The 57,671-nt window shown below is 69.8% G+C and carries 31 protein-coding genes; 14 read left to right on the top strand and 17 right to left on the bottom strand.

Features of this window, described 5'->3' with window-relative positions:
* Window positions 1-147: 147 nt before the first annotated feature.
* From AC1HFW_RS07980 to gspG, 9 genes are all read right to left on the bottom strand, one after another.
* Window positions 148-12,354 (bottom strand): filamentous haemagglutinin family protein, encoded by a 12,207-nt coding sequence (locus tag AC1HFW_RS07980; protein ID WP_479282590.1) that lies wholly within the window; start codon window positions 12,352-12,354, stop codon window positions 148-150.
* A 286-nt stretch (window positions 12,355-12,640) separates the two neighbouring features.
* Complete coding sequence (locus tag AC1HFW_RS07975) at window positions 12,641-13,858, bottom strand: PstS family phosphate ABC transporter substrate-binding protein (protein ID WP_479282588.1); 1,218 nt, start codon at window positions 13,856-13,858, stop codon at window positions 12,641-12,643.
* Between the two features lie 130 nt (window positions 13,859-13,988).
* Window positions 13,989-15,224, bottom strand: coding sequence for a substrate-binding domain-containing protein (locus tag AC1HFW_RS07970; protein WP_238889775.1), 1,236 nt, complete (start codon window positions 15,222-15,224; stop codon window positions 13,989-13,991).
* A gap of 213 nt (window positions 15,225-15,437) precedes the next feature.
* On the bottom strand, window positions 15,438-16,646 hold the full coding sequence (gene gspF / locus AC1HFW_RS07965; protein ID WP_479282586.1) for a type II secretion system inner membrane protein GspF: 1,209 nt from the start codon (window positions 16,644-16,646) through the stop codon (window positions 15,438-15,440).
* Between the two features lie 8 nt (window positions 16,647-16,654).
* Window positions 16,655-18,103: a type II secretion system ATPase GspE gene (gene gspE, locus AC1HFW_RS07960; protein WP_006394928.1), complete on the bottom strand. Its 1,449-nt coding sequence runs from the start codon at window positions 18,101-18,103 to the stop codon at window positions 16,655-16,657.
* A gap of 75 nt (window positions 18,104-18,178) precedes the next feature.
* Complete coding sequence (gene gspM, locus AC1HFW_RS07955) at window positions 18,179-18,781, bottom strand: type II secretion system protein GspM (RefSeq protein ID WP_479282584.1); 603 nt, start codon at window positions 18,779-18,781, stop codon at window positions 18,179-18,181.
* A complete protein-coding gene (gene gspL / locus AC1HFW_RS07950; protein WP_479282583.1) occupies window positions 18,778-20,010 on the bottom strand; it encodes a type II secretion system protein GspL in 1,233 nt (410 codons plus the stop codon). The genes gspM and gspL overlap by 4 nt, the downstream gene beginning before the upstream one ends.
* On the bottom strand, window positions 20,010-20,963 hold the full coding sequence (gspK, locus tag AC1HFW_RS07945) for a type II secretion system minor pseudopilin GspK (protein ID WP_479282581.1): 954 nt from the start codon (window positions 20,961-20,963) through the stop codon (window positions 20,010-20,012). The genes gspL and gspK overlap by 1 nt, the downstream gene beginning before the upstream one ends.
* Window positions 20,935-21,396 carry a type II secretion system major pseudopilin GspG gene (gspG, locus tag AC1HFW_RS07940; protein ID WP_104021496.1) on the bottom strand — a complete coding sequence of 154 codons (462 nt, stop codon included), beginning with the start codon at window positions 21,394-21,396 and terminating at the stop codon, window positions 20,935-20,937. Before gspG ends, gspK begins: the two co-directional genes overlap by 29 nt.
* Before the next feature lie 371 nt (window positions 21,397-21,767).
* Here gspG and AC1HFW_RS07935 point away from each other — a divergent pair, with 371 nt between their 5' ends.
* Both AC1HFW_RS07935 and AC1HFW_RS07930 read left to right on the top strand, forming a co-directional pair.
* Entirely contained in the window at window positions 21,768-22,238 is a 471-nt protein-coding gene (locus AC1HFW_RS07935) for a tripartite tricarboxylate transporter TctB family protein (RefSeq protein ID WP_006394923.1), read from the top strand.
* A gap of 3 nt (window positions 22,239-22,241) precedes the next feature.
* Window positions 22,242-23,771 (top strand): tripartite tricarboxylate transporter permease, encoded by a 1,530-nt coding sequence (locus AC1HFW_RS07930; protein ID WP_006394922.1) that lies wholly within the window; start codon window positions 22,242-22,244, stop codon window positions 23,769-23,771.
* 90 nt (window positions 23,772-23,861) lie between these two features.
* Here AC1HFW_RS07930 and AC1HFW_RS07925 read toward each other — a convergent pair whose 3' ends face one another.
* Window positions 23,862-24,194, bottom strand: a complete 333-nt coding sequence (locus tag AC1HFW_RS07925) for an Rdx family protein (protein ID WP_479282578.1) — start codon at window positions 24,192-24,194, stop codon at window positions 23,862-23,864.
* A 101-nt stretch (window positions 24,195-24,295) separates the two neighbouring features.
* Between AC1HFW_RS07925 and AC1HFW_RS07920 the strand changes: the two genes are divergently transcribed.
* A complete protein-coding gene (locus AC1HFW_RS07920) occupies window positions 24,296-25,501 on the top strand; it encodes a multidrug effflux MFS transporter (RefSeq protein ID WP_061071288.1) in 1,206 nt (401 codons plus the stop codon).
* Between the two features lie 26 nt (window positions 25,502-25,527).
* Here the strand turns inward: AC1HFW_RS07920 and AC1HFW_RS07915 are convergent, their stop codons facing one another.
* The gene (locus AC1HFW_RS07915) at window positions 25,528-26,001 is read right to left on the bottom strand and encodes a DMT family transporter (protein ID WP_479282575.1); all 474 of its coding nucleotides are present in this window, start codon (window positions 25,999-26,001) and stop codon (window positions 25,528-25,530) included.
* 91 nt (window positions 26,002-26,092) lie between these two features.
* On the opposite strand from AC1HFW_RS07915, the gene AC1HFW_RS07910 reads away from it, so the two are divergent.
* Window positions 26,093-26,980 (top strand): LysR family transcriptional regulator, encoded by an 888-nt coding sequence (locus AC1HFW_RS07910; protein WP_006394918.1) that lies wholly within the window; start codon window positions 26,093-26,095, stop codon window positions 26,978-26,980.
* Window positions 26,981-27,053: 73 nt separating this feature from the next.
* Here the strand turns inward: AC1HFW_RS07910 and AC1HFW_RS07905 are convergent, their stop codons facing one another.
* On the bottom strand, window positions 27,054-28,040 hold the full coding sequence (locus AC1HFW_RS07905; protein ID WP_061071290.1) for an aldo/keto reductase: 987 nt from the start codon (window positions 28,038-28,040) through the stop codon (window positions 27,054-27,056).
* Between the two features lie 88 nt (window positions 28,041-28,128).
* Here AC1HFW_RS07905 and AC1HFW_RS07900 point away from each other — a divergent pair, with 88 nt between their 5' ends.
* Complete coding sequence (locus tag AC1HFW_RS07900) at window positions 28,129-29,052, top strand: LysR family transcriptional regulator (RefSeq protein ID WP_116522379.1); 924 nt, start codon at window positions 28,129-28,131, stop codon at window positions 29,050-29,052.
* Window positions 29,053-29,125: 73 nt separating this feature from the next.
* Window positions 29,126-29,920: an enoyl-CoA hydratase gene (locus tag AC1HFW_RS07895; RefSeq protein WP_479282573.1), complete on the top strand. Its 795-nt coding sequence runs from the start codon at window positions 29,126-29,128 to the stop codon at window positions 29,918-29,920.
* A gap of 9 nt (window positions 29,921-29,929) precedes the next feature.
* On the opposite strand, the gene chrA is transcribed toward AC1HFW_RS07895, so the two are convergent.
* A complete protein-coding gene (gene chrA / locus AC1HFW_RS07890) occupies window positions 29,930-31,189 on the bottom strand; it encodes a chromate efflux transporter (RefSeq protein WP_116522381.1) in 1,260 nt (419 codons plus the stop codon).
* 259 nt (window positions 31,190-31,448) lie between these two features.
* Between chrA and AC1HFW_RS07885 the strand changes: the two genes are divergently transcribed.
* Window positions 31,449-32,762 carry an ATP-binding protein gene (locus AC1HFW_RS07885; RefSeq protein ID WP_006394912.1) on the top strand — a complete coding sequence of 438 codons (1,314 nt, stop codon included), beginning with the start codon at window positions 31,449-31,451 and terminating at the stop codon, window positions 32,760-32,762.
* Between the two features lie 662 nt (window positions 32,763-33,424).
* A complete protein-coding gene (locus AC1HFW_RS07880; protein ID WP_479282570.1) occupies window positions 33,425-46,345 on the top strand; it encodes an autotransporter-associated beta strand repeat-containing protein in 12,921 nt (4,306 codons plus the stop codon).
* Between the two features lie 169 nt (window positions 46,346-46,514).
* Here AC1HFW_RS07880 and AC1HFW_RS07875 read toward each other — a convergent pair whose 3' ends face one another.
* The 4 genes from AC1HFW_RS07875 to AC1HFW_RS07860 form a co-directional block, all read right to left on the bottom strand.
* On the bottom strand, window positions 46,515-47,606 hold the full coding sequence (locus AC1HFW_RS07875) for a BamA/TamA family outer membrane protein (protein ID WP_061071293.1): 1,092 nt from the start codon (window positions 47,604-47,606) through the stop codon (window positions 46,515-46,517).
* Between the two features lie 86 nt (window positions 47,607-47,692).
* Window positions 47,693-48,667, bottom strand: coding sequence for a SphA family protein (locus tag AC1HFW_RS07870; RefSeq protein WP_241074172.1), 975 nt, complete (start codon window positions 48,665-48,667; stop codon window positions 47,693-47,695).
* Between the two features lie 48 nt (window positions 48,668-48,715).
* Entirely contained in the window at window positions 48,716-49,537 is an 822-nt protein-coding gene (locus AC1HFW_RS07865; protein WP_479282568.1) for a hypothetical protein, read from the bottom strand.
* Between the two features lie 273 nt (window positions 49,538-49,810).
* Window positions 49,811-51,376, bottom strand: a complete 1,566-nt coding sequence (locus AC1HFW_RS07860) for a TerC family protein (RefSeq protein WP_061071296.1) — start codon at window positions 51,374-51,376, stop codon at window positions 49,811-49,813.
* A gap of 585 nt (window positions 51,377-51,961) precedes the next feature.
* Here AC1HFW_RS07860 and AC1HFW_RS07855 point away from each other — a divergent pair.
* The 6 genes from AC1HFW_RS07855 (at window position 51,962) to AC1HFW_RS07830 (ending at window position 57,625) form a co-directional block, all read left to right on the top strand.
* Window positions 51,962-52,699 (top strand): gluconate 2-dehydrogenase subunit 3 family protein, encoded by a 738-nt coding sequence (locus AC1HFW_RS07855; protein ID WP_479282566.1) that lies wholly within the window; start codon window positions 51,962-51,964, stop codon window positions 52,697-52,699.
* Window positions 52,692-54,464 (top strand): GMC family oxidoreductase, encoded by a 1,773-nt coding sequence (locus tag AC1HFW_RS07850; RefSeq protein ID WP_061071297.1) that lies wholly within the window; start codon window positions 52,692-52,694, stop codon window positions 54,462-54,464. The genes AC1HFW_RS07855 and AC1HFW_RS07850 overlap by 8 nt, the downstream gene beginning before the upstream one ends.
* A complete protein-coding gene (locus AC1HFW_RS07845; RefSeq protein WP_479282564.1) occupies window positions 54,461-55,375 on the top strand; it encodes a c-type cytochrome in 915 nt (304 codons plus the stop codon). The genes AC1HFW_RS07850 and AC1HFW_RS07845 overlap by 4 nt, the downstream gene beginning before the upstream one ends.
* A gap of 456 nt (window positions 55,376-55,831) precedes the next feature.
* Complete coding sequence (locus tag AC1HFW_RS07840) at window positions 55,832-56,200, top strand: hypothetical protein (RefSeq protein WP_116522084.1); 369 nt, start codon at window positions 55,832-55,834, stop codon at window positions 56,198-56,200.
* Window positions 56,201-56,412: 212 nt separating this feature from the next.
* A complete protein-coding gene (locus AC1HFW_RS07835) occupies window positions 56,413-57,126 on the top strand; it encodes an MgtC/SapB family protein (protein WP_006394897.1) in 714 nt (237 codons plus the stop codon).
* A gap of 94 nt (window positions 57,127-57,220) precedes the next feature.
* Window positions 57,221-57,625: a DUF2946 family protein gene (locus AC1HFW_RS07830; RefSeq protein WP_479282563.1), complete on the top strand. Its 405-nt coding sequence runs from the start codon at window positions 57,221-57,223 to the stop codon at window positions 57,623-57,625.
* Window positions 57,626-57,671 lie beyond the last annotated feature (46 nt).

The raw sequence follows: 57,671 nt of genomic DNA, 5'->3' as shown, positions 1-57,671 counted from the left end.
GCATGACAGCCAATCGTCAGGTTTTGGGGCCATTGCAGGCCCGTTGCCACGAGGCCGCGCCAGGCGCGCGCGACCCGGCCCGCGGCGCCGTCCTTCGACGGGCCGCGGGCCGGGGAATGGGCGGCGGCATGGGCCTGCCGAAGGGCTCTAGCCGCCCGACAGGCCGCGCTGCTCCGGTTCGGTCAGGCGGGCCTTCTGGGTCGCGTCCAGCTCGCCATTGCCGAGCATCTGGAAAATGCTGCGCGGGTCGTAGCCCTGCGGCTGCGGCGCGCCGCCCGGGCGCGGATTGCCGCCGGCCGGCGTGACGCCGCCGGCCCCGGCGCCCGCCACCGGTTCGGTGCCGTAGCCCAGGATCTGCACGTTGATGATGGACGGCAGATTGCGGCGCGCGGCGTTCTGCTGCTGCCGCGTGGTGTCCTGCGCGCTCTGGGTCGCGCCGGCCGCGGCCGCGCTGGCGCTGGTCAGCGCCGCGACGTTCACCGCCGCCAGCACCGGCACCCCGGTGGCCTTGCCCTGCCCCACCACGTTGGCCGCGTTCACCACCTGCAGCGCCGCCAGGTTGACGTTGCCCGAGTAGCGGATGCCGGCCTCGCCCGCATCGATGGTGCCCAGCGGCGCCACCAGGTCGACATCGCCCGGCCGCACTTCCGGGATCGGGTCCAGGGTCGCGATGCCCGCGCCGGTGCTGGGCACGGTCGGCGACAGCGTCACGTTGCCGACATCGTCGTACAGGCGCCGCTGCGGCGTGTAAACCACCGTGCTCTTGGAGCCGCGACCGCTGTTGATGTCGCCCTCGGCCGACCAGCCCAGGATGTTGCCGCCGAAGGTGGTCATGACCCGGCTCTGGCCCAGCAGGATGCTGCCCTTGGCGTACATCTGGATGTCGCCGGCGCCCTGGGTGATGATGCCGGCCGTGGACGGCGGCGGCAGGCCCTCGACGCCGAAGACCATCTTGCCGCCCGGCGCCAGCAGGTGGATCGCGCCGCCGAACAGGGTCTGGATGCCCGACCCGCCGAACAGGGTGATGTCGCCCTGGTAGTGGATCGGCCGCCCCTGCGCATCGGTGGCCGGGTACAGCTCGGCGATGGCCTGGCGGCCACGCGCATAGCTGCCGGCGAGCGGACCGGCGGTGTCGTTGTACTCGCGCCCGCCCGCGGTCAGCTCGGCGTAGTAGACCTGGCGCAGGAACACGCGCTGCTGCTCGGCCGGCAGCGCGTCGAAGTAGGCGCGGGCCTGGTCCGCCGGCCCCGCGTAGCCATGTTGCTGGCGCAGCCAGTCGGCCAGCTCGCCTTCATAGGTCTTGACGGCCTTGCCGGGCTGGCTGGCCAGCGGCTGGCCCGCATCGGCGCGGTTGGCGGGGTCGAGATAGCGCCGGGCGAAGGCCGCGTAGTCGCCCTCGCCGCCGGCGCTGGCGACGATGCCCGCGCCGCCCCTGCCGGTGGCCTGCCTGCCGTCGAGCATGCCCAGGCTGGTCAGGCGGCCTTTGTCTTCCTGCGTGAGGTTGCGGCCCGCGCTGACCTCCAGCCAGCCGGGGCCGGCCACGTCGACGTTGGCGTAGAGGATGTCGCGGCCGGCGACGATGCGCGAGACATCGTTGGGCTGCTGGTTCAGGATCAGGGCCTTGAGGTTGACGATGTCGCCGCCGGCCTGGATGCTGACGGGACGGGCGGCGCGGTATTCGGTGCCCACGGTGGCGCTTTGCACGGCGCCGCTATACAAGCCGACGATATCGCCGCCCGCGTAGAACCGCGCGGTGCCCGCATTGACGACCGGCGGACGGCCCTCGGCCGAATCGACTCCAAAGGCGAACAGGCCGCCTTCCCGCCCGGTGGCGTTCGTGACGACGAGGGCCCCATTGTTCCAGGCCGTGATGTAGGCGGGCCGTTCCGGGGTCGGGATCCGGGCAGGATCCGCGCCCGACATGGTGGTGCGATAGCCTCCGCCGTACAGACCGCCGCCCGCCAGCATTTCCACGCTGCCCTGTGCTCCCGGCGCGAAAGTCCATTGCGTCGAGCCATTGGTGGCGTTGGCGTGATAGTAGATGGAGCCCGCCGGGGCCACGGCGCTGAATCGCGAAGGATAGGCGAAGGTGGCGGCGTAGGCGCTGGCGGTGTACTGGGTCATGCCCTTGATCGCTTCGTTGTCATTGTGCGTGGCGGAAATCGGCGTGATCGCACCGCCCGCCGCGAACAGATCCAGCGACGTCCGGTCGGTCCAGAGTGAGAACCAGCTGTTGGCGCCGCCTGGCTGGTCAACGCCCTCGTGGATGAACGGCGTGGCCGCGAACTGGTACATCCGGCCCGCGTCGCCTGTTCCGCCAAGCACCACGTCGCCCCGCGCGCCGATGCGCACGGTGGCATCGCCTGCGACGATCACCGGGCCGCCGGAAGCCGCCGCCAGTGTGGGGCGCAGCGGATCCAGCCCACGCGGGTCGGACCGGTCCGCGGACTCCGCCAAGGGGTCGATGCGGCCGATGCTGCGCGCTCCGACCGAAATGGCGCCGCGCAGGTTGGTCAATACCCCGTTCAGGTCGGAGTAGCTGCCGAGGATGTCGCCACTGCTGTTGCCTGACGTCGTCTTCAACGGATTCAGCGCGCCGCCGACATGCAGGTCCAGGTCGCCGCCGCCGGTGGCGACGCGGCGGCCGTCCGGCGTGATGCGTCCCGTGCTGCCGACCGCCAGTACCAGGCCCTCGATGGTGGGATAGTTGCCCTGCAGCAGGACAGGCTGCGTCAGGACGCCGGCATCGCCGCCCACATTCACGGACAGGTTGCCGCCGCCCATCGTGCCAAACCCCGTGAAGCCTTCCACCGAAATGCCGGTGACGCCCGCCAGGGCATAGAACGGGCCCGGCATGTAGGTGCCGAAATTGATCCACCAGGCCGTCTGCTGGCCAATGTCGGCGCCGCCCTGGCGCCACAGCCAGTACCCCGGATAGCTGCCCGGCGCGGCCGTCGCGCCGCGCGGGTCCTGCCCGTCGATCTTGGCCGCCATGCCTCGAGTAGCGCCGCGCATGTTGCCCTGCACGTTCACCAACAGGTTACCGCCATGCTCGGGGTACCAGGCGGCGTACTGCCCGCCCGTGACCAGCGGTTCATAGTTGGCGCCGCCGGAGCCCAGCACCGAACCGTAACCCTCGTTCGCCGTCGTCATGTCGTCGTAGCCGCGCGGCAGGTTGTAAGCCTCGCGGCCCAACGCATCGAGGACCGGGTTGCCCTGCGCGTCGCGCACGACATCGGATGGCGTTCCCGCCGTGTAGATGCCGTAATAGGATCCCTGCTGGAAATTGCCGCCAGCCAGGATATCCAGATCGCCGCGACCGGTGCGGATCACGCTGAAAATGGGTGACTCGCCGAGAAAACCAAAAGTGAGATCCTGTTGATAGTGGGGATCGGACAGCTTGACGTGGCCGCGGTCACCCAGTTGCGACGCTGGCAGCAAGGCGCGCGTGTCCGCCGAGTCCAGATCCGCGCCGCCGGCCAGCCGCAAGCTCCACGAAGAAGCGCCGGCCGGCAGCATCGGCGCGACCGCCCAGATACGGCCCTGCACGCCGTCGGCATTCAGGTCGCGCAGGTCGATGGTCGGGTTGCCGAAGCGAAGGTCGGTGCCACTGGGCAGGTAGGCGCCCGCGGCCAGCGGCAGGTCCCGCGCAAGCGCCAGGGGCGCGCCGAAAATCGATAGCGGCGTGCCTTTGGGAACGGTGAACGGCTGGACCGAGATGACCTGGTCCAGCGCCATGCCGGCGCCCAGCTTGGCGCCGGCGGTCAAGGCCAAGGCGCCCGGCAGCAGGCTGCCCTTGGCATACAAGGTGCCATCCGCCGCCCACACATCGGCCCCCAGCACAGTGCCGGCCGCCAGGGTCAGCGGCTGGGACAGTTCGACCTGCGCGGGCAGGCGGGAATGCGGCTGGATGGTATTGGCGCGAATCGGCAGATCGAAATTCAGCGATTCATTTTCGGTGATGGGGAACACCGTGCCGCCTGCCAGGGTCACCGCGCGCGGCAGGATCAGGCTCTGTCCGGCCAGGTCCACGCCGTTGGCATTGTCCATGCCATCACGGCCGATCAGGCGCCAGGCGCGCGTGTCGTCGTCGGTGGCCAGCGGCGGCGCGAAACCGTCGTTGATGCTGCCGTAGATGTTCAAGTCTCCCCTGGCCCGCACCAGCAGCACGCCCGCCTCGCCAAAGCCACGCCGGGCCGGGTCGCCGCGATCGGCGCCGGGACCATAGCGATAGTTGGACAGGTCCAGGTCTCCCTCGATCCTGAGGTCGCCGTCGGCGCCGCGGCTGACGATTTCCACCCCCGGGCGCAGGCGATAGCCTTGCAGCCGCGTCCGCAGCCCGGCATTGGCCAGCGCCGCGTTCATGTAGGCCACGCTGTCAGCGTCGATCCGGTCCAGATAGTCCTGCGTGATGACCTGCGGCGTGCGCCCCGTGATATCCGGCGCCGAGGCGGCGGGCGCATCGTCGTAGCGCCGGAAGGCGTTGACCGCGATCCGCTCGACGCCGACGACGCGCGGCGTCCCCAGGATGTCCAGCGCCACGTCATCGGCGCCAACGCGCGGCGCATTCAAGTCCAGCGTGCCGCGCGCCCGGCCGTCGTGCTGGCCCGCGCCGCTGCCAGCCGCCACGGCGGTACCGCTGCGCAAGTCGATCGCCGCATTGGCCCCCAGCACCAACCGGCCTTCGGTGGCGGTCAATTCGACCACCGCCCGGTTGGGGCTGTCGATGATGCCGCCCTGGCTATCGACCCGCAACAGCGTGCCATGCGCATCGAGCGTGCCATTGACGACCAGGTCGCGCATCGCCGACAGACGGATGCTGCCCACCTGCGCACCACTGGCATCGATCAGGCCATTGACCGTCAAGCTGCCGCCATCTACCGTGATGTTCACGCGCCGCGCCCTGACCTCGTCACCGATGACCAGATCGCCCCGCTTCAACTGGAATGCGCGCGCCCCCGTCACCCCGCCCTCATTGAGCCGCTGGTTCAACGCCACGAAGTCGGCCAGCGTCTGCGCGCGCAGCGCAATGCCGCCGGCCTCGAACGGCACAATGGTGCCGCCCGCGTCGTACTCGCCGCTTGCCTGGCCCTTGACGATGCCGCGCAAGTCGATCAGGCCCGCCCCGGCGTCAAGCGCGGTCGCCGTCAATCTGCCGGCGTGGTTGTAGCGGGCCGACAGGTCGATGACCGCGCCCGCCGCCATGTGGATATCGCCCTTGCGGCTTTCCAGTTCGACATCGCCGCCCCAGCCGTAGCGCGTCTGGTCCATCAGGCTGACGGCGCGTCCGGCCAGGTCCAGCCGCGCGCCATCCGCCAGCGTCAGCCCATGTTCCGCCTGCACCGTCAGCTTGCCGCTCGGCAGCACGATGGCGCCGCCCAGCTCGACGGTATTGCCCTGCAGGGTCAGCGACGCCCCCCAGGGCGCGGCCGTATCCGTGGGCGCGGCGCCGGTGCCTTCGAGGCGCAGCAACCCGCCCGCAGCCAGGCGGACGACCGATCCATTGCCGCCGGTCAGCATGGGCGTGCGCAACAGCAACGCGCCGCCCTGATACTGGAACTTGCCATCAACGAAGCCGCCGCGCGCCAGGTAGACATCGAGGCTGCCTTCGCCGCCGGCGAGGATCCGTTCGCTGGCATCCATCCGCACCGTCGAGAAACCCAGCGCCAGGCGCCGCATCTGCTGGTGGGGGACCTGCGGCGTGCCATTGGCCTCGCCCAGCACGATACGCCGCGCGCTCAGGTTGAGCTGGCCCGCCCCGGTCCCCGCGCCGCCGATCGCGACTTCGCCGGGCTCGGCGTTGGCGACGCCGTTCCACACCAGGGTATCCGTCGACAGGGTCGCGACATCGGTCGCCGAACCATGGCCATAGATGGCGGGCGTGTTCAGCACCAATTGGGCCAGGCTGGACTTGCCGGTGGCGACGTCCAGCGTGCTGAGGTTGACGCTGCCGAAGAAATTGATCGAATCCCGCAGTGAGAAAATCACGCGCTCCAGCGCCGGCGCGCCGGCGCTGGTATCGCCATCGAGCAGGCGTCGCAGCAAGTCTTGCGACAACCGCAGGCCGCCCGGCAGCACGCCGCGCGCCTGAGCGTCGGCCAGCGCGGCGTCGCTGCCGGCATTCAGGCCGCTCGCGGCGACCACCAGGTTGCGGGTGCCATAGCGCAGGCCTTCATGCAGCACCAGATTGTTGCTGCCGAAGACCACCGTGCCGTCCGAATAGAGTTGAGCCGAACGGTCGCAGGCGCTCGTCGGGCAGGCGCCCAGTTCGATCCTGCCGGATTGCCCGCCGATGCCGTTGGAGAAGTCCAGCCAGCCGTTGGACACCGCCAGCAGGCCGCCGCCGCCGAGACTGCCGTACAGATAGCCCTGACGGGAGTCGAACGGGGCGCTGCCCATGCCCAGCGTATTGATGATCGCACCCTGCTCCACCGAAACCGACCGCTGCGGCGAGGCGATCAGGAACACTTCCGGCGCGCGCAATTCGGCGCCGGAGCGCAGGGTGACGTCGCTGCCACCCGCGACGATCCCCAGGCGCCGGTCCGGCCCGGTCACCGGCTGCTGGACCCAGCCGCCCAGCGACAGGCGGTCCGCCTTCACCGCGTTCAGGTCCTGGTCCCGCAGGGAAATACCGGCGCCTCCCGTGGCGGGTACCGCATTGACGATCTCCAGGGGCGCGCCTTCCGTGCGGACCACCAATTGCCCGCCATAGCCTCCCTGCCCCCGGCCGAAGCGCGCCAGCCCTTCGAAACGCAGGGCTGGCGCTTCACCGGGCGCGGGTACGTCGCGGTAGTAGAGTTCCAGCGCGGCGGCGTCGGCGGGCAGCATGATGCGCGGCCGGCCGGTGCGAGCGGCCTCTGCCAGCACGAACGCCTGGTAATCCATTTCGTTGTACTGGGCATGGCGCCGCAGCACATCGCCGGGGGTGATCAAGGCCTGCTTCGGCATGGTATCGACGATGCCGGACAGGCCGCGGATGGCCGACACCGACCACGACCCTCCCCGCAGTTGGCCGGCGGCCCCGCCCAGCGCGCCCTGCCCCAACTCGACCCGGAACGCCCCCGGCAACAGCGCGTAATAGGACGGCAACAAGGTATAGGTGCCTGCCGGCAGGCCGGGAACGCCGGCACCGACGGTGATGGTCTCGCCGGTACGCGGACGCGATCCGCCGTATCCCGCCGTGTCGTCGCGCGGCGCCACCGGCGCATAGCGATCCGTCAATCCCGGCAGAATCGCGTAGACCGGCCGGTCGGCAAGCGACGGCAGATCGAACTTGCCGTTCGCGTCATCGAAACGCGGCAACGGGTGGAACAGCGGGTCGGTCGAACCGCCCCGGCCACTGATGAACTGCGCGCCCGCCAGCGTGCCGCCGCCGGACAGGTCGAGCACCGCGCCCGCCTCCACCGCGATCGAGCCGCCCAGCAGGGAGATGCCGCGCGCCAGCTTGAAGATATCCATGCCACCGACGCCCAGGGCTTGCACGGCGACGCCCTGGTAGAGATAGCTCAGGCCATCCACGGTGCCGCCATAGGGAACCGTGATGCCGGCCGCGCTCACGGAAGTCAGGCTTCCCGGCATGAGGCGTACCTGCCGGTTCACGCCATCGATGGCGATGCCCATGATGATGCGGCCCAGCGGAGCGTAGACGTTGCCGCCCTGCTCGACGTTGGGCGCGTTCAACGTCAGCGTGCCAAACACCGACATGGGCGCGACCGCCGACTGCGGCCCCGCCACCGCCTGCACGCGCAGGACCCGGCCGTCGTCATACGGCAGCCCCGCGCCGCGCCAGCCCGCGACCGCCAGGCCCTTGGCGCCGGTGGCGGGATAGACACGTTGCGCGGCCAGCAGCAGATCTCCCATCGTGAGCACGCCGCTGGTATCCGTCTGGCCGCTGATGGGCATGTCGACGGTGCCATTGGCCGCCAGGAACCGCAGATCGCCCTGACTGCGCAAGATCACGTTGTCGTAACCCCGGCGCTCGACCGCCAGTTGTTGGCCATTGCCCAGCCTGGCCACGCCGGACATGCCCGTGTTGACGCGATTGCGAATGTCGATATGGCCAGCCTCGATCTGCAGCAACGCGGCCGCCGCCAGGGTCGAGGGCTTCCAGGGGTTGAGGGTGGCGTCGACCTGCTGCGCGATGCCGGGCGAAAGATTGGTGCGCCCGCTGAGCAGTACATAGGGCGAGACGATGCGGACCGTGGCCCCCTCCCGCGTATTGCCCAGCGCGCCCTGGTACAGGCTGATCGATTGCCGCGCCTGCAGCGTCACGTCGCCATCGAATGTCAACAGATCGCGGGCGTAGAGCGACACGTCGCCGAAGCCCCCGGCGGCGATCTGATCCGCGCCGATGCGGCCCAGACCGTAGGTCAGCGCGGCCGTTGCCGGTGTCGCGTCCGCCGGCAGCAGGCTCGGGCCGGCCGACTGGGCGATGACCAGTTCACGCGGACGTATCATCTCGTCCGGCGTGCCGGTGGCATACAGCGGCGTCTCGAGCTTCAGCGACAAGGCGCCGCCGGCGGCGTCGGGCGTTCCGGCCGCGGCCCGCATCAGGCCATCCAGGTACAGCCCCGCCGTGGCCGCCAACGCGATCTCCCCGCCCTTGCCGCCGACGCGGCGCGGACCGCTGCCGGCGCCGTCGTCCAGCGGAATATCCACGGTCATCGCGGATCCGGAGGCCTCCAGCACCGCGCCCGGCCGGATCACCACGAATTCGCCGTCAATGGCGATGCGCCCGCCGTCCAGCTGCTTGCCGTAACGACGGCCACGCGCGTCCACGGCGGTCACGGCGACACCGGCCACGTCCAGCCGCGCGCCCGACTCGATCCAGACGGAATTGGGCAGCCCCCCCAATTGCGCGGTATTGCCACGGTCATCCGCGCCGCGCGCCACCACGATCTGCCCGCCGGGTGCGCGCAACGTACCCTGGATGCGCATCAACCCGCGCGATTGCAGCCGGATGGACTGTCCCGGGTCCACCTGCACCAGGGCGCCCTGGCCGATCTCCAACGTACCGGCCGGTGCGGGCGTGGCCGGGACAAATGACGACAGCGACAGGCTCGCGCCCAGGCGTTGGGCCATGCGGCCGCTCGCCGCATTTTCCTGGAACAGCGGCGGTGTCCAGAGCGTCAGCGCCTGGTCGAAGGTCTCCACCCGCGGATCCGGCACATCGTCACGCAGCCGATAGATCGGCATCGCAACATCCAGCACCATGCCGTCGGCCACCGTCAGGCCCTGGTCGCCATTGATGTCGTAGCGTGAGAAGCCGCGTTGGAAAACCTCACCGCGCAACAGCACGCCTCCCGGTCCGGCCTGCGCGCCGGCCGCGTCGCTGATGAGCACCCGGCTGCCGGAAATGCGCAGCGTGCCACCGCCGGTCACGCCATAGGCGCTCAAGGTGCCATCGAGGGTCACGCCCAACGGCCCGGGGCCCGGCGCGCTGCCGTTGACGCTGGCCATTTCCAGCGCCACGTCGCCGCCCTTGCCTCCCGTCAGCTTGCCCTTCACATCCAGCACCGCGCCCGAGCGGGCGTCCAGCTGGCTGCCCGCGGCCACCACCACCGCGCCCGTGCCGCGCAAGGCGATCTGGCCGCCGTTGCGCAGGGCCATGACGTCCGCGGCCTCTGGAGCGAGTCGCAGATTGGCCCACAATCCGCTGACATCGATCTTCGCGCCAGGCGTCACTTCGACCCGCGCCGAGCGGTTGGCGTCCGGCGCCAGCACGTTCTCGCGCTCGACGCCCTGCAGCACATTGCCCGCCGCCACGCGACCGCCCCGCGCGGTCAGGTCGCCCTGGATGCTGACATTCGGCGCATACAACTCGATCAGGCCGCCCGGCGCCACCGACAGGGCCTGCCTGACCGTGACATCGCCGGACGCCACAGCGGTGATCTGCCCCAGCGCCAATCCGCTCAGGGCCGCGGCATCCAGCCACACGGCGTCACGCCGGGCCGCCGGCAAAGCGTCATCCAGCCCGAGCGTGGCCGCCAGTGGCGGCACGCCACCGGCGAACAGGATCTGCCGGGTCGCGGCCGCCAGGTCATAGCCCCACGCGGCCCCATTGCCCCCCGGGTTGACCACATAACGGCCGATGAGCAACTGGCCGGCCTGCGCCCGCGCCAGCTGCGATTGTTGATACCCGGTCTGTTGGCGCAGTCCCGCTTCCACCGTCTGGCGCGCGCGGGTCTGGCGTTCGCCCTGGAAGGCCTCGCCGACAATGCTGCCTTCGACCACCGCGGCTCCGGTCCCGATGACCAGCCGGCCAGCATCGCGGCCCGCGGTGTAGCCGTCTTCGTAGCGTTCCCGCGGCGCCAGCAGCGCATTGTAGAAATAGCGCGTCGCGTTCTGCCCCCAACGCGCATGCGTATCCTCGAACCCGCGATACAGGCCCTTGTAGAGCAGGTCGCCCGGCGCCCGCGAGACCTCGTACAAGCGGCCGTCATCCCCACGCACCCAGCTTTGCTTGATATAGCCGGCGGCGACGTCGAGCGTGCCGCCCGAGATGTTGATGACGGAGCCCTGGCGGGCGACCAGCTCGCCGCCTTCCACCGTCACCGTGCCGCCAATGGCGGCCCATTCGCCGATGCCATGCCCGCTGGTTCCCAGGTAGCCTCCCACTTCCAGCAGGCCGCCGGCCGTGTACCAGCGTTCGCGCTCGTAGCCGTTGACGCCCTTGGCCACCTGCACCAGGGCGCGCCGGTCGACCCAGACATCGCCGTTGTTCAGCGTCTTGCCGTCCCGGTTGACGGGAGCGTCGCGCAGTTCGTTGCCCTGGATGTTGACCTTCAGGTTGTTGGACTCCATCGTCACTTTCACGCCGACGGCGCCGGCCACATCCAGCAAGGCGCCGTCGTTGAGCAGCGTGCGCCGGCTGGCTGCGATCGAGATCTGGCCGCCAGTGGCCAGGGCCAGCGCGCCGTCCTGCGCCTCGACGGTTCCACCGCTGGTCACCTCGATGCGCGACTGGTCGCGGCGGTCCGGCAAGGCGCTCAGGTGGTCGAAGGCCTGGCCGGCCGCGCGATGGTTGTCGGCCTCCGCGCCCGGCGGGCGCGCCAGGGCGTCGCGCTGCGTGTCCAGCGCAATGGCGCCGTCCTCCTGTACCAGGATCGCGGTGGTGGAGTCCTTGCCCAACATGACGCTGCCAGCCGTATCGCTGGCCGAATTGAGCAGATGTATCGTGCCGCGTGCCGTGACCGAGGTGGTCGCGACCGCCACGCCCTGTTGACGCACCTCGTGGCCGGTCAGGGTAATGTCGCCCAACGGCGACTGGATCAGGCCCGTGTTCGCCACCACGCCCGCCTGGCTGCCCGCATTGCGGCGCGCCGCCACCTCGTTGCCGCGCGTGGTGGACATGGTGTTGGCGTCCGACCCCAGGCCACGCCGGATGATGAAGGTGTCGCCGGCCGAGAGCACGGTCTGCCCCCCCGGGGTCATGATTTCGCCGGCATTGCGCACCTCGCGTCCCAGCAGCAGCACGTAGCCGCCGCCCTGCGTCACGCCAGCGGGCGCGCCGGTCTGGATGCGGGCGCCGGCCTCGACGCGCACATCGCCCGTGGCGTTGCTGGCGCGCGCGGCATCGCCCAACCCGGTCAGGTCATTGCCGAAGCTGGGGGTGTAGCGTTCGTTGACGCCGGAGCCGATCTTGTCGCTGTACAGGCCTTTCCGGAACTGATCGTCGCTCATGCCCACCGCCGCGGCCACGAGATTGCGCGTATTGACCTGGCTGCTGCCCGTGAAGACGACGCCATTGCGGTTGATCAGCATGACGGTGCCCGGCGCTTCGATGCGCCCCATGATCTGGCTGGGGCGGGCAAGCGGATCATTGACGCGGTTCAACACGGACCAGGCCGTGCCCTGCTGCTGGAAGGCCACCGTGGTGTTGCGGCCGACGTTGAAGGTCTCCCAGTTGAGAATGGCCTTGTCCGCCGTCTGCTCGATCGTGACCACCGCGCGGCCATCGCGTGAGGACTGCGAGTTCGCCGTCAATGGGCGTGCATTGTGCCAACCGGCGGTCAGGGGATTGGCATCGACCTTCAGGCCGCCCTCCGCCAGGCCGTCCGGCACCGACGCCCCCTGGGACATCGCCGCCTGACGGGCCGCGGCCTGCGCGGCCTGTTGCGCGGCGATGGCGGCGGCGCCCCGGTTCAGGTTGGCCAGCGAGCGCTGCAACTGCTGATTGGCGCGCTGCTGGTCGCGCAGCGTGGAGGGTATGCCCGCCAGCCCGCCACCGGGCAGGCGTCCGGTCGCCGCCGTCTGCGCCTGCGTGGCACGCTTGTCGGAAAACCAGCCCGGCCCGAACGCCGGACCGGCCGCCAGCGCGGGCGCGGCGGACAAGGCCAGCACCAGGGCGTGCATGGCTGGCGACAATCGGAATGTCGGGATGCTCCGCTGCCTGCCGTTGCCACCTCGGGATGCGCTGCCTGTCTGCTGGTTCATGCCTATCTCTGTTCCTGGATGTGCGCGCCGCCTGCAATGGGCGGCTGTCGATTTGGGGCCGGATCCGCGTGGCGCCTGCGCGAGAGGCCGGCGCGTACGCGATCGCGTGGCTTGTCACCACGGCATTCGGAATGATGTGTCCGGCAGATGACAGCCGAGGGAAAAAAGGTGTGGAGTGGCGTAACAACCGGCTGCCGCCGCTCCGTCAGCCGCGGCCCGCGAGGTCACCACACAGGGCCGGATTGCCGATATTCAGCTGCGCGCCGCCGCTGCCCAGCACGAATGTGGCCAGCAGCCGCGCGCGCGTGGGTGCCGGCAGCGGCACCAGTTGCCGGCTGGCTACGAGCGCGATGTCCTCATAGTGACGCTTGAGGAACAGCCGCATGGCGGCCGTGACCGCCGGATCGGTGTAGCACTGGCTCAGGACGAAATTGGTCGATCCGACGATCGGATAACCCTGTAACGGGTCCGAAGAAACGCGGACCCAGTTGGCCGGATTGGCCGGGTTGTCCGGGGCGGACCACCCGGCGCCCGCCGGACCGCGCGAAACCACGGGACCGGAGGGCAGCCCCTTGCCGCCTTGACTCTCCATGGCCGCGATGACATTGGCGGGCGTTGGCAGATAGGCCACGCCGTCATGCGCATTGACCAGCCAGGCCTGTTTCAGGCCGGTGGTGTACACGGGGTCCGGGCCGGTGTAGGTGATCGCCGATACGCTGGCGGCCATGGCCGAGGCAACGCCGCCATCTCCGTGCGCCGCCGCGAAATGCGATGGCAATCCACCAGGGGGAAAGGCGTCGGCGAACAGTGCCTGGCCGCGGAAAACCGGCGTCCCGCCGTTGCCGCAGACCGCGCCCAGATGGCGCGTCAGCAATTCGGTGGTGCCGCTGCCCTCCGCGCGGAACACCAGCCTGAAGGCGTCCAGCGACGGCGGCACCGCCACGCCCAGCTGGCTCCAGCGACTGATCGCGCCAGAGAACACCGCGCAAAGCTGCGTGGAATTCAAGGCGACGGGCTCGGCAGGCCCCTTGTAGGCAACGGTCACCGGCACATAGGCCGCCGGTATCTGGATCAGCGGACCATGGCTGGCGGGATCGCCGCCGCGCCCCAGGCCCTGCGCCAGGTAATCGTCGATCTGCGCCTGCGTCAACGGGGTTTCGCTGCCTACCCAATGCACCGCGCCGCTACGGTCCAGGGCGGCGGGCGTGTTGAGCAGGAAAGCCTGCAATCCGGTCGAACTGCCCGTGCCGGCATAGGGCAGGAACATGCCGCCAGGAAGCTTTCCAATCGCATCCTGGTACAGCGGCCATGGCAACGTCGCGCCACCCGACACCACATTCCGCGCCCAGGCCGCGTCGCCGCCGAAGGCCAGCGCGAACGCGGCGATGCCTGCCGCGACGATTCCGAAATAGCGTGCCCGCATGGCTGTCTCCCGGCTTCGGGCGCTCCCGCCGTGTCGCGCCGCGCCCGCTGCGAAAAAAGGGCGGAGCCCCGGTATCCGGATACTCCGCCCTGTCGTGCCGTACTGCTTGCTGAACAGCCCGGTCGTGTGATTAACCGCGGCCGGCGTAGCTACCGCAAACGGTGGCGTTGCCGATGTTCAGGTTGGCGGCGGTGCCGGTGACGAACGCGGCCAACACGCGGTTGCGGTTGATCGGGGTCAGCGGAACCAGCTTGTGCTGGTCGATCTTGCCGGGGTTGGTGCCACCGACCACCGAGTTGGCGGCCGAGTAGTGCGACGTCAGGAAGTTCTTGATCGCGGTGGCGACGGCGGGATCGGTGTAGCACTGGCTGATGACCAGGTTGGTATAGCCGACGATCGGGTAGCCCGAAGCCGGATCGACCGAAGAACGAACCCAGTTGAACGGGTTGGCCTGGTTGTTGGTGTTGAGCCAGTCCGTGCCGGACGGATTGCGTTCCACCGGACCGGCGGCGGTCGGCAGCGCGGCGGTGCTGCCCAGGGCGGTGCTGACGTTGGCCGAGCTCGGCGCGTAGGTCGTGCTGTTGTTCTTGTTGGTCAGCGAAGCCTGCTTGAGCGCGACCGTGAAGGCGGGATCCGGGCTCAGGTAGGTGATCGCCGAGGCTTCGGCGTTGATGGCCGTGGCCACGCCGGCGCTGCCCGTGGCGGCGACGAAGTGGGCCGGCGGCGTGTTGCCCGGGAATTCCTGGGCGAACGTGCTCTTGCCCTGGAACGCGACGTTCGAGTCGGCGCCGCAAACGGCTTGCAGGTGGCGGGTCAGCAGTTCGCTGGTGCCGCTGCTTTCCGAGCGGTAGATCACCTTGAAGGCGTCCGGGGCCGAACCCGACGACACGCCGACATCGCTCCACTTGGTGAACTTGCCCGACAGCACGCCGCACAGCTGCGCCTTGGACAGGGTGATGTCGGCCGTGGGGCCCTTGTACGAGATCGTGACCGGCGTGCCCACCGACGGGATCTGGATCACCGGACCGTGGCCGGTCGGCGTGCCCAGCTTGCCGAGGCCGGTCGTCAGGTAGTCGTTGATCTGCACTTGGGTCAGGATCGAATCGCTGCCGATCCAGTGGACCACGCCGGTGCTGTCGAAACCGACGGCGCTGTTGGTCAGGAACGCGGTCTTGCCCGCGCCGCTGCCCTTGCCGACGTAGGCCTTGAAGGTCGACGCCGGGAAGCTGTTGATTTCGTCCTGGTACAGCGGCTGGGGCAGCGTCGCGCCGCCGGACACCACGACCTGTTGCGCCAGGGCGGCGCCCGACAGGGACAGCATGCCGACCGCCGACAGCGCGGCGACCAGGGAATTGCGATTGAACATGTCTTGCTCCTTGCACTCGTTTAGGAGAGAACTGCTTGTGGAGAAAAGAACGGATGGACCCGAGAACGCATCCGGCGGCACTCTGCAAAGACCTGCCTGACGCGTTGAAGACATGTTGATCAAGCGAGGTGACAGCGACGGGAAAAAAGGTGTGGAGTGAGGTAAGAATGTGCGGAGATGTGCGGAGTTCTCGGCGTTATGCGCGCACCGCCCTCACCCCACCATCTGGTTGATTTCCATGATCGGCAGCATCACCGCCAGCACGATGGTCAGCACCACGCCGCCCATGATCAGGATCATCAATGGCTCCAGCATCGCGGTCATGGCCATGGCGCGCCGCTCGATGTCGGCCGACAGGGTCTGCGCGGCGCGGTCGAGCATGCGCGACAGCGTGCCGGTCTTCTCGCCGCTGGCCACCAGGTGGCACAGCAGCGGCGGAAAGACCTTCTGCTGGCGCAGCGCCGCGCCCAGCCCGGAGCCGCCCTCGATGCGCTCGGTGGCGTCCAGCACGGCGCGCCGCAGGCACTCGTTGGCCAGGGTCTGGCGCGCCGCCTCCAGCGCGCGCAGCAGCGGCACGCCGGCATCCGCCAGGATCGCCAGCGTGGCGGCGAAGCGCGCGGTGTTCACGCCCAGCGCGAAGCGGCCGATCATGGGCAGCCGCAGGATGCGCGCGTGCCAGGCCAGCCGCGCCGGCTCGGCGCGCTGCGTCAACCGCCACAGGCCGAACAGCAGCGCCGCCGCCAGTGCGTTCAGGCCGCCCCAGGTGCGCACGTAGTCGCTCGCGGCCAGCATGGCGCGGGTGATCCATGGCAGTTCCTGGCGCGCCTGCGAGAACGCGCTGACCACCTGCGGCACGACGTAGGCGAGCAGGAACACGACAATGCAGATCGACACCACGCCGACGATGGCGGGATAGATGAAGGCGGTCAGCACCTTCGAGCGCAAGGCGTTGCGTTCCTCGATGTAGTCGGCCAGCCGTTCCATGATGCGCGCCAGGTCGCCGGAGTCTTCGCCCGCCTTGATGAGCGCGCGGTAGATCGGGGGGAAGTCGCGCGGCCGCGCGTTCAGCGCGTCGGAAAAACGCTGGCCGCTTCGCACGTCGGCGCGCACGCCCGAGAAGGTGTCGGCGATGTGCTTCTTCTCGGCCTGTTCGACCGTGGCCGACAGCGCGCCTTCCAGGGGCAGGCCGGCGGCCAGCAGGCTGGCGAGCTGGCGCGTGGCCCAGGCCAGGTCACTGTCGGACAGCCTGGCGGCGAACAGCTCGATCGAGCCGGCGCCGCGGCTGGCCGTCAGGCGCAGCGCCAGGGCGGTCAGGCCCTGGGCCCGCAGTTGCGCGCGCGCGGCGCGGGCGGTGTCGGCGTTCAGCACGCCGCGCTGGATCTTGCCGTGCGCGTCGGCCGCCTCGAAACGAAAATCCGGCATGGTCCGCCCTACCCGTCCCGCGTGACGCGGATGATTTCCTCGCGCGAGGTCTGGCCGCCGAGCACCCAGCGCTCGCCGTCCTCGCGCATCAGTTTCATGCCGGCGCGCTGCGCGGCCACGCGCAGCTGCTGCTCGCCGGCGCCTTCGTGGATCAGGCCGCGCTGCGCGTCGTCGACGATGTACAGCTCGTGGATGCCGGTGCGGCCGCGGTAGCCGGTATGGTTGCAGGCCGGGCAGCCGACCGCCTCGAACAGGCCCGGCTCCTGCGGCGACGGCCGGCGGCAGTCCGGGCACAGGCGCCGCACCAGGCGTTGCGCCAGCACGCCCAGCAGCGACGAGGCGAGCAGGAAGCGTTCCACCCCCATGTCGGTGAGCCGCGTCAGCGCCGACACCGCGTCGTTGGTGTGCAGCGTGGCCAGCACCAGGTGGCCGGTCAGCGAGGCCTGCACCGCGATCTGCGCGGTCTCCAGGTCGCGGATCTCGCCGATCATGATGACGTCCGGGTCCTGCCGCAGGATGGCGCGCAGCGCCACCGCGAAGCTCATGTCGATCTTGGCGTTGACCTGGATCTGGCTGATGCCCGGCAGGTCGTATTCCACCGGGTCCTCGACCGTCAGCACGTTCGAGGTGGCGGCGTCGATCTGGCCGAGCGCCGCGTACAGCGTGGTGGTCTTGCCGCTGCCGGTGGGGCCGGTCACCAGCACGATGCCGTGCGGCTGGTGCACCAGCCGGTCCAGCTCGTGCAGCACGCCGGGCGCCATGCCCAGCTTCTCCAGCCGCAGGCGGCCGGCTTCCTTGTCCAGCAGGCGCAGCACGGCGCGTTCGCCATGACCGGTGGGAACCGTGGAAACGCGGATGTCGATCGGCCGGCCGCCGACCCGCAACGCGATGCGGCCATCCTGCGGCAGGCGCTTCTCGGCGATGTCCAGGTGCGCCATGATCTTGATGCGCGAGATCAGCGCGCCGTGCAGCGCCTTGCGCGGGCTGACCACGTCGCGCAGGCCGCCGTCGACGCGGTAGCGCACCACCGAATGGGTTTCGTAGGGCTCGATGTGGATGTCGCTGGCGCCGTCGCGCGCGGCCTGGGTGAAGAGCGCATTGATCATGCGGATCACCGGCGCGTCGTCCTGTGCGTCCAGCAGGTCTGTGACCTCGGGCATTTCGTGCAGCAGCCGGTCGAGGTCGACCTCGTTCTCGGCCGCGCCGACCACCGAGGCCGCGTCGCCGGCATCGGCGTAGGCCGCGGCCAGCAAGCCATCGAGCTCGGCGTCGGCGGCACGGCGCAGCGGCAGCGGGCCATAGCGGCGCCGTGCCTCGGTCACGGCCCAGGCCGGGGTCTGGTCGGTGATGACCAGTTCGCCCACGCCGCCGCCATGCCACTGCAGCAGCGCGCGGTGCTGGCGCGCCCAGGCATAGGGCAGCTTGTGCGGCGGGCGGCTGTCGTCGCGGGCGTTCATGGCGACAGCACCTGATCGACGCGGTGGGGGAGAATACGCTCGGGCGCGCGGAGCAAGCGGGAGGGCGTCACGGGATTACCTCTCGTTGCGGGAAATGGGGCTCAACAGCACGACGCCCGCCAGGCCTTCGCCCGGCGCCACCGCGGGGTCGCCGGCCTCGGCCTGGTCCTGGCGCTGCAAGTCGACACGCGTCAGTGCCAGCGGGAACGGCGCCGGCCCGGCCAGCAGCCACGCGGCCAGCGGCGCCGCCGGCGCCCGGTGGAACACGATGCGCCAGGCGCCGGCCGCGCTCTCGTCCGCGCCGAGTTCATAGCGGCCCGCCAGTCCGGCCGCGTCCAGCCAGCGGCCCAGCGCCTCGGCGGAAACCACGGCCTGGCGCGCCGCCGGCGCCGGCCCCGCCTGGCGCAAGATCGCCTCCAGGTCGCGCGCGCTCGCCTCCAGGCGCCGCAATTCCTCCGCGCCGCGATCCGCGCGCGCCAGGGACGGCTCGATCACCGCCAGCCAGCAGCCCGCCGCCGCGATCACCGCGGCGCACAGCGCCAGCAGCCGCCGTTCGTTAGGGGCCAACCCGGCCCAGGCGGCGCGGGCCCGCGCCTGCCAGGCCTGCTGGCGCGCGCGCCAGCGGCTACGCCAGAGCGCGGGCAGGCCGAGCGGCCGGGGCGGCGGCGCCAGCGTCATGAGCGCCCCGCCGGTTGGCCGCCAGCGGACGGCGGCGCGCGCCGCAGGCGCCAGCCGGCTTCGGTCGCCTGCACCTCGACGCCCGCTTGGCGCGCCGCCTGCACCCAGGCCGGCGCGGCTGCTGCCTTGGCGCCCTCGCCGGCCTCGGCCACGTTGGGCCGGGCGGTGGCCGGCATGTCCAGCTCCAGCGCGCCGCCCTCGTAGCGCCAGGCCTGCATCTCGCCCGCGGCAAACGCCATGTGTTCGCGCGCGGCGCGCAGCAGGAAGCCGAGTTCGGCCCAATCGTCACCCCCGCCGGCCTGGCTGGCGACGAGCAGCCGGCGCGCCTGCCCGACCGGATCGACCACCGCGCCGACCGCCGGAAAGGCCTCGCGCAGCCGCTGCGCCAACTGCTCGCGCGCCGCCTGCGCGGCATGCTCCAGCCGTCCGGCGTGCAGCGCCAGGCCCGCCATCCACACGGCCGCGGCGGCCGCGCCCAGCAAGGCCGCGCGGCGCCAGCCCGACGCGCCGGCCCGGCTGGCGGCGGCCGCGGCTGGAATCGACCAGGGGATCTCCGCCATCACGCCGCAGGCCGATTCGGGCAGCGCCACGTCCGCGGCCTCGCGCCGCCATCCGGCCGGCGCGGCGCCGATCCAGCGGCACGCCCCGGCCGCGCAGGCGGCGGCGTCCGGCCCCAAGGTCTGCGCGAGGCCGGCCGTTGCGCCGTCCGCCTGCGTATCGAGCGCGTACAGGCTGCCCTGCCCGCCCGGCTGGCGCGCCACCACATAGCCGTCCAGGACGCACAGCGTCCAGCCATCCACCGTCTCGGGCAGCCACAACGGCGTGGGCGCGAACCCCGCCGGCCGCAGGCCGCAGGCGGCGATCAGCGCCTGCAGGCGGTCGGCGGCCTCGGCGTCGAACCAGGCCACGCCCACGCGGCCATCGGCGCCACGCGCCCCGTGGCCGATGCGCAGCGTGTCCGGATCGCCCAGCGCCAGCGGTTCGATCGCGCCTTCCACCGCCACGCGCATGCGCGCGCGGGCCAGCGGCGGCAGCGGCACCGCCGTCAGCGTCAGGTCTTCGGGATGCGGAAACGCGGTGGCGCGGGCGCCCGGCCAGCGGCGTCCCAGTTCCGCCAGCCCCATCGGCGGCAGGCGACGCCAGGCGGCCTTCTCGGCCAGCGCCACGGGCAACGGCGTGTCGGCGGTCAGGGACCGCAGCGGCGGCAGCAGCACGCGGATCGCGGCCATTACGCGCCTTCCCGCGACCAGACGATCTGCGAAACGCCGTCGCCGCCGCGGGTCAGCAACGCTTTCAAGGGCAGGATCATGCCGCCCAGGCGCGCGGCGCCATCGAGCCGGAACCAGCCGCTGGCGACCGCCACGCGCGGCGCCTCGGCCCGCGGCGCGGTGGCGTTGTTGTTGCCATTGTCCGCGGCGGCACCCTCGGCCGTGCTCAGGCGGTTGGCGAAGTCGCCGTTGTTGACGAACCAGAGCCCGGCATCGCGCTGCGCCACCATGGCCTTGGCCTGGTCAAGCGACATGCCGGGCACGTGCGCGGCGATCACCTCGGCGCTGGCGGTGTTGACGTTGACCAGCGTCACGCGTGGCAGGACCGTCACGTGGCGCCGCAGGCGCGCCAGCACCGCGCCGTCCACCCCGGGCACGCCGGCCAGTTCCTCCAGGCTGCGCGGCAGCGGCGCCAGCCGGCCATGCGGATCGGCGCCCGGCTGCGCCGCCAGGATCCGCTCGGCGATCGCCTGGCCCACGTCCGGCGCCACGCCCACCAGCGCGCACAGGCGCAGCAGCTCGGCCACGCCGTCCTGGTACAGGCGACCCTCGAACACCAGGTTGCGCAGATTGAATTTGCCCTGCTCGTCCTCCAGCCTGCCGACGAAGGCGGCGTCGCGGCCGGGGCGCTGCAGGCGCGTATCGACGATGGGCGCGGCCCAGGCGCCGTCGGGGCGCGTGGTCGCCTGCCGCTGGCCGTCCTCGCGCAGCCGCTGGCGCGCCAGGCCCAGCCCGGCCTCGAGCAGGGCCTGGGCCTGGGCGCGGGTCTGGGCCGCCTGCACCGCGCGCAGGAACGTGTCCTGGCGCTGCAGCAGCGAGGCGACGATCATCGTCACCGCGGCCACCACCAGCAACGCGCTGATCACCGCCATGCCGCGCTGCCGTTCACAGCTGCCAGGAACCGATGTCGGCATTGCCCCCATCCCCATCCGGCTTGCCGTCCGCGCCCAGCGAGAACACGTCGATCTCGCCGCGCGTGCCCGGATTCAGGTACTGGTACGGGTGGCCCCAGGGGTCGTTCGGCAGGCGGTCCAGGTAGGCGCGCCAGGCGTTCGAGGCGCCCGGCCCCGAGGCCGGTCGCTCCACCAGGGCGCGCAGGCCCTGCTCGGTGCTGGGATAGCTGCCGGTGTCGAGCCGGTACAGCTTGAGCGCCTGCATCAGCGCGCTGATGTCCTGGCGCGCCGCCACGGCGCGGGCCTGGTCGGGCCGGTCCAGCAGCCGCGGCACGATCAACGCGGCCAGGATGCCCATGATCACGATCACCACCATGATCTCGATCAGCGTGAAGCCACGCTGCCGGCGCCCGGGCGGGTGCTGCCTATCCGTCGTTAACCGGCCTGCTTTCATCGCGCTTGGACTCCGAAGGCAATCACACAGGGAGCCGAAGACGACGATGCCGGCGGCAGAGCGCCGGCATCGCCTTTCGGGTCCGCACAGTGTGGCCAGCCCGGATTGCACGCATTTGACCCGTTGTGTGGAGCTTTGAAAGCCTCGCTGGCCGCGTTTGCGCCGCCGCGAAGTTGTTTGCAGTGTTAACAGCCCCTAGGGATTTCCCGTGTTTTTTCCAAGCGCTCCGCCTTGCGTGGAATTTTTTTCCATTTCATGAAAGGTATTCGGAAGTTTGAATTCTTAGACTCCCGCATTCATTGGAATGTCAGCTTTCGTTCAGACGAAAGTCAGGGCGATTGAAAGCCACAACAAAGGGAGGAATGAATCCAATGCAATCAAGACGCAGCGTCATCAAGCGCGAGGCGTGGGCCGCGGGCACGATGATCGTGCTCGGCCTGGGCGCCATCGCGCAGGCATCCACGTACACCCTGGGCAGCCTGGCCCGCATGGGCCCCGGCCTGTTTCCCGCCATTCTCGGCGTGCTGCTGGTCCTGCTGGGACTGATCATCGCGCGCATGGCCTACTCGCCCATGGTCACCGAAGAGGACGCCGAAGAGATTCCGCCGCCCGAGTGGCGCGGCTGGGGCTGCATCATCGGCGGCCTCATGACCTTCATCCTGCTGGGCAAGTACGGCGGCCTGGTGCCCGCCACCTTCGCGCTGGTCTTCATCTCGGCCATGGGCGACCGCCAGCACACGCCGCGCAGCGCCGCGCTGCTGGCCGTGGGCGTGACCATTCTCGGCGTGGCCGTTTTCTCGTGGGCGCTGCAATTGCAGTTTCCGCTGTTCCGCTGGGGCTGATAGATGGAAATCCTCAATAACCTGATGCACGGGTTCTCGGTCGCGTTCGCGCTCGACAACCTGCTGTGGGCCGTGTTCGGCGTATTCATGGGCAACCTGATCGGCGTGCTGCCGGGCATGGGCGTGCTGGCCGCCATCTCGATCCTGCTGCCGCTGACCTACACCATGACCCCGACCGCGGCGCTGGTGATGCTGTCCGGCATCTACTACGGCTCGCAATACGGCGGCGGCATCACCTCGATCATGCTGAACCTGCCGGGCACCGCCTCGCACGCGGTGGCCTGCCTGGACGGCAATCCGCTGGCGCGCAATGGCAAGGCCGGCTCGGCGCTGTTCATGCTGATGTTCTCGTCGTTCTGCGGCGCGTCCGTCGGCATCCTGGCGATGATCCTGTTCTCGCCGCTGCTGGTCGACGTGGCCTTCAAGTTCGGCCCGGCCGAATACTTCTCGATGATGATGCTGGGCCTGCTGGCCGGCGCCACGCTGGCCAAGGGCTCGGCGATCAAGGGCGTGGCGATGGTGGTGGTCGGCCTGCTGCTGGGCGTGATCGGCACCGACGTCAACACCGGCACCATGCGCTTTCACTTCGGCATCCTCGAGCTGAGCGACGGCCTGCAGATCGTGGCGCTGGCGATGGGCCTGTTCGGCGTGGCCGACTTCCTCAAGAACATCAACCAGATCGGCGGCGACACCAAGGTCACCAGCACCAAGGTCAGCATGAAGTCGATGCGGCCCGAGGCCGGCGACATCAAGCAGTCGCGCGGCGCCCTGGTGCGCGGCACCGCCATCGGCGCGGCCTTCGGCATCCTGCCGGGCACGGGTCCGACCATCGCCTCGTTCATCTCGTACGCGGTGGAAAAGAAAGTGGCGCGCGAACCGCGCCGCTTCGGCCGCGGCGCCATCGAGGGCATCGCCGGCCCCGAGGCCGCCACCAGCGCCTCGACCCAGACCAGCTTCATCCCCACCATGAGCCTGGGCATCCCGGGCGACCCGGTGATGGCGCTGATGCTGGGCGCGCTGATCATCCACGGCATCCAGCCCGGTCCGCAGATGATGGTCGAGCACGCCGACATGTTCTGGGGGCTGATCGCCAGCTTCTGGGTCGGCAACGTGCTGTTGTTGCTGCTGAACCTGCCGCTGATCGGCATGTGGGTGCGCCTGTTGACCGTGCCGTTCCGCTATCTGTTCCCGGCGGCGCTGTTCTTCGTCTGCGTCGGCGTCTACAGCACCAACAACAACCTGTTCGACGTGGGCATGGTGACGTTGTTCGGCGCCGCGGGCTACGCGCTGATCCGGTTGCGCTTCGAACCGGCGCCGCTGCTGCTGGGCTTCGTGCTCGGGCCGATGGTGGAAGAGAACTTCCGCCGCGCCCTGCTGCTGTCGCGCGGCGACCTGGCGATCTTCGTGACGCGTCCGATCAGCCTGGGCTTCGTGCTGGCGTGCGTGCTGCTGATCGCGCTGCTGCTGGTCTCGGCCGTGAGGCAGAAGCACAAGGCGCAGGCGGCCCTGGAGCAAGCCCGCACGGCGGCCTGACGGGCGTCGACGGTATGAAAAACAGCCGCCCCAGGGCGGCTGTTTTTCATGGATCGGCAGACCCGCCGGTCGCGGGCCGACAACGCGTCGCTAGGCCTCGGGCGGCGCGGCCGGCCCCACGACGTGGCCGTCGATATGGCCCAGCGGCCGGCCCGGATCGAGCCGGTCGCGCACCCGCTGCTTGAGCACCTTGGCTTCCGGAAAACCGCCGTCGCGCTTGCGGTCCCACACCAGCTCGCCGTCGTAGGTGATCTGGAAGATGCCCCCGGTGCCGGGCTGCAGTGCCACTTCGCCCAGGTCGGTGGAAAAGGTGGACAGCAGTTCCTGCGCCATCCAGCCGGCGCGCAGCAGCCATTGGCACTGCGAGCAGTAGAGGATGACGATGCGGGGACGATGGGCGGCGGGCTGGGCGGCGGTTTGCATGGCGCGGATCATTCTACGCCAGCCCGATGCGGGCGGCCCGGATCGCCAGTCGTGGATAATGTCGGGTTTTCCCGGGCGCGCGGTGCGCCCTGAGTCCGCCAATGAAGTCTGCATTACCCGCTCGAAGCCAACGCTGGCTGATCGGCCTCCTGATGGGCCTGGTCACGCTCACGCCGATGGGCATCGACATCTACCTGCCCTCCCTGCCCGCCATGGCCGTCGGCTTCGGCCAATCGATCAGCGCGCTGCAGGCCAGCATCACCCTCTTCATCTTCTCGGTCGGCGTCGGCCAGATCCTGATCGGCCCGCTGGCCGACCGCTATGGCCGCCGGCCGGTGGCGCTCGGCGGCGCGCTGGCTTACCTGCTGGGTTCGGCGCTGGGCGCGGCCGCGACCTCGCTGGAACTGTTCTACACCGCGCGCGTGATCCAGGGCCTGGGCGCCTGCTCGGCCTCGCTGGTGGCATTCGCGGCGGTGCGCGACCGCTTCAGCCCGGCGGTCGGGGCGCGCGTCTACAGCTATCTGAACGGCGCGTTGTGCACGGTGCCGGCGCTGGCGCCGATGCTGGGCGGCGCGCTGGCGGTGCATGCCGGCTGGCGCAGCACCTTCGTCTTCATGGTGCTGTTCGCCCTGGCGCTGGCGGCCTTGCTGGCGTGGCGTTTCGCCGAGACCCGCGAGGCGGCGCCGGCGCGCGGCACGCCCCTGTACAGCCTGCGCCGCTACGCGCCGATCGCCGCCAGCGGCCGGTTCCTGTATTTCGCCATCTTCGGCATGGCCGGCATGGCCATGATCCTGGTGTTCGTGTCGGCCGCGCCGGTGGTGCTGGTGCAGCAACTGGGCTATTCGGAGCTGGGGTTTTCCGCCTGGTTCGGCGGCAACGCCGCCATCAACATCGCGGCGTTCTTCCTGGCGCCGGTGTTCATCGCGCGCTTCGGCCGCTACGCCATGCTGCGGGTCGGCATGATGGCCCTGCTGCTGGCCGCGCTGATGCACCTGGCCGCCTGGCGCTGGGCGCCCGCGGCCGCGTGGATCTTCATGCTGCCGGTGGCGGTGCTGACGGTCGGTTTTTCGCTGGCGCTGGGCTCGGCGCTGAGCCTGGCGCTGGAGCCCTTCGCCGACCGCGCCGGCACCGCCGCCGCGGTCTACGGGCTGTTCCAGATGAGCGGCTCGGCCGTCATCGCCACCGCCCTGCTGGACCAGGGCGTGGCGCCGCAGGCCGCCATGGGCCTGATCGGCGTGGTGATCGTCGGGCCGTTGCTGTGCCTGTCGCGCGCCATGGCCCGGCGCGTCGCCGCGTCCTCGCGCTAGGCCCGGCCCGCGCCGCGTTGCGGGGCTCAGGCCGCCGCGCGCGGCGTGTTCGACAAGTGCATCAGCAGCGCGCCGCTGGCGATCAACGCCGCGCCCGCCAGGCGGCCGGGGTTGAGCGCGCTGCCCACGAACCCCACCAGCGCATAGCGATCCAGCAGCAGCGCCGCCAGCATCTGGCCGGCAATCACCGCCGCCAGGAAAGCGCCCGCGCCCAGGCGCGGCGCCAGGATCAGCGCCGCCGTGATGTAGAACACGCCGGCCAGGCCGCCGGTCCAGCCCCACCACGGCAACTGGCCGATCTCGGCGAAGCTCGGCGCCGGCACCCGCAGGAAAGCCATCACCGCCATGGCCGCGACGGCGCTGATCGCCAGCGAGGCCATGGTGGCCCACAGCGGGTGTCCCAGGTGGCGGCCCAGGGCGGCGTTGGCGCCGGCCTGGATCGGCACCAGCGCGCCCGCCAGCACGGCGGCGGGAATGGCATAGAAGGTCGTGTTGTTCAAGGCTTGCTCCGGTTCAAGAGGGATTGGCGTTATTCTCTTATTCGCCAAACAATGAATCCAATTCGATATTCATCTATTGAATATGCAGCCAGTGAATAATCTACGGGCCATCGACCTGAACCTGCTGGTGGTGCTGGACGCCTTGCTGCACGAGCGCAACCTGACCCGCGCGGCGGCGCGGCTGCCGATGAGCCAGCCCGCCATGAGCCACGCGCTGGCCCGCCTGCGGGCGCTGCTGGGCGACCCGCTGTTCCACCGCACCCGCGGCGGCCTGCGGCCCACGCCGCACGCCCTGGCGCTGGAAGCGCCGCTGCGCGATGTGCTGGCGCAAGTGCGGCGCCTGCTGGCCGGCGCGGTATTCGAGCCCGCGGCCAGCCGACGCGCATTCCGCCTGGCCATGTCCGACTATGGCGCGAGCGTGCTGCTGCCGCCGCTGATGCGGCGCCTGCGGCGCGACGCGCCCGGCATCGACCTGGAAATCAGCTATGCCAGCCGCAGCGGCATGATCGCGGGCGTGGCCGACGGCCAGCTGGACCTGGCGCTGGCCGTGTTCGGCGAGACCCCCGCCGAGATCCAGCGCGCGGTGCTGTTCGAGGAAAGCTTCGTCTGCGTCGCCGATGCCGCCGCTGGCCTGCCGTCGACCTTGGCGGACTACCTGGCGCGGCCGCACGTGCTGGTGGCCGCCAGCCAGGACCAGCGCGCGGCGGAAGTGGACGCGGCGCTCGCCCGCATCGGCCAGTCGCGCCGCGTGGCGCTGCGGCTGCCGCATTGGACGGCGGCGCCGGCCGTGCTGGCCGGCACCGACCTGGTGCTGACGGTGGCGCGGCGCGCGGTGGAGCCGGCGCCGGCCGGCCTGGCGGTGGGCCCGGCGCCGTTCGCGATCGCGCCGCTGGGGTTCGAGATGATCTGGCACCAGCGCGCCGACGCGGACGCCGGCCTGGGCTGGCTGCGCGCGCTGCTCGGCCAACTGGCGGGCTGAGGCGCGCCGATCGCGCCCTCCGAGGGCTTGGACTTCGGCGCCGCGGGTCGTCGCGCGGCGCCGGATGCGTCGCCTATTCCCGTGCGCGCGGCGCCATGAACTCGGGGCCGACCGGATCGAGGATGTTCTTTTGCAGCAGATCGTCGATGTCGGCCATGTCGGCATCGCTCAGGTGCCAGCCGCAGGCCTCGTCGACGCCGTCCAGCTGCTCCGGACGACGCGCGCCCCACAACGCGATGGTCGGGCCGCTGTCCAGCACCCAGCGGATGGCCAGGGCCAGCACCGGCTTGTCGTAGCGGATCCGCGCCATGGCCTCCAGTTCCTTGGTGGCGCGCACGTATTGGTCGAAACGCGGCCGGCGGAACTTCGGATCCGAGGCGCGCAGGTCGTCGGCGCCAAACGTGGTGTCCACCGTCATGCGCCCCGACAGCAGGCCGCGGCACAAGGCGCCGTAGGCCAGCACGGCCAGCCCATGCTCGCGGGCATATGGCAGCACGTCGTGCTCGATGGCGCGCTCGAACAGGTTGTAGGGCGGCTGCACCGACGCCAGCGGCAGCACGGCGCGGAACGCGTCCATCTGCTCGGGCGAATAATTGCTCACGCCCACCGCCAGGATCTTGCCTTCGCGCTGCAATGCTTCCAGGGTACGCGCGGTGTCCTCGATCGGCACCAGCGGATCGGGCCAATGGATCTGGTACAGGTCGATGCGGTCGGTGCGCAGGCGCCGCAGCGAATCCTCCACCTCGCGCCGCAGCCGCTGCGGGCTGGAATTGCGGCGCACGCCCTCGCCAGCCCATTCCAGGCCGCCCTTGGTGGCGATGACCGCCCGGTCGCGCATGCCCGCCAGGGCCTGCCCCACCATTTCCTCGGAATGGCCAAAGCCATACACCGGCGCGGTGTCGATCAGGTTGATGCCGCGCTCGACCGCGCCGCGCAGGGTGGCGATCGAGGCCGAATCATCGGCGCCGCCCCACATCCAACCGCCGATCGCCCACGTGCCCAGGCCGATTCTCGACACAGGCGTGGGGATACCTTCAATACGCATGGTCTCGACCAGCATGACTTCTCCTACACAAAAATTTTGATGAGTGTAGGTCAGGTATTATTGAATTGGATTCAACGATTTATTCATCTTTCCCCCGCTTTTCATGCCCTCCTACAGCCGCCACGACCTGGCCGATCTCAGCGCCTTCGCGGCCATCTGCCGGCGCGGCAGCTTCCGCCTGGCGGCCACCGAACTGGGCGTCTCGACCTCGGCCCTGAGCCACGCGCTGCGCAATCTGGAAGACCGCCTGGGCGTCAAGCTGCTCAACCGCACCACCCGCTCGGTCGCGCCGACCGAGGCCGGCAGCCGCCTGGCGGCGCAGCTGGACCAGAGCTTCGGCGAGATCGGCGAGGCTCTGTCGGAGCTGGGCCGCTACCGCAGCGGGCCGCTCGGCGGCCTGCGCATCAACGTGCCGCGCGACGCCTCGCGGCTGCTGCTCAGCCCGGTGCTGGCGCGCTATCTCGAAGACTGTCCCGGCGTGAAGATCGAGGTCGTGGTCGACAACAACATGGTCGACATCGTCAAAGCGGGCTTCGACGCCGGCATCCGCTTCGGCGACACCGTGCCGCAGGACATGGTCTGCACGCCGCTGACGCCGCCGCTGCGCTGGGTGGTGGTGGGCGCGCCCACCTATCTCGGCCGCCATGGCACGCCGAAGACGCCCGAGGATCTGCTGCGCCACGCCTGTATCCGGCTGCGGCTGGGCGACCAGACCCTGTACCGCTGGGAATTCGGACAGGCGCCGCGCGCGCAGGCCATCGACGTGCCCGGCGCGCTGATCGTCAATGAAACCGACATGGCATTGGACGCGGCGCTGGACGGCATCGGCCTGGCCTATTGCCTGGAGCGCTACGCCGAGCCGCACCTGCGCGCCGGGCGCCTGCGGCGCGTGCTGGACGAGTGGTCGCCGGCCGGCGCGCCTCTGGCCATGTACTACCCCAGCCGGCGGCAACTGGCGCCCGCGCTCAGCCGCCTGATCGAGGCGATCCGCGCCGCCAACGGGCTGCCCGGCGCGCTCGACGGCTAGATCGCGGCCGCCGAAGGACGCGATCGGGCGGCGGCCTGCTATCGTGGGGGCTCCCCCGCCTCCCGGAGATGTCATGCCCGCCGATGCCACGACCCAGGATCCGTTGCTGCTGCACACGATGCACGAAGGCATCGCCACGCTGCGGTTGAACCGGCCCGCGCAATTCAACGCCTTGTCCGAGGGCCTGCTGGACGCGCTGCGCGCGCGCATCGATGCGCTGGCGCGCGAACCCGGCCTGCGCTGCGTGATCCTGGAATCGTCCGGCCGCGCGTTCTGCGCCGGCCACGACCTGCGCGAAATGCGCAGCCAGCCCGCGTTCGATTACTACCTGGCGCTGTTCCGCAAGTGCGGCGGCGTGATGCAGGGCCTGCAGGCGCTGCCAGTGCCGGTCATCGCCAAGGTCCGCGGCGTGGCCACCGCGGCGGGTTGCCAACTGGTGGCGAGCTGCGACCTGGCCGTGGCCGCGGACAGCGCGCGCTTCGCCGTCTCGGGCATCAATGCCGGCCTGTTCTGCTCCACGCCGGCGGTGGCGTTGAGCCGCAACGTGTCGACCAAGCGCGCCTTCGAAATGCTGGTGACCGCGCGCTTCATCGATGCGGCGCAGGCGTGCGACTGGGGGCTGCTGAACGATGTCGCGCCGGAGACGGAGCTGGATGCGCGGGTACAGGCGCTGGCCGACGTGATCGTGTCCAAGAGCCCCACCGCGATCCGCTACGGCAAGCGCATGTTCTACGCGCAGCGCCAGATGGCGCAGGCCGAGGCCTACGAATACGCCGCCGAAGTCATGGCGCGCAACATGATGGAAGAGGACGCGGCCGAAGGCATCGACGCCTTCCTGCAAAAGCGCGCGCCGCGCTGGCGCGCGTGAACCGCGGCGCTACGCCAGCCAACCCAGCGCCCAGCCGCCCGCGGCGGCGGCCAGCACCACCCACAGCGGCGACCAGCGCGCATACACCAGCAGGCCGAACAAGCCCAGCGCCAGCGCGAAATCCGCCTTGGTGAGGATCGCGCTGGTCCAGACCGGGTCGTACAGCGCCGCCAGCAGGATGCCCACCACCGCCGCATTGACGCCCGCGACCATGTTGCGCACGCCGGGACGGCGCCGCAGGCTTTCCCAGAACGGCAAGGCCGCGGCCACCAGCAGCGCGCCGGGCAGGAACACGGCCACCAGCATGGCCAGGCCGCCGGCCCAGCCGGGCAACGGACCGGACGACGCCGCGCCCAGGAAAGCCGCAAACGTGAATAGCGGCCCCGGCAGCGCCTGCGCCACGCCATAGCCCGCCAGGAAATCCGCGTTGGACACCATGCCGCCGCCGACCGCGGCCGTCTCCAGCAACGGCAGCACCACGTGCCCGCCGCCGAACACCAGCGCGCCCGCGCGATAGAACCCGGCCAATTGCGTCGCCAGCGGCGCGCCCGACAGCGAGGCCCACAACGGCAACGCCGCCAGCAATAGCGCGAACAGCGCCAGGCACAGATAACCGGCGGTGCGCGACACGCTCTGCGACCGGTTGGCCAGCAGCGGCCGCGGCGGCACCTGCAGCAACGCGGCGCCGGCCACCGCGCCCAGCACGATGGCGCCGACCTGTCCCAGCGTGGTCGGCAGCGCCACCGTGATCAGCGCCGCGACGATGGCCAAGCCGGCACGCGGCGCGTCCGGACAGAGCGAGCGGCCCATGCCCCACACCGCCTGCGCGATCACCGCCACGGCCGCCACCTTCAGGCCGTGCACCAGCGGCAGGCTGGCCAGGCCGCCAAAACGCGCCAGCCCCAGGCCCAGCAGGATCATCACCAGCGCCGACGGCAGCGTGAACGCGAGCCAGGCCGCCAGCATGCCGGCCCACCCCGCCCGCTTCAGGCCCAATGCCATGCCGACCTGGCTGCTGGCGGGCCCTGGCAGGAACTGGCACAGTGCCACCAGATCGGAAAACGCATAATCGTCGAGCCAGCGGCGGCGGTCGACGAATTCCTCGCGGAAATAGGCCAGGTGCGCCACCGGACCGCCAAACGCGGTCAGGCCCAGCCGCAGGAAGGCCAGGAACACTTCCAGACAGGATCCGCGTCCCGCCGGCAAGGCCTCGCTGGCCACCGCTTTGCTGGCGACGCGTTCATCGTGGAAAGGAGGCTGCGGCGGCATTGGACTTGGCACTCTGAAACGGTTGGCGGCCGGCCAGTCGCGCGGCGCCGTGATTCAAGCTTATAGCCGGGCGGCGTGGCAGTTTCAATCATTCAGGCGGCCGGGCGTCACCAGATTACTGCATGACTATTCACAATTTCCATACAAAATCCGTTGGATGACCGGAACGCGGTTATGTATGATTCAGCGGCCCGCCGCGATGGCCGGACATCATCCAGGGCGGCAGATGTGCGGCTCTCGCGCCCACAGGAATACCAGCATGCTCAAATTCACGATCCGCATTTTCGTGGTCGCCGCCATTGCCTATATCGCCGCGTCGCAACTGGTGAACCGCAGCCTGGGTTATCTGCTCGACTCGATCAGCGCCGACCTGTCCTACCAGGCCGTGCGCGGCCAGATGTACGCACTGCATAAAGAGCTCGATCCGATCGAGCCCGAATCACGCGCCGCCTTCATCCGCGATTCCCTGCGTCCACACTATGGCCTGGAGTTGAAGTTGGTGACGCCGGAACGGATCGAGGCCACCGACCAGGAAAAGCAGGATCTGGCCACGCGCGGCTTCATCATGCGCGACGAATACAACACCTATCTCGCTCCCCTGCCCGGCGAACCGCGGCAATGGCTGGAGATGCGCCTGCCCGGCGAACCGACGCTGGAAAAGTGGGTCACGTGGGGCGCCTGGCTGGCGCTGAGCATGGTACTGGCCGCGGTGCTGCTGCTGTTGTGGGCGCTGCCGGTGTGGCGCGACCTCGATGCCTTGCGCAACGCCACGCTGCGCATGGGCCAGGGCGACCTGGGCGTGCGCGCGCGGCTGTCGCATTTCTCCGGCATCCGCCACGTCGGCGAGAGTTTCAACCAGATGGCCGAACGCATTTCGGCGCTGGTGGAAAACCAGCGCAGCCTGACGAACGCCGTCTCGCATGAATTGCGCACGCCGCTGGCGCGGTTGTCGTTCGAGGTCGACATGCTGGGCCAGGAAAAATTCCAGGCGCGGCGCGAGCAGATCCTGCACGACATGCGCACCGATATCCACGAGCTCGAAACCATGGTCGACGAACTGCTGGTGTACGCGCGGCTGGAGCGCCCCGCCGACGACGTCGTCAAGCAGGAAACCGTGGACGTGCGCGACTGGCTCGGCGAAGCGCTGGCGCAGGTGGCGCACCAGGCCGACGCGCGCGGCGTGCGTTGCCACGTGCGCGACGGCCTGCCCGCGCATGTGCAGCTGCATCCGCGCTACATGAGCCGCGCCCTGCTGAACCTGGTGCAGAACGCCGTGCGCTATGCCAGCGCGCGCATCGAGATCTCGCTGACCAGCTGCCCGGCGGGCGGCTACGAACTGATCGTCGACGACGACGGCCCCGGCGTCGCGCCCGCCGACCGCGAGCGCATTTTCGAACCCTTCATCCGGCTCGACGAAAGCCGCGACCGTGGCACCGGCGGCGCCGGCCTGGGCCTGGCCATCGTCAAGCGCGTGGCCGCCAGCCACAAGGGCACCATCGAGGTGCGCGAAAGCCCGCTGGGCGGCGCGCGCTTCATATTGCGATGGATGTCCACGCCCGTCGAGGCGGATTGATTCACGCGCCGCATGGCGCCATACCTGGATAGTATTCACGCCGCTGCGTATTACCGCCAGGCCGTTGCATCACGCAGCAATTGTTGCATCCAGCGCCCCTGAAAACTCACCGGTGTAATACCGGACAATTATTCGAAAACTTACGAGTTATTCGGGGTCACCATTTCGCAACACACGAAATCGGCCAGCAAAAATCATTCCCGTGCGTCAGCCGGGCCGATGAAAAACAAATCCCACAGAAAAAGGCATCACGCCGTTTTTGTTTAATTGCCGACTTTTAAAAGAATTAGACGCCACGAAGCCGTCTCTTTGAATAATTATTAGAATTTCAAAATATCCACTCAATCGATTTTATTGAGTCACTCTCACGCAATCTCGATTGTTTTCACCCAAATTATCAATTAGTAATTTTAGTATCTATTTGAAAGTATCAGCATGAGAGAATTCGTCTGAATTCTGAAAATAATAGTTACTATTCACGCAAGATTCTTAAAGATTATCTCGCCGGATTCCTTTCAAACTGACTCCAGGTTTAAAAGCGGCACCAATATAAAACCACCGCCGCTCGCGCTTCCCGATGTGCAGCAATCGCCTTTTCCAGGCACCGGGCAGGTTGGCGATCCGGTCCTCCAGGAAAGGTTCATTGTGTTTCTGGAGCTGAGATGAAACCTGGCCACCGGCATGGCTTTTCGTTCCCTACCTTCAATGACGCATGGCAGGTGTTGATCCTGCTGCTGGCCCCCGTGCCAGCCGCGCTGGCGTGCACCACCTCCGGCACATCGATCCTGTGCAACGATGCCGTCGTCCTGCTCCCGTTTCCCCATACCAATACCGTCAACAGCAGCGTGAATGGCGCCTCGGTGCTGGTCACCGCCAGCGGACAGTCCTCATCCGCGCTGCTCGGCCCCTCGATCACCCTGAGCGGCAAGAACACCAGCCTGACCAACCAGGGCGCCATCGACCCCGGCCTGGGGTTGGGCGCCCTGCTTAGCCTGGGCGCGTCCGGCGCGCAACTGGGCAACCTCGCCAATGGCGGCGCGGTGGTCGTCAACAACAACGGCCTGCTGCGCGGCACCGGCCTGTCCGTGCTCGGCCTGCCGATCCTGACCGGCGTGGGCGGCGCGGCGTTGGTGGCGATGAGCGACGCCACCGGCACCATCAACATCACCAACACCAACCTCATCGAGATCCGCCCCGGCCTGTTGCCCGACCTGACGGCCCTGCTGAGCAGCCCCGTGATCGCGGCCTATGGCGGCGCCCCGATCACCGTGACCAACGCGGCCGGCGCAGTCATCAATGGCCGCGTCGGCCTGGGCCGTTCCGTTTCGGGCAACACGTTCACCAACGCCGGCACGATCAACGGCAGCGTGCACATGGGGATCAACAGCACCAACACCTTCACGGCGGTGACCGGGTCCTCGGTGAGCCAGGGCGGCGCCACGGGCATCGGCGTTGGCGTCGGCCTGGGCGGGCTGGACGTCAGCCTGGCATTGAACTTCTCGGCGCTGGGCGTGGTCGACGGCGGCGCCGGCGGCAACAACACCCTGGTGCTGCAGAACCCGGGCGCCAGCGGCACCAGCGGCGCCGGCGCCGCCAGTTCCGCCACGTACATCAATTTCAACAACCTGGTCGTCAACGGCGGCACCTGGAACGTCAGCGGCCCGCTGGTGGCCGCGCGGGCCACCCTCAACGGCGGCCTGGTCAATTTCGACAATGCCGGCGCCTTCGGCAGCGGCACGCTGAGCGCCAACGGCGGCGCCATCGCCAGCACCCAGGCGCTGTCGCTGAGCAATGCCATCGCGCTCGGCGCCAACGGCCTGGGCATCCAGGGCGCCAACAGCCTGACGCTGTCCGGCGCCACCAGCGGCGCGGGCTACCTGGACAAGTCGGGCACCGGCACGCTGACGCTCAATGGCGCCAACGCGCACACGGGCGGCACCCGGCTGGGCGGCGGCACGCTGATCCTGGGCACGAACACCGCGCTCGGCCTGGGCGACCTGGCGGTCTATGGCGCCGCCGCGCTGCAGGCCGTGGGCGCCACCAGCATCGGCAACAACATCGGGCTGGGCGCCAACCTGGCCTTGACCAACGCCGGCAACCTGGCGCTCTCGGGCAATCTGTCAGGCGCCGGCACTCTGGTCAAGAATGGCGCCGGCGTGCTGACCCTGAGCGGCGCCAACAGCCACGCCGCGACGCAGATCAACGCGGGCGGCCTGGTGGTGGGCAACAACAACGCGCTCGGCACCGGCGCGCTGACGGTGAACGGCGCCGCGACGTTGGCCTCGACCACGTCGGTGGCGCTGCAGAACGCCATCGTGCTGAACAACACGTTGACGCTCAACGGCGCCAACGACCTGACGCTGAACGGGCTGCTGAGCGGCGCCACCGGCTCGCTGGTCAAGAGCGGCGCGGGCACGCTGACGCTCAACGGCGCCAACACGTTCGGCGGCGGCGCCACCCTCAGCGGCGGCGCCGTGAACGTCGGCAGCAACACCGCGCTGGGCAGCGGCGGCGTCACGGTCAATGGCGCCGTGACCCTGTCGAGCCTGGCCAACAACATCGCGCTGTCCAACACGTTCGCATTGAGCAATGCGCTGACCATCGCCGGCAGCAACAACCTGACGCTCAATGGCGCGCTGTCCGGCGCGGGCGGCTCGCTGGTGAAGACCGGCAGCGGCACCCTGACGCTCAATGCCGGCAACACGTTCGGCGGCGCCACGCTCAACGGCGGCACCATCGTGGCCGGCGCCAACAACGCGCTGGGCACGGGCACGGCCACGGTGCAGAGCGCCACCGCGCTCGATGCCGGCGCGGCCGTCAGCCTCGGCAACCAGTTCGTGCTGAACGACAACCTGTCGGTCCTCGGTTCGCAGGACCTGACCCTGGCGGGGGCCCTCTCGGGCAGCGGCCAGCTCATCAAGAACGGCGGCGCCAACCTGACACTGGCGACCCAGAACACCCATTCCGGCGGCGTGCTGCTCAACGCCGGCACCCTGACGCTGGGCAACGGCCAGGCGCTGGGCACCGGACTGCTGGACGTGCAAGGCGCGGCCACGCTGGCCGCGGGCGGCCTGAGCGTGGCCAACAACATCCGCCTGGGCGCGGGTCTCGGCGTGAACACCGGCGGCCAGGGGCTGACGCTGTCCGGCGCGGTGAGCGGCGCCGGCGGCCTGACCCTGAACGACAACGGCATTCTCACGCTGTCGGGCAACAACAGCCACGCCGGCGGCGTCACCCTCAATGCCGGCACGCTGGTCGCCGCCAGCGATACGGCGCTGGGCAGCGGCCAGTTGACCGTCGGCGGCAACGCCACGCTGCAAAGCACCGCGAACCGCAACTTCACCAACAGCGTCGCCCTGAACGGCAACCTGACCGTGGACAGCGGCAACAACATCGGCCTGTACGGCGCCATCAACGGCGCCGGCAATCTGATCAAGAACGGCGCCGGCACCCTGACGCTGACCGGCGCCAACAGCTTCGGCAACACCACCATCAATGCCGGCGTGCTGCAGGCGGGCACCGGCAGCCTGGGCGCCAGCGTGCTCAACAACAGCAAGCTGGTGCTGGCGCAAGGCGCCAACGCGACCTACAGCGGCGCCATCAGCGGCAGCGGCAGCGTCGACGTGCTGGGCAACAACACCACGCTGATCCTGAACGGCATCAACACCTTCACCGGCGGCCTGAACCTGCTGTCGGGCACCGTCGAAACGCGCGGCGGACAGGCGCTGGCCGACAACCTCGCCGTCAACCTGGCGGCCGGCAGCACGCTGCGGCTGGCCGACAGCGAGACGTTCGGCTCGCTCAGCGGCGCCGGCAACCTGGCGCTGGGCGCCAGCGCCACGGTGCAGATGGGGCAGAACAATGTCGATTCGGTCTTTGGCGGCGTCCTCAGCGGCGCCGGCAACATCGTCAAGAACGGTACCGGCGCGCTGACGCTCTCGGGCGTGAATACGCAGACTGGCCTGTTCAACGTGGCCGGCGGCAGCCTGAATGTCACCGGCTCGCTGGCCAGCTCGCAGGTCAATGTGGGCGCGGGCGCCAGCCTGGGCGGCACGGGCACGGTGGCCGGCGTGGCCAATATCGCCACCGGCGGCGCGCTGACCGGCACCACCGGCCAGACGCTGACGCTGGGCGGCCTGGCGATGAGCGCCGGCTCGCAATTCAACGTCTCGCTGGGCGCGCCGACGCCGCAGGCGCTGGTGCAGGTCAACGGCAACGTGACACTCAACGGCAATCTCAACGTGACCGACAAAGGCGGCTTCGGCGTGGGCGTGTATCGCCTGCTGGGCTACACCGGCACGCTGACCAACAACGGACTGGCGCTGGGCAGCCTGCCGCCGGGCACCCTGCCCGCCAACCTGCAGATCCAGACGGCGGTGAACCAGCAGGTGAACCTGGTGGTGGCCGCGGGCGGCAACAACGTGCAATTCTGGAACGGCGCCAAGACCGCCGCCGACGGCGTGCTGGCCGGCGGCAGTGGCACCTGGGTGGCGGGCCAGACCAACTGGACCGATCAGGCGGGCAACCTGTCGCAGCCCTGGGGCGGCCAGTACGCCGTGTTCGGCGGCACGGCCGGCGGCAACGTCACGGTCACCGGCGACCAGGCCGTGACCGGCATGCAGTTCTTCACCGACGGCTACACCCTCAATGGCGGCGGCCTGCAACTGGCCACGGGGCCGAATACGTTCCGCGTCGATCCGACCATGACCGGCACCGTCAACAGCGCCATCAAGGGCGCCGGCCAACTGCAGAAGCGCGACCTCGGCACGCTGGTGCTGGGCGGCGCCAACACCTATACCGGCGGCACGCTGATCAGCGAAGGCGTGCTCCAGGTCGGCGCCGACAACAACCTTGGCGACGCCAGCGGCGCGCTCGCCTTCGCGGGCGGCACGCTGCGCGTGACCGGCACCGGCTACACCGGCACCAGCCGCGCCATCGACGTCGGCGCGGGCGCCGGCTTCGATATCGCCGACGCCGGCAATGTCTTCACCCTGAACCAGGCCCTGACGGGCGCGGGCCGCGTGACCAAGCTGGGCGCCGGCACGCTGGCGCTGGGCGGCAACAACAGCGCCATCGGCGGCGTCACGCTGGTGGCCGGCACGGTATCGGTCGGCAGCAATACCGCGCTGGGCAGCGGTTCGTTCAACATCAACGGCTCGGGCGCGCTCGACAGCACCGCCGCGGTGACGCTGGCCAACGATGTCTTCATCGGCGCTGGCACCACGCTCACCAACCTGGGCTCGAACGACCTGACGCTCAACGGCGTCGTCGCCGGCACCACCGGCGCCCTGGCCAAGCAGGGCAACGGCACGCTGACGCTCAATGGCGCCAACAGCTATGCTGGCGGCACCACCTTGTCGGCGGGCGCGATCCGCGTCGGCAGCAACACCGCGCTGGGCACGGGCGCGCTGACCGTCGCCGGCGCCTCCAGCCTGCTGTCGGACGGCACCGTCGCCCTGGCCAACAACGTGGCGCTGGGCGCCAACCTGACCACCGGCGGCAGCGGCGACCTGACGCTGAACGGCGCCATCGGCGGCGCCGGCAGCTTGATCAAATCGGGCAGCGGCACGTTGACGCTGAACGGCATCAACACCCATGCCGGCACCCAGTTGAACAGCGGCACCCTGCTGCTGGGCAACAACCAGGCCCTGGGCCTGGGCCCGCTGGCGGTCAATGGCAACGCCGCGCTCGACGGCCGCGTCGACCTGTCGCTGGGCAATGCCATCACGGTGGCCAGCGGCGCCAACCTGACGCTGGCGCAGACGCATGACGCCACGCTGTCCGGCGTGATCGATGGCGCTGGCGGCCTGATCGTCGGCGCGGCCGGCCGCAGCCTGACCCTGACGGGCGCCAACACCTACCAGGGCGGCACGCAGCTCAATGGCGGCAACCTGGTAGTGGGTTCCAACACGGCGCTCGGCACGGGCGCGTTGCAGGTCAACGGCGCCGCCACGCTTGCCGGCGCCACCGGCGGCCCGGCCATCGCGCTGGCCAACAACGTGACGCTGAACAACGCGCTGACCGTCAACGGCGCGCGCGACCTGACGCTGTCGGGCGCCATCGATGGCGCGGGCTCGCTGCTCAAGAGCGGCAGCTCGACCCTGACGCTGAACAGCGCCAACACCTACCAGGGCGGCACCACCCTGGCCGCCGGCACCCTGCGGGTCGGCAACGGCGCGGCGCTGGGCAGCGGCGACCTGACGGTCACCGGCGCGGCCACGCTCGGTTCGACCCAGGCGCTCACGCTGAACAACAACGTGACGCTCAACCAGAGCCTGGCGCTCGACCTCACCAATGACCTGGCCCTGGCCGGCACGATCGGCGGCGCCGGCGGCCTCGTTGCCAACGGCGCCGGTACCCTGACGCTGGCCGGCGCCAATACGTTCGGCGGCGGCACCCAGATCAGCGGCGGCAACCTGGTGGTGGGCGCCAACACCTCGCTGGGCACGGGCGACCTGACGGTCAACGGCGCCAGCACGCTGCAGTCGCTGACCGGCGTGGCCCTGGCCAACAACGTGACGCTCAACGGCGCCGCGCTGACGGTCTCCGGCGCGCAGGACGTGGCGCTGAACGGCATCGTCTCGGGCGGCGGATCGCTCGTCAAGCAAGGCGCCAACACGCTGACCCTGAGCGGCGCCAATACCTTCCAGGGCGGCGTCACGCTGGCCCAGGGCGGCCTGCGCGTGGGCTCGGACCAGGCCCTGGGCAGCGGCGCCCTGACCGTGACGGGCGCCTCGACGCTGGACAGCACCCAGGCCGTCACGCTGGCCAACGCCGTCGCGTTGACCGGCGCCAACCTGACCGTGGCCGGCGCCAACGACATCACGCTGGGCGGCGCCGTCAGCGGCGCGAACGGCCTGGTGAAGAATGGCAGCGGCACCCTGACGCTGTCGGGCAACAACAACTACGCGGGCGGCACCACGCTGGCCAGCGGCACGCTGGCCGCCAACAGCAACACCGCGCTGGGCACCGGCGCCCTGACGGTCAGCGGCGCGGCCAACCTGACCGCCGCCGACGGCGTCACGCTGGCCAACAACGTCACGCTCAACAACACCCTCACCGCCAATGGCGCGGGCAACTGGACCCTGGCCGGCGTCATCGGCGGCGCCGGCGGCCTGATCAAGGAAGGCAGCGGCACGCTCACCCTGACGGGCGCCAACACCTACACCGGCAACACCCAGTTGAACGCGGGCGGCCTGACCGGCGACACCGGCAGCATCCGCGGCAACGTCGCGACCGCCGCCAACACCACGCTGACCCTCAACCAGGGCAGCAACGGCACCTTCGCCAATGTGCTGTCGGGCGCGGGCAATCTTGAGAAAACCGGCGCGGGCAGCCTGACGCTGAGCGGCGGCAACACGCTGTCCGGCGGCATCGGCGTGGCGCAAGGCACGCTGATCGCGGCGGGCGGCAACGCCATCAGTTCCGCATCGGGCGTGCGCATCGACAGCGGCGCCACCCTGCAACTGACCGGCTCCGAATCCATCGCCAGCCTGACGGGCAACGGCGTCCTGCAGGCCGGCGCCAACGTCTCGCTCGGCAGCGCCAGCGACAGCCTCTTCGGCGGCGTGCTGGCCGGCGCCGGCAATATCACCAAGACGGGCACGGGCACCCTGACGCTGGGCGGCACCAGCACCAACAGCGGCAACTTCAACGTCAACGGCGGCACGGTCAACCTGACCGGCTCGCTGGCCAATGCCAACGTCAACGTCAATGGCGCCGGCTCGACGCTGACCGGCAGCGGCACGGCCAGCGGCAATGTGTCGATCCTCAATGGCGGCAGCCTGGCGGTCAGCTCCGCCAACCCCGGCGGCCTGACGTTCGGTTCGCTGACGGTCGACAGCAGCTCCAGCATCGATGCGCTGCTGGGCGCGCCCTATTCCGGCAGCCTGGTCAACGTGTATGGCGACGTCACCCTCAACGGCAAGGTCAACGTCACCCAGGCGCCCGGCTTCGGCGTCGGCGTCTATCGCATCGTGACGTACAGCGGCGCCGGCAACACCGCCGGCCTGGCGCTGGGCGCCGGCGCCTCGCCGAACCTGAGCCTGCAGACCGGCATCAGCGGCCAGGTCAACGTGCTGAACCAGTCCAGCGCGGGCGAGATCCAGTTCTGGCAAGGCGGCAGCGGCGCCTGGACCACCGCGGGCACCACCTGGCGCAACGCCACCACGATGGCGGCGGAAGCCTGGGGCGGCAAGTTCGGCGTGTTCCAGGGCACCGCCGACACCGTCACGGTCGCCACCAACCAGCAGTTCCAGGGCTTGCAGTTCTCCACCGACGGCTACATCGTCACCGGCGCCGGCGGCCTGACCGCGCAGGCCGGCAGCGACGGCGTGGCGACCCTGCGGGTCGAGCCCAACGCCACCGCCACGCTCGACACCGTGCTGGGCGGCAACGTCGATATCGCCAAGCGCGATGCCGGCACCCTGATCTTCACCCAGGCCAACACCTACATCGGCAACACCCGCCTCGAAGGCGGCGTGCTGCAGATCAGCGCCGACAACCAGTTGGGCAACGCCGCCAACGGCGTCGTCTTCGCCGGCGGCACGCTGCGCTATGCCGGCACGGCGCCGGGCACCACGGGCCGCGCCTGGACCCTGGAAGGGGCTGGCGGCGTCGACGTCGCCGACGCGGCCGCGGTCTATACCGCGAACGGCGTGGTCTCCGGCACGGCCACGGCCGGCACGCTGACCAAGACCGGCACGGGCACCCTGGTGCTGAACGGCGCCAACACCTATGTGGGCGGCACCCAGTTGCAGGCCGGCACCCTCAAGGTCGGCAACAACACCGCGCTCGGCGCCGGCGTGCTGACGGCCGCGGCCGGCACCACGCTGGCCAACGACACCGCGCTGACGCTGGCCAACAACGCCGCGCTGCAAGGCGACCTGACGGTCCAGAGCAGCCAGGCCCTGACGCTGGGCGGCAATCTGTCGGGCGCCGGCGGCCTGGTCAAGACCGGCACGGGCACCCTGACGCTGGCGGGCAACAACAGCTACCAGGGCAACACGCAACTGACGGCCGGGCAGATCACCGTGGGCAGCAACACCGCGCTGGGCACCGGCAGCCTGATCGCCGCCGGCGGCACGCAGCTCGATGCCAGCGCGCCGGTGCAACTGCAGAACGCCGTCGTGCTCAATGGCGCCCTGACCTTGCCGGGTTCCAACGACCTGACCCTGGCGGGCGCCGTCAGCGGCAGCGGCGGCCTGGTCAAGAATGGCGCCAGCACCCTGACGCTGGGCAACGCCAACAGCTTCGGCGGCGGCGTGCAGTTGAACGCCGGTACGCTGGCGGTGGGCAACAACGGCGCGCTGGGCAGCGGCACCCTCACGACCACCGGCGGCACCACCCTGTCCGCCACCGCCCCGGTGACCCTGGCCAACGCCATCACGCTCGGCGCCGGCACCACCACCGTCACCGGCGCCAACCTGGGCCTGAGCGGCGCCATCACCGGCGCCGGCGACCTCGACAAGACCGGCAACGGCGTACTGACCCTGACCGGCGCCAACAACTACGGTGGCGGCACCACCCTGTCGGGCGGCACGCTGGTCGTGGGCGGCAGCAGCGCGCTCGGCACCGGCGACCTGACGGCCGCGGCCGGCACCACGCTGAGCGGCCTGGGCAACGCCAGCCTGGGCAACAACGTGACCCTGGGCGGCAGCGTGACGGTCAACGGCAGCGACAGCCTGACGCTGGCCGGCGCGATCGACGGCAGCGGCCCGCTGGTCAAGAGCGGCACGTCCACGCTGACCCTCAACGGCGCCAACACCTACACCGGCGGCACCACGCTGGCCGGCGGCACGCTGGTCGCCGGCGGCAACGCCGCGCTGGGCAGCGGCGGCCTGTCCGTCACCGGCGCCAGCACGTTGCAGGCTGGCGCGCCCGGCGTCGCGCTGGGCAACCTGGTCAACCTGGGCGCCGCGCTGACCGTGTCCGGCGCCAACGACCTGACGCTGTCGGGCGACATCACCGGCGGCGGCAGCCTGACCAAGGCCGGCGCCGGCACGCTGACGCTGAGCGGCCAGAACCAGTACACCGGCGGCACCACGTTGACGGGCGGCACGCTGGTCGGCGACACCCACAGCCTGACCGGCGCCATCGGCACCGCGGCCGGCACCAACCTGGTGTTCAACCAGGGCACGGGCGACAACGGCAGCTTCGGCGGCGCGATTTCCGGCGGCGGCAGCCTGACCAAGAACGGCGGCGGCACGGTCACCCTGACCGGCGCCAACAGCTACACCGGCGGCACCACCATCAACGCCGGCACGCTGGCAGGCAACGCCACCAGCCTGCAAGGCAACATCAACATCGTCGATGGCAGCGCGCTGATCTTCAACCAGACCGGCACCGACGGCACCTACGGCGGCAACATCACCACCACCGGCAACAACACCGGCACGCTGACCAAGGACGGCACGGCCAACCTGACGCTGACCGGCAACAACACGGTCGGCGGCGGCACCACCGTCAACGGCGGCACGCTGCTGGTCAACGGCACGCTGGGCGGCGGCAACGTCACGGTCAACGCCGGCGGTTCCCTGGGCGGCTCGGGCTCGGTCGCCACCGACGTCACGCTGGGCAACGGCGCGCACCTGGTGGCGGGCACACCGAGCAACCCGATCTCGTTCGCGCAGAACCTGAACCTGTCGACGGGCACCCAGCTCGACTTCACGCTGGGCTCGCCGAACTCGGCCACCACCGCCGTGACCGTGGGGCAGAACCTGGCACTGAACGGCATCCTCAACATCTACGACGGCGGCAACCTCGGCACGGGCGTCTATCGCCTGTTCTCGTACGGCGGCACGATGACGGGCGCCGGCCTGACCTACGGCGTCCTGCCGTCCGGCTACACCAGCGCCAACCTCACCCTGCAGAACCAGCCGAACCAGGTCAACCTGGTGCTGCAAAGCCAGCCGGGCGAGATCCTGTTCTGGAACGGCGCCAAGACCACGCCCGACGGCGTGATCGCCGGCGGCACCGGCACCTGGGACGCGGCCGGCAACAACTGGACCGACGCCAGCGGCAACCTGGCCAGCAACTGGAACGGCAAGTACGCGGCCTTCTCCGGCGCCAGCGGCACCGTCACCCTGAACGGCAGCCAGGCGGTCACCGGCGTGCAGTTCCTGACCAGCGGCTACACGCTGGCCGCGGGCGCCGGCGGGCAGCTCAGCATCGCCCAGGCGCTGACCCCGTTCCGGGTCGAGGCTGGCGCCACCGCCACCGTCGCGGCGCCAATCACCGGCGCGGGCGGCATCGAGAAAGGCAACGGCGGCACGCTGATCCTGGCCGGCAACAACACCTACACCGGCAACACCTCGATCCGCAGCGGCGTGCTGCAGGTGACCCAGGACAGCCAGTTGGGCAATGGCGGCGCGATCTCGCTGAACGGCGGCACGCTGCGCATCGCCGATGCCGGCTACGCCACCACCACCCGCACGATCTCGCTCGACGGCACCGGCGGCGGCCTGGACATCGTCGCGGCCAACCAGACGTTCACGCTGAACCAGTCCATCAACGGCACCGGCGCGCTGCTCAAGCAAGGCGACGGCACGCTGGTGCTGAACGGCGTCAACGCCTATGCCGGCGGCACGGTGATCGCCGGCGGCACGCTGGAAGGCAACAGCGCCAGCGTCAAGGGCAACGTCAGCACCGCGGCCGGCACTACCCTGCGCATGAACCAGGGCACCGACGGCGCCATGACCGGCGGCATCAGCGGCGCCGGCCAGCTGGTCAAGGATGGCGCCGGCGCGCTGACGCTGACCCAGCCGTCGACCTACACCGGCGGCACCCGCGTCAACGCCGGCACCCTGATCGGCGACACCAGCAACCTGCAGGGCGCCATCACCAACAACGCCACGCTGGTCTTCAACCAGGGCTCGGACGGCACCTTCTCGGGCTCGCTCGCGGGCGCCGGCACCATCGTCAAGCAAGGCGGCGGCTCGCTCGGCGTCGGTGGTTCGCAGACCTTCAATGGCACCGTCGCGGTCAACGGCGGCACGCTGCAACTGGGCAGCGCCCAGGCGCCGGCCACCCTGCCCGCCGCGGTGCAGGTCAACAGCGGCGGCACCCTGTCCGGCTACGGCACCATCGCCAGCCTGACCAACGCCGGCACCGTGGTCAGCGGTTCGGGCGCGGGCGGCGGGCTGAAGGTCAGCAACAACTTCAGCAACGGCGCGGGCGCGACGCTGGCGGTCGGCCTGGGCCCGAACGCCGGTCCCAATGTGCACGTGACCGGCACCGCTACGCTCGGCGGCACGCTGAAGGTGAGCAACAACGGCCCGCTGACCGGCAACGACACCTTCACGGTGCTGACCGCCAACCAGGGCCGCCAAGGCGTGTTCGCCAACACCATCCTGCCGCAACTGGCCTTCGTCGACGCGGCGGTCGGCTACGACCCGAACAACGTCACCGTGTCCTTCACCCGCAACCAGACCGGCTTCGGCTCGGTGGCGCAGACGCCAAACCAGCGCGCCGTGGCCGGCGCCCTGGGCGGCATCGACTCCAACTCGTCGCTGTACGGCGCCCTCCTCGGCCTGACCGCCGACGAAGCCGCCGCCGCCTTCAAGCAACTGTCCGGCGACAGCCACGCCTCGCTGGCCTCGGCGCTGATCCGCGGTTCGGAATCGGCCCGCACCCTGCCCCTGAACCACCTGCGCGACAGCCTGCAAAGCGAGAACACGCAGGACGGCCGTCCTTGCGACGAGGCGCTGCGCACCAACGGCGGCTACGCGCAACGCTTCTCATGCCAGCGCAACATCTGGGCCGAAGTCATCGGCAACTGGCAGAGCCAGGATGGCGACGGCAACGCGCCCAGCTACAAGCAGCGCGTGGGCGGCGTGCAGGCCGGCGGCGACATCCGCGTCGGCGACGGCTGGCGCGTCGGCATGGCGCTGGGCTACCAGGACAGCACCATCTGGCAGGACAGCCGCAATGCCCGCGCCAAGGTCGACAGCTACAGCGTCTCGCTGTTCGGCGGCAAGTCGTTCGTGCAGCCTGGCGGCTCGGCCTGGAACCTGATGGCGGGCGCGGCCTACAGCTGGCACCGGATCGACAACCGCCGCGACCTGACGCTGGCCGGCCAGAACCAGGAGCTCAAGACCAAGTACGACGGCAACACCACGCAGATCTTCGGTGAACTGGGCTACGCCATTCCGGTGACGCCGCAGGCCACGGTCGAGCCGTTCGTCGGCGCGGCCTGGATCAAGCAGCGCATGGGCGGCTTCTCGGAAAACGGCGGTTCGGCGGCGCTGTCGGCGGGTAGCGACAGCAACGACATCACCACCACCACCGTGGGCCTGCGCGGCAAGCTGGATACCGAAATCGCCGGCGCCCCGGCCCGCCTGCGGGCCACCCTGGGCTGGCGCCATGCGATGGGCGATGTCGATCCCGAACGCACCATGGCCTTCAGTTCGGGTCCGTCGTTCACGGTGGCCGGCACGCCGGTGGCGCGCGATGCCGCCATCGCCGAGCTGGGCGCCGAGATCGCGGTGTCCAGGAATGCCTCGATCGGGCTGGGATACCAGGGCCAGTTCGGCAACGGCAGCCGCGAGAACGCCGGCTTCCTGAACGTGCGCTGGAACTTCTGAGGGGATGTCCCGGCCGTTCCTGCCGCCGCCGAGCGCCACCTGGGGCGCCGGCGGACCGCTCCTGGCCGTGAGCAGATAGGCCGGCCCGCCAATCGCGCGGACCGCGACGGCCCTGACGATCAGCGGGCCGGCGCGGCGCCGCGCGGCCATTGCAGGCTTTTCATGTCGCTCATCTCCAGGCGCTGCCCACTTGTATGTAAAACGCGTTCTGGTCCTTGCTGTGCGCCACGTCGATGCCCACCGACAGGCCCAGCTTGCGCGCGATCAGGTAGCGGAACCCGGCGCCAACGCTGACGATGTTGGTGGCCTCGCTGAAACGGTTCCAGCGGCCATACGCCTTGCCCACCCCCGAGAATCCCAGCACCGACCAGCGCGGCGTCACGTTCCAGCGCAGCTCGACCTCGGTGGCCAGGGCGTTCTTGTCCTGGTAGCGGCCGCGCGACACGCCGCGCAGGTCGACATACGGCTGCGCGTAGAACGGCACCGAGCCGCTGGTGACCTGGCTGTCGAGCCGCAAGCCCAGGGTCCAGCGCGGCGCCAGCGGCTGCCACACATAGCCGCGCGCGCCATAGGTATTGAAGGACTGCGAGCTGCCGAACGACGGCCGCGCGAACTGCGCCTCGAGTTCGGCGTAGGCGCCCCGGGTCGGATAGAACATGTTGTCGCGGCCGTCGTAGTCCACCACCAGGCCCAGCTTGCCGACGCGGCGCGTGACGTCGCTGGCCTTGAGCTCGGACGCCATCTGGCCCGCGAAGGTCGTGCGCGAGTTGAAATAGGTATAGCGCGGACCCGCATACCATTTCGACTCGCCAAGCTTGACCAGCAACTGCTGCACCAGCATCGTGCCTTTCAACTCATAACTGCGGCCGCGGTTGAGCGCGCCGTAGTAATCCAGGTTCATGCGCCCCTGGGCCAGGGCGCCCAGATAGCGGTAGCGGTCGCCGCCCCAGGTGTGGAAGTGGAACAGCCCGCCGCCGCGCGACCCGTTCTCGGTCATCAGGCCGCCCACGCCCGTCACGTTGGGCGGCGCCAGCGCCTCGCCGCTTTCACGCGCCTTCTGCCCGGCCTCCGACATCGACTCGGAGAAATACAGCAGCATCAACCCGCCGCCGTAGCCCACCGCCGGCTCGGTGATCAGCGCCGGCACCGGCATCAGGCCCTTGTTGTTGAGCAGGTAGTTGCTGATGTCGAACGCGCCGTCCTCCGGATCGGTGAACTTCTGCGCGGCCGCCGCGCCACAGACCAGCCACAACCCCAGCATACGCACGACACTGCGCATAGACGGCCCTCCCGGCGATTCGGCCGGCCGTCCACGCGGGACGCCGGTCCACGGCCCCCTGCCGCGTTTCAGAACACCAGCGTGGCAGACGCCATGAAGGTGCTGCTGCTATCCAGGCGATTGGTGCTGCTGATGGTCGGCACCCAGCGCAAGCCAAGCGACAGCGAGCGCTTGTCGGCCAGCTTGCGGTCGTAGGTCAGGACCGGACCCAGCGCCCAGTCGCGGCCCCGGAAGCCGTTCAGGCGATCGGCGGTGGGCCCGCTGTCGCTGCCCAGCTGCTGTTGCGTGCCGAGCACCAGCCCCACGGCCAGGCCGTTCGAGAACATCTTGCGCCCCATGACATCGACGCCGAAGATCGGCGCGTTGCGGTAATCGGTGTCGCTGTTGCGGGTGTAGAACTGCACGCTGGCCACCGTGTCGAGCTGGAAGCCCGACTCCGGGAAGATGCGGGTGTAGGCCACCTGCGGGATGAAGGTCCAGTTGTTCAGGCTGGGATTGGCCAGCGCGTTGGCGTCGTACTTGCCGGTTGGCGCCCACACGTTCAGGCTCAGGGCCATGTGCGAGGTTTCGGAAAAGTGGTACCCGGCGATGATCGGCGAGAAATACAGGTCGAACAGGTTCGACGTGGTGTCACTTTCGCCGCCGCTGCGGCCCAGCGGGCCGGTGACCTTGGCGTTGACCTTGGTCCATACGTACGGCAGCGTGATGCTGGAGGCGAAGTTCCAGCGCCCGGGCCCGGTATCCCAGGTCTTGAGCAGCGTCGCCAGCGTGAAAGCCACCTTGCCCTCCACGTCGGCCGTGACCCGCTTGCCCAGCGGCACGTCGCGGCCGCCGCCGACCTTGCCGTCCAGGTAGATCTCGGCGAAGTTCACCGCCCAGATCGGCTCGGGCGAAACGATGCCGGCATTGGGCTGCACGCTGGTGCCCGTGACCTGCCGGCCGAGCGCGCCCTCGGTGGCGTGCACCGCGAGGGGCGCGGCCAGCGCCGTGAAAGCGGCCACCCATGGGGCGGCGCATTGGCGCAGACGGCGATGGCGCAACATTCTCGGCATGCTCTCACTCCCGCGGGATCGTGGAACGGGGCCGGGCGCTCAGCGCCCGAAGGTGATGTTGATACCGGCAAACAGCGTGAACTGCGGCAGGCCCTCGCCCTTGTGCGCCACGGTCCACTGCGGCTCGACAAAGGCGTTGAAGATGTTCTTGCCCACGCGCCAGGCCTTGCCCGCGCCCAGGCCCACCGGGATGTAGTAGTCGTTCTTCTGCAGGTCGAAGGTCCAGGTGGCCGTGGACCGCACGTACCAGCCCTGCGGCAGGTTGCGGATCACGAAGGGCTGGAAGGTGGCGGTATGCACCGTGTCGCGCCCGCTCTGGCCGGCAAAGGAATGCTGCCACTGCACCAGCCCGCCCAGCAGCCCCTCGGGGCTGGGATGCACCGCGACGGCCGCCAGCCCGCCGGACCACTTGCCCGCCCCCAGTTCACGGCTGGTGGCGGTCGGCATGGTCAGCATCGGCCCCACGCCCACGTCCAGCGTGCCCTGGTTGAGCAGGAAAATATCGAACACATTGAAATCGCCAAGGCCGGTCTTGTAACCGCCATCGAGCGCCGGCCGAGTGCTGACCGGCGCCGTCATGCGGAATATCTGCGGTACGCCGATCCAGTCGCCCGGCGCGACGGGAATCGTCGGCCGGATCAGGAAATCATTGGTATGCGCGTTCGAGCCAAACAGTTTTGGCGTGTAGTAATTCTGGAAATTGAGCGATGGCGCGAGATTGAGCGGATTATTGCTCTGGTTGGCGTCGTCGGCCGATTGGGCCCGGGCCTGGCCGCCCAGCCAGAGCGGCGCACAGGCGCCCATCAACGCTAGAATGCGCCCCTTTGCCTTGATTTTCCCCGCGCACAACGTCGTGCCCATGCTTTGTTCCCCATGACGGTTCACATCTTGCAAAGACAAACCTGCTGCCGACACCGAGTATCCGAACCTTTTATGGCGAGTGAAAATTTATTATCAAAAGGCTCAAATTTTCGACAATGCTCTCACAAACTTTTGAATTCACCAATAGTGGGATCAATTATGGGTTGCCGTTGAATTGAAACAAAAAGCACGGGATCCAACGCGGAAATGAAAAGGCGGAAATACCCCTTTCGGGTATTCCCGCCCATGTTGAAAATACCCCGGCGCGCGTCGTCAGGCCGGCACGGCCGCCTTGCGCGCATGGATCTGGTCGATGCGCAGTCCATCGCGGCGCGTGATCTCGAAGCGCCAGTCCCGCCACGCGATCACATCGCCGGTTTCGGGAATCCGACCCTCCGCGCGCAGCAGCCGGCCCGCCAGCGTCGCGTCGTCAGCCTCATCGGCCAGTTCCGCCGCCTCCAGCACCCGCGCCGCTTCGGCCAGCGCCAGGCGCCCGTCGAGCAGCCACGAGCCATCCGACAACTGCAACGCTTCGGGCGGCGCCTCGCTGTTCTCCGGCAACTCGCCGGCCACCGCGGTCAGCACGTCCATCGGCGTCACCAGCCCTTCGCAGACGCCATGCTCGTCGACCACGATCAGCATGTGGTCGCGCGAGGCGCGCAGTTCTTCCAGCACCTTCAGCACCGGCGTGGTCTCCATCACGTAGCGCGGCTCGCGCGCCAGTTCGACCAGGTCGATCGGACCCGGGTTCTGCAACAGCGGCAGCAGGTCCTTGAAGTGCAGCACGCCCAGCACGTTGGCCGGGTCGCCGGCGCATAGCGGCAGGCGCGAGTGGCCCGAGGCGAACTTGCGCACGATCACGTCGGGCGTGTCGGCCACGTCCAGCCAGACCATGTCGCCGCGCGCCACCATGATGGCGCGCACATCATGCGCGCCGATGGCCAGCACCCGTTCGATCATGGAGCTTTCCTCCGGCGCGAACGCCGGTTCCTCGCCGGCGCTGTCCACCAGCGCCACCACATCGTCGGCCTGCTGCGACGCCTGGCCGCCACGGCCGGCGCGCAACAGCCGCAGCACCGCCTGCGCGGTGCGCTGGCGACGGCCCAGGGCATGCGTGCCCTTGGCCCGGTTGCGGCGCGCCAGCTGGTTGCACAGCTCGATCAGGATCGAGAAACCGATCGCGGCGTACAGGTAGCCCTTGGGCACGTGGAAGCCCAGGCCTTCGGCCACCAGGCTGAAGCCGATCATCAGCAACAGGCCCAGGCACAGGATCACCACCGTCGGGTGGCGCGCCACGAAGCCCATCAGCGGGCGGCTGGCCAGCATCATCACGGCCATGGCCACCACCACGGCGATCATCATGATGCTCAGGTCCTGCACCATGCCGACCGCCGTGATCACCGAATCCAGCGAGAACACCGCGTCCAGCACCACGATCTGCAGGATCACCTGCCAGAACACGGCGTGCTGCACCTTCTGCCCGCTGTCGTGGCCGCTGCTGCCCTCGACGCGCTCGTGCAGTTCCATGGTGCCCTTGAACAGCAGGAACAGGCCGCCCAGGATCAGGATCAGGTCGCGCCCCGAGATCTCGGCGCCCAGCACCGTGAACAGCGGCGCGGTCAGCGTCACCACCCAGGCGATGCTGGCCAGCAGGCCCAGCCGCATCAGCATGGCCAGCGTCAGGCCGATCATGCGGGCGCGGTTGCGCTGCGCCGGCGGCAGCTTGTCGGCCAGGATGGCGATGAACACCAGGTTGTCGATACCCAGCACGATTTCAAGAATGACCAGCGTCGCCAGGCCAAGCCAGGCGGTCGGGTCGGACATCCAGTCGAAGATCATCAACGTTCCACAAGAAGAATCAGGAGCGAGCACGCGCGCGAGCCCGGCGACGCCGGGGCCATGGCAAAGGGCGAACTCGGAAAGAATAGATCAGGACCGCGGGTCCGCGCGGGATGCGCGGGCGGTGTCGGACGGACCGGCGGCGCGCGCCCGCCTATGCGAGGCGTGGGCGCTGCGGCCAGATCGTGCGGAACCGGCCGGAAGCGGCCGGATGCCGGAAGTCGGCAGGGAGGGGAAACCGGGCGCCGCCACGTGAGCGGCGCCGTACTAGGAGGCGGGTCGTCGGTCATAGATGGCGAAACCGTCCTCGCTTGCCGGGCAAGCGCAGGCCGCGTGTTCCGCCGTGCTCTCATTCTTTCAGGAACCTGAATATTAGCTGAAATGCAGCAGCGAGAAAAATCCGGGTTGGCCCGCATCGGGGAGTTGTCGCGGCACCCGGATCGGTGACACACTCAACGCACGAACACATATGCTGTCGCGGGATCCCTTTCACTCGGGAGCCGAACGCTCCGGAGGTCGTCGCCTCGCGGACCGCGCGCCGGGGGCCAGCCTCGCCGGACGCCGGCTCCGCCGCTGGAGCGATGAATGAAAGACCAACCTGTTTCCGCACGGCGCGGGCTGCTCAAGGCCCTGGCCGTGGGCGTGCCCGGCGCCGTCTGGGCGCCCCACGCCGCCGCCGCGCCCGAGGCCACGCCGGCCCCTGCCGCCGCCCCTCCCAACCGCACGCTCAAGTTCTTCAACGCCCAGGAAGCCCTGGCGATGGACGCCATCGCCGCGCGCCTGATCCCGGCCGACGAGCTCGGCCCGGGCGCCAAGGAAGCCGGCGTGACCCCGTTCATCGACGGCCAGCTGGCGGGCGCCTGGGGCGCGGGCGAGCAGTTCTACCGCCAGGGGCCGTTCGAGGCCGGCACGCCCGAACAGGGCTACCAGCTGTCGTTCACGCCCGCCGAGATGTTCCGGCGCGGCCTGGCGGCGCTGGACGCCGCCGCCCGCAAGCAGGACGGCAAGCCCTACGCCGAACTGGAAGCCCAGCGCCAGGACGCCTGGCTGCACGACATGCAGGCCGGCAAGCCGGATTTCTCGCCGCTGCCGTCGGCGGTGTTCTTCCAGGCCCTGCTGGACGCCACCATCGAGGGTTTCTTCTCCGACCCGCTGTATGGCGGCAACATCGACATGGTGGGCTGGAAGCTGGTCGGCTTTCCCGGCGCCTATGCCTCGTTTTCCAACGACATCGAGCGCCATGGCGTGATCTGGGCCGGCCGGCCCGTGTCCATCGCCAATGCGCACGTCCACACGATGAAACCGGGAGACGGCCATGGCTAAGACGCTCCCCGCGGTGGATGTGGCGATCGTCGGCGGCGGCTGGACCGGCGCCATCATCGGCAAGGAGCTGGCCGCGGCCGGCCAGCGCGTGGTGGTGCTGGAGCGTGGCGAGGCGCGCTGGCCCTCGCCCGACTTCCAGGGCCCCTACGTCCACGACGAACTGAAATACACGCGGCGCCACGAACTGCACCAGAACGCGGCCACCGAGACCTTCACCTTCCGCAACAACACCGACCAGAAGGCGCTGCCGATGCGGCGCTGGCAGTTCGCCTATCCCGGCACCCACCTGGGCGGCGCCGGCAACCACTGGTCGGGCGCGTACTACCGCTTCGACCCCACCGATTTCCGGCTGCGCAGCCACTACACCGAACGCTATGGCGCCAAGATCTTCGACCCCGAGCTGACCTGCCAGGACTGGCCGCTGACCTACGACGAGCTGGAACCGTACTTCGACCGCTACGACTACCTGATCGGCGCGTCCGGCCAGGCCGGCAACCTCAAGGGCCAGAAGCAGGAAGGCGGCAACCCGTTCGAGCCCTGGCGCTCGCGGCCCTACCCCAACCCGCCGATGAAGGTGCCGTACGCGCCGGCCCTGTTCGGCGAAGCCGCCCGCAAGCTTGGCTACCACCCCTACGTGCAGCCATCCGCGCTCTGTACCCGGCCCTACGTGAACAGCGAAGGCCTGCACATGAGCGCCTGTGTGTACTGCGGCTTCTGTTCCAACTTCGGCTGCGAGCACTTCGCCAAGGCCTCGCCGCAAGTCTGTATCCTGCCGGTGGCGATGAAGCTGCCGACCTTCGAGATCCGCACCGGCGCCCACGTGCTGCGGGTCGAGCTGACGCCGGACAAAAAGCGCGCGCGCGGCGTGACCTACGTGGACGCGGCCGGCGCCGAGATCTTCCAGCCGGCCGAAATCGTGGTGCTGTGCGCCTTCGGCATCAACAACGTGCGCCTGCTGCTGCTGTCCGGCATCGGCCAGCCCTACGATCCGGTGACCGACAAGGGCGTGGTGGGCCGCAACTACACGCACCAGACCACCTCGGGCGTGAACCTGTTCTTCGACGAATCCGTGAACATCAATCCGTTCATGGGCGCCGGCGCCGTGGCCGTCACCATGGACGACTTCAGCGCCGACAACTTCGACCACGGCCCGCATGGCTTCGTGGGCGGCGGCTACCTGCAGATCCAGGTGGTCAGCGGCGCGCCGATCGGCTTCCATCCCACGCCCAAGGGCACGCCGGGCTGGGGCGCCGAGTGGAAAAAGGCCGTCAAGCGCTACTACAACCACGCCGCCAACATCACCATCACCGGCTCGGCCCAGCCCTGGCGCGGCGGCTATCTCAGCCTGGACCCCACCTACAAGGACGCCTGGGGCCTGCCGCTGCTGCGCGTGACCTATGACTTTCCCGACAACGACATCCGCATGTCGGCATTCCTGACCGAGCGCGGCGACGAGATCGGCCGCGCCATGAAGGGCGTGACGCAGACCGAGCCGGGGCCGCGCAAGCGGCCGTTCTCGGCCACGGTGTACCAGTCGACCCACCTGACCGGCGGCGCGGCCATGGGCAACGATCCCGCCACCAGCGTGGTCAACCGCTACGGCCAGTCGTGGGACGTGCCCAATGTCTTCGTCACGGGCGCGGCGCTGTTTCCCCAGAACTCGGGCTACAACCCCACGGGTACGGTGGGCGCCACCGCCTACTGGATCGTCGAGAAAATCAAGGCGGACTACCTGCGTTCGCCGGGACGGCTGGTGTCATCATGATCGAACATCGCAACGGCATCCTCATCGCGGTGGCGCTGATGGTGGGCGTGCCCGCCATCACCCTGATCGCCACCCTGCACCAGATGTTCGGCACCGGCGGCGACGGCCCGATCCGCGCCTCGGCGGTGCAGGCGCCGCCCGCGCCCGCCAAGCCGGCGGCTCCCGCGGCGCCCGGCGCGCCGGCGGCGGCACCCGCAGCGCCCGCGACGCCCGCGACACCCGGCACCCCGGCGACAACCGCGCCCGCCGCCACCCCGGCCCCCTCGGCCGCCGCCCCCGTGCCCGGACGCAGCGCGCTGGACTTCAGCGCCTCGCGCCCGGCCTGGGAGGGCTACCTGCGCGGCGCCGATCCCGAGCAGGGCAAGCAGCTGGCCGCCGCCGGCAAGCCGGCGGCCGGGGTGCAGGCCTGTGTCGCCTGCCACGGCCAGGCCGGCATCACGCCCACCGGCGGCATCTTCCCCAACCTGGCCGGCCTGACGCCCGAATACATCGCCAAGCAACTGGCGGACTTCCGCCAGGGCACGCGCAAGCAGCCGCTGATGAACACCATCGCGCAAGCCCTGAGCGAGCAGGAAATCGGCCAGCTGGCGGCCTACTACGGCAGCCTGGCGGGGCCGCCGCTGCACGTGGGCGAAGCCGGCGGCGAGGCGGCGCGCAAGCTCGACCAGGCGGGCGACGGCAGCCGCGCCCTGCCCGCCTGCGCCAACTGCCACGGCCTGCGCGGCATGGGCGAAGGGCCGCTGCTGCCCCGGCTGGCGGGCCAGTCCAAGGAGTATTTCGCCGACCAGATCAACGCCTTTCGCAACGGTTCGCGGCAGAACGACGACGTCGGCGTCATGCGCGCTTTCGCGCAGCGGCTGACCGACAGCGAGATCGAGGCGCTGGGCCAGTATTACGCCGGCGCCCGCTGATCCGGCCACGGCCGGGGCGGCGCCACCCTGGCCGTGGCGCCGTCCTCCCTTGCGTTCGATGGGTCTTTCGACCGGCCTCGCGGCAGGCCCCGGGCGTGGTGTTCCCTCCATGGCATATGAATATTCAATAAGTCGGATTTTTTACTTGGTGTTTTCCCTAATCCCTTCTTATAATTGCCGCACCATCAACCACCCCGAGATCATTGTGGACAACGACGGATGTAGTCGATACACGACTGCTTGCGCCGCTTGACGCAGGATCCGCAGAGTTTTCTGCCGAGTCCTGCGTAAAGCCAGGACACGGCTATTGGCCCGACAGCCCTCGCGCTGCCCCGGCCCAGGCCCTCCCGATACCGACTTACCGACGCGATACGCGGGCTTTGTTGCGCCCGCGCCGTGGCAGGCGAGCGGCGCATGCATGTGGACCTTCCACCGTACTCCCGCCAGGAGACGATCATGCGCATCAAGAAATTCCTCCCCTTCCTGGATGGCGCCGCCGCCGTGCGCGGCGCTGGCGTGGCCGTGGCCGCCCCGGCCGCCACCCCGACCTACCAGTTCACCATCGTCAGCCTCGCCGACACCCTGAACGCGCTGCGCAAGCAGCTGTACTACGAACTGCAGGCCCTGAACCTGCGCGTCGTGAACGTGCGCATCTCGCGCCAGGACGCCGACCAGCTGGCCAGCACCACGGTCACGCTGCAGTGCCCGCCGCAGTTGCGCGGCCCGCTCAGCGCCATCGCCCTGCGCCTGGGCCAGAGCCCCGACGTGCGCCGCGTGCACTGGGAAAACGAAGGCGGCGCCCGCATCGCCGTGCTGCCGGCCTGAGTCGCGGAAAGGAGACTGTCATGAAAGACCCGTACAAATGCCTCCTCGTCGCCCGGGTGGCGGCCCTGCTGCTGCTCTGGCTGCTGGCTTTCATCCTGACCGCCGCGTCCGTCTGGCAGATGCCCTGACGCCGGCGCGACGCCATGGCCGCCCGGGGCCGGCGAAGTCCCCGAGGCCGGTCCGACCCCCATGCTGAATACGAGAACAACAAGATGAAGAACTTCGAGAACATCCAGCTGCTCACGCTGGCCAACACCCTGATCAGCCTGGCGGTGGCCTTCGTGCTGGGCTCCATCGTCGGTTTCGAACGCCAGTACCGCCAGCGCACCGCCGGCCTGCGCACCAACGCGCTGGTGGCGGTGGGCGCGGCCATTTTCGTCGACATGGCCTTCCGCGTCGGCGGCCCCGACGGCGGCGCGCGCGTGATTTCCTACGTGGTGTCCGGCGTCGGCTTCCTGGGCGCCGGCGCCATCATGCGCGAAGGCGGCAGCATCCGCGGCCTGAACACTGCGGCCACGTTGTGGGGCTCGGCGGCCATCGGCGCCTGCGCCGGCGCCTCGCTGATCCTGGAGGCGCTTGCCGCCACCGTGTTCGTGCTCGCCGCCAATACGCTGCTGCGGCCGCTGGTCTCCTACGTCAACCGCCAGCCGGTCGATGCGCAGACCACCGAAGTCACGACCGTGATCCACGTCATCGCCCACGTCGACCAGCGCCAGGCCGCCATGACCGTGCTGGAAGACGTGCTGGAAGACGAGCAACTGCCGCTGTCCGAACTGAAGATCGACCAGTTCGGCGAGAACGAGGTCGAGATCGAGGCGGCGCTGAGCGAAGCCTCGGTGGACGAACTGGACCTGGACCGCGTGACCGCGCGCATCGCCGCCGCGCCGGGCATCCGCACCGCCTTCTGGGCCGCGCGCACGGTCTAGCGGCGCGGCCCGCGCGGTGCGGCGATGAGTCGCAGCCCATGGGCCGCCCCGCCCGCCACGCCGCCGCCAAAACCTTCTAGAATGGGCGCCGATCATGCGCCGTCCGTTCCCGCCCCTCGCCCGCAACGCCGCCTGCCTCTGGCTGGTGCTGGCGTTGTTCGCGCTCAAGGCGCTGGTGCCGCCGGGCTTCATGCCCGCGACCCAGCAGGCCGGCACGCTGATCCAATTGTGTTCGACCGCCGGCACCATCTGGGTGGCGGGCCCGTCCAAGCACAGCGACGCGCCCGACGAACGCCACGCGGCCCAGGCCGCCGCCTGCCCGCTGGGCGCGATGCTGGCGACGGTGGCGCTGCCGTCCGCGCCCGCGCCGTTGATCGGCGCCGGCGCGATCATGACCCATCCGCTGGCGGCGCGCGCGCCGCCAGCGATCCACGAAGGTTCCCCGCCCGGCCCGCCGCTGGGCGCCCGCGCCCCACCCCTGCTCCCGCTGGCCAGCTGATCGTTCCGCCGCGCGTCGCGCGGCTTGCTTCGCCTACCGGGAATTT

It is taken from the genome of Achromobacter sp. ISS7, assembly GCF_056523125.1.
The sequence above is the reverse complement of the archived record's forward strand: the minus strand, read 5'-3'. Positions and strand labels throughout refer to the sequence as shown.

Bases quoted from the DNA above. Each gene is read 5' to 3' on its own strand.
- AC1HFW_RS07980 (WP_479282590.1), bottom strand. From the start codon at position 12,354: ATGCACGCCCTGGTGCTGGCCTTGTCCGCCGCGCCCGCGCTGGCGGCC.
- AC1HFW_RS07975 (WP_479282588.1), bottom strand. From the start codon at position 13,858: ATGCGGGCACGCTATTTCGGAATCGTCGCGGCAGGCATCGCCGCGTTC.
- AC1HFW_RS07970 (WP_238889775.1), bottom strand. From the start codon at position 15,224: ATGTTCAATCGCAATTCCCTGGTCGCCGCGCTGTCGGCGGTCGGCATG.
- gspF (WP_479282586.1), bottom strand. From the start codon at position 16,646: ATGCCGGATTTTCGTTTCGAGGCGGCCGACGCGCACGGCAAGATCCAG.
- gspE (WP_006394928.1), bottom strand. From the start codon at position 18,103: ATGAACGCCCGCGACGACAGCCGCCCGCCGCACAAGCTGCCCTATGCC.
- gspM (WP_479282584.1), bottom strand. From the start codon at position 18,781: ATGACGCTGGCGCCGCCGCCCCGGCCGCTCGGCCTGCCCGCGCTCTGG.
- gspL (WP_479282583.1), bottom strand. From the start codon at position 20,010: ATGGCCGCGATCCGCGTGCTGCTGCCGCCGCTGCGGTCCCTGACCGCC.
- gspK (WP_479282581.1), bottom strand. From the start codon at position 20,963: ATGCCGACATCGGTTCCTGGCAGCTGTGAACGGCAGCGCGGCATGGCG.
- gspG (WP_104021496.1), bottom strand. From the start codon at position 21,396: ATGAAAGCAGGCCGGTTAACGACGGATAGGCAGCACCCGCCCGGGCGC.
- AC1HFW_RS07935 (WP_006394923.1), top strand. From the start codon at position 21,768: ATGCAATCAAGACGCAGCGTCATCAAGCGCGAGGCGTGGGCCGCGGGC.
- AC1HFW_RS07930 (WP_006394922.1), top strand. From the start codon at position 22,242: ATGGAAATCCTCAATAACCTGATGCACGGGTTCTCGGTCGCGTTCGCG.
- AC1HFW_RS07925 (WP_479282578.1), bottom strand. From the start codon at position 24,194: ATGCAAACCGCCGCCCAGCCCGCCGCCCATCGTCCCCGCATCGTCATC.
- AC1HFW_RS07920 (WP_061071288.1), top strand. From the start codon at position 24,296: ATGAAGTCTGCATTACCCGCTCGAAGCCAACGCTGGCTGATCGGCCTC.
- AC1HFW_RS07905 (WP_061071290.1), bottom strand. From the start codon at position 28,040: ATGCTGGTCGAGACCATGCGTATTGAAGGTATCCCCACGCCTGTGTCG.
- AC1HFW_RS07900 (WP_116522379.1), top strand. From the start codon at position 28,129: ATGCCCTCCTACAGCCGCCACGACCTGGCCGATCTCAGCGCCTTCGCG.
- AC1HFW_RS07895 (WP_479282573.1), top strand. From the start codon at position 29,126: ATGCCCGCCGATGCCACGACCCAGGATCCGTTGCTGCTGCACACGATG.
- chrA (WP_116522381.1), bottom strand. From the start codon at position 31,189: ATGCCGCCGCAGCCTCCTTTCCACGATGAACGCGTCGCCAGCAAAGCG.
- AC1HFW_RS07885 (WP_006394912.1), top strand. From the start codon at position 31,449: ATGCTCAAATTCACGATCCGCATTTTCGTGGTCGCCGCCATTGCCTAT.
- AC1HFW_RS07880 (WP_479282570.1), top strand. From the start codon at position 33,425: ATGAAACCTGGCCACCGGCATGGCTTTTCGTTCCCTACCTTCAATGAC.
- AC1HFW_RS07875 (WP_061071293.1), bottom strand. From the start codon at position 47,606: ATGCTGGGGTTGTGGCTGGTCTGTGGCGCGGCGGCCGCGCAGAAGTTC.
- AC1HFW_RS07870 (WP_241074172.1), bottom strand. From the start codon at position 48,667: ATGTTGCGCCATCGCCGTCTGCGCCAATGCGCCGCCCCATGGGTGGCC.
- AC1HFW_RS07865 (WP_479282568.1), bottom strand. From the start codon at position 49,537: ATGGGCACGACGTTGTGCGCGGGGAAAATCAAGGCAAAGGGGCGCATT.
- AC1HFW_RS07860 (WP_061071296.1), bottom strand. From the start codon at position 51,376: ATGATCTTCGACTGGATGTCCGACCCGACCGCCTGGCTTGGCCTGGCG.
- AC1HFW_RS07855 (WP_479282566.1), top strand. From the start codon at position 51,962: ATGAAAGACCAACCTGTTTCCGCACGGCGCGGGCTGCTCAAGGCCCTG.
- AC1HFW_RS07850 (WP_061071297.1), top strand. From the start codon at position 52,692: ATGGCTAAGACGCTCCCCGCGGTGGATGTGGCGATCGTCGGCGGCGGC.
- AC1HFW_RS07845 (WP_479282564.1), top strand. From the start codon at position 54,461: ATGATCGAACATCGCAACGGCATCCTCATCGCGGTGGCGCTGATGGTG.
- AC1HFW_RS07840 (WP_116522084.1), top strand. From the start codon at position 55,832: ATGCGCATCAAGAAATTCCTCCCCTTCCTGGATGGCGCCGCCGCCGTG.
- AC1HFW_RS07835 (WP_006394897.1), top strand. From the start codon at position 56,413: ATGAAGAACTTCGAGAACATCCAGCTGCTCACGCTGGCCAACACCCTG.
- AC1HFW_RS07830 (WP_479282563.1), top strand. From the start codon at position 57,221: ATGCGCCGTCCGTTCCCGCCCCTCGCCCGCAACGCCGCCTGCCTCTGG.